The sequence below is a fragment of the Dokdonia sp. 4H-3-7-5 genome, from assembly GCF_000212355.1.
Classification (GTDB): Bacteria; Bacteroidota; Bacteroidia; order Flavobacteriales; family Flavobacteriaceae; genus Dokdonia.
The window spans coordinates 3257402-3315072 of record NC_015496.1; the positions used below are offsets into that span (position 1 = coordinate 3257402).

Here is a 57671-nt window from a genome sequence, read left to right on the forward strand (position 1 = left end):
TGCAACTTGCCTCTATCACTTTTGATGGAGAAAAAAAAAATGACGGTCCGTTCTTAGTACCTCCTTCTTATTATAAAGTAGATCATACACAGACTGGCGCAGCGACACAAACGCAAACGGCAGTCACTCCAAATAATACTGCAGCTACACAAGCACCAAGTGCTACAAATGCTGCTCTAGTAGCAGCACCTGCTGCGCAAGCTACGAGTACTCCTACTCCAGCAGTTTCTGCTCCTGCACAAACTCCTGTACAAGAAAATACTGTTGCACCAAATGCAGTCGCTCCACAAGCAACGCAAGCGCAAACGCAAAATGCAGCTCCTGTACAAAATACAGCAGCCACACAGCAACCTGCTCCCGTAACACCTCAAGCTTCACCAACAACTCCTAGCGTACCAGAATTATCGTTGCGCAAGGATCGTGTGTCTGGATTGTCACTTAAAGGTTTACAGCGTAAAAAGGAGCTAGAGCTAAAGAAAGCGAACAAAAAAGTAGATGTAGAAAATCTACCTACGGAGCCATTTACAGAAATTGCAATGCAAGCTGCCTGGGCAGAGTATGTAAAACGCCTTCTTGCCAAGGGAGAACGTATTATTGCCTCTAACCTAGAAGCAGATCAGCCGACATTGAATGGGACTACCATTGAACTAGAATATCCTAACGAGACGATGAAAATTGAGGTAGAACGCGCTCAAGGGCCGCTACTTGAATTTTTAAAACGTAGCCTCAACAATTATGATATTACTTTAGGGATTACGGTAAATGAAGAAGTACAGCGCAAATATGCCTATACTGCTCAAGAACGATATGATAAACTACGAGAACACAATCCTGCGCTAGATATTCTCAGGAAAACGTTTGATCTCGACCTATAAAAAAACACGCTATGGAAAATAAAGAAGCTATCCAGATGCTCCACCTTAAATTACCTACGGATCCTCGCTGGGTAAATATTGTAGAAAAGAACATAGAAGAAATACTTACAGACCACGCCTACTGTGAGCAGAAAGCTGCCTCAAGTGCGATTTCCTTTATCATAGGTTTTCCAGAATACACAGAGCTTGTGACTGCGATGAGTGATCTTGCCATGGAAGAAATGAGCCACTTTAAAATGGTGCACGATATCATGGTAGAAAGAGGATTACACTTAGGTCGTGAGCGCAAGGATGCTTACGTACATAAGCTACGCTTCTTCTTCCCTAAAGGAGGATCAAGAGTAGAGAGTCTAGTAAATAGATTACTAGTTGCGGCGCTTATTGAAGGTAGAAGCTGTGAGCGTTTCCGTTTATTGTCTGAAGAGCTTGAAGATAAAAAACTTGCTAAGTTTTATCGCAAACTCATGATAAGCGAGGCTGGACACTACACCATGTTCTTAAACTTTGCGCGCCAGTATGGAGACAGAGCAAAAGTAGATGCGAAGTGGCAAGAGCTGCTAGATTTTGAAAAGCAAGTGATGAAAGATCTTAGTGTTACAGAAACCATACACGGATAGAAGTACGACTAGTATTCTCATATAAAAATAACTTCATATGCGCATACGTATTCTTATCATTTCTTGTCTAGTAATGAGCTGTATCGCTTGTAAGGAGAAAGCTCCTGTGCAAAAACCTACCACACCGTTTGATTATTTATTAGGAGACTGGGAGCGAACTAATAGTAAAGGCGGCAGTGAGACCTTTGAACATTGGAAAACTGTTACTGCTACAGAGCTACGTGGTCACGGTTACTCCTTAGAAGATGAGGATACTGTTTTTAACGAGCGCATACGTCTTGTACAAAGGAAAACGAGTGGCAACTACAGATAAGTGGACCTAATGAAACGCCTACGATTTTTAAGATTACCGAGAATGATGGCAAGTCATTTACGGCTGTAAATCCTGAAAATGAGTTCCCTAAGGTGATTAGATATTCTTACTTTGATGATGTGCTTACGGCAACCATCTCATCAGAGGAAATGGAAATTCCGTTTATATTCTGGCGGGTAGAAGATTAATCTTCGGCGAGGAGGTTGTCTATGATGGTTCTTATACTATCGCTATTCCAGTCTGAGGCGCCTGTTTCTTTTACCACTATATTTCCTTCTTGATCTATAATGTAACTCGTAGGTATCGAGCGTTCAAAAAGTAATTCCGGTGTTTCCATCGCTGGTAGTACTGCTGGGAGGTCTAGTTTTCTTTTAGTCATAAACTTTTTGACTACTTCAGGATCTTCGTTTGTGATGAGCAAGAACGTTATCTTATCTCCATAATCTGCATACAGTTCGGCTATAGATGGTAGTTCGGCTATACACGGTGGGCACCAGGTTGCCCAATAACTTATAAAAGTGACTTTGCCCTTCCCTACGCCTACTTCGGCTGGGATACCTTCAAGCGAGCTTACTTTATAATCAAACGACTGGAGTTGAGTTTGGTCCTTTTTCGCGAAAGCGGACGGAGAAAATATCGCCACCTTCACCTTATTTATTGCCACCTGGATAGGAGTCCTCGTCTGCGGGATAATAAGCAGGAGAATCACAATAATGAATAGTATATTTTGCCAAGTAAATCTTTTTTTCTGAGCCATAGGGAATAAAAAAATGCGTGTGCACGATGAGTCGTACACACGCATTAAACTTACGTTTTTTTATACTTAATTACGAGTAACCGTCACAGGTTCTGATAAGTCAAAACAACCGCTTAGGTCATTTGCATTTGCACCCACCATAAGACCGGTAAGTCCTTCCTCATAACGCAGGTACCAGATAAGGCAAACGCCCGTTCCAGCATCGTCAAAGTTCACGCCCTCTACCGCAGCCAGTGTAGGTGGTAATCCCAGAATCTCTCCTGTATCTGTAGTGATCACCCAGCTATTTAAAGCTCCTACGCTTCCTCCCGTAAGACCTAGCCCGCTTACCATATCTGGTGTCCCGTCTACGGTAAAGGTAAAAGGACCTCCAGTAATTTCGGCAGCGATGGTCTCGTTACGTACTACTTCTACAGGCTCAGAAAGGTCAAAAACTCCCGTTAGGTCATTTGCGTTTGCGCCTACTTCTAGCCCTTCTAGTCCTGGCTCATAGCGTAGGTACCAGATAAGGCAGATTCCTGCTCCTGCATCGTCAAAGTTTACACCTTGAACCGCATCAAGCGTAGGTGGTAATCCTAAAATTTCGCCAGTGTCTGTGGTAATCACCCAGCTTCTCTCTGATCCTACAGAATCGCCCATAAGTGATAAACCGCTCACCATATCTGGCGTACCATCTACACAAAACTCAAAAGGTCCTCCTACGATTTCGGCAGCAAGTGGTCCCGCGTTGCGGTTTACTACTAGAAAGTTAGAGAGCTCAAAATCTCCTGCAAAGTCATCAAGATTTTCACCCGTTGCTAGTCCGCTCAAGCCATCTTGATACGCTAGGTGATAGATGTAACAAGCACCTACGCCAGCATCGTCAAAGTTTACACCCTCCAGCGCTTCCAGCGTAGGTGGGATTCCTAAGATGTTTTTAGAGTCATCTGTTACTACAAAAGTGGTTACATCTCCCGCTAGTTCGCCAGTGAGTGTCACGCCCGTTACCATATCTGGAGCTCCATCTACAAAAAAGGTAAAAGGACCTCCTGCTAGTGTGCCAGCTTCTGGTGTGATTGCGTTTGTGGTGGTATCGTCGTCAGAGTCACACGATACAAGGATAGCTCCTAGAGCGAAGCATCCCATTAATAGTTGCTTTTTCATTATTGATAGTTTTTTTTGATTTATATGGTAAATCTAAAACCATCAATATTGCTTAAATGTAAGCTAGCTTACATTTGGTGATTTTATGCCACTTTTATGCGAATTTCATTCCGAGAAAATTCTAAAAACTGCGTTGCCTTTAGCTCGTTCATAATCGCATTAAGCGTAGGTCGTGAGGTGCCTATGAGACTCGCAATATCTTTTTGAGTGTAGGGATGTTTGATCACGGTATCTCCCGTATTTGGGCAGCAGTAGCCATAATCCTCGGCAAGCTCATTCATAAATTCCTTTACACGTGTGGTCGCATCTTTAAAGAGTAGCAAGTCCAGACGGCGTTCTAGCTTTTTAAACCGTATCCCGAGAAATTTATACACCTTAAGACTAAAAGTGTGATTATTGCGCATTAAGTCCTGCATCTGGCATACTGGCACAGGGCATACCGAAGTTTTTGCATCTATAGACTGTGCAAACTCACTGCGTGACTCCTCCCCTAGTATTGCCTTCTCGCCAAAGAGTTCGCCCTTAGTAAGTATCGCCCGCACCACCTCCTTACCATCCTCTGCATAGTAGCCCAGCTTTACCTTACCCTTCTCTATCAAGTACACCTTATTTGCCGCATCCTCCTCAAAGTAAATAAAGTCCTGCTTCCCGTATTGTGAGAAGTTATGCCGCTTTCTATACTGCCTTGTTTTATGGGGACACAACACGCTAAAAACATTTACATCTTCAAGAAACCAGATTTTTGACATAGCGCGTGTAGGAATTAATTGTTACACATCTGTCGGCAGCTCCTCTGTAACCTTACAGACAGTAGGCGTTTATAGCACCGTTGATGTAGCACGCTTTCGCGAAAATGTCTCGCATTATATCCAGATACTTTTATAAGTAATATCGTTAGTGGGTGGTTTTTACAGCGTGACTGCTGCCGAAATAGTATCTTTAATACCCATGAATCACTTCCCACTCACCACCGAACGGATCACCCTACGCCCTATCACGATTGAAGATCTTGATGTGATACACAACTTGCACTCGTTACCAGAAACAGATGCATATAATGTACTTGGCATTCCTGAGAACATCGAAGCAACCAAAACTGTTATCACACCCTGGATAGCAGATAACCAGCAAGAAAACATCACAAATCACACCCTTGCCATGGTGCGCAGCGAAGACCATAAATTTATAGGACTCTACGGACTGAAAATAGGCAGCCCAAAATACCAAAGAGCCGAAATCTGGTATAAAATACACCGCGACTACTGGAACAACGGCTATGCTACCGAAGCAACGCAATGCATTCTCAATTTTTGTTTTGACAGCCTACACCTACACCGCGTAGCTGCTGGCTGCGCAGTAGAAAATACGGGTTCTTATAAAGTATTAGAAAAAGTAGGCATGACCAGAGAAGGCAGATGCAGACAGATACTCCCACTAAGCACTGGCTGGGCAGATAACTACGAATATGCCATCTTAGAAAGTGATCTCCGCAAGCTCTAAATATCACAGCGCATTCTCTCCCTATTTGCAAGAAAAACTACTTATTTTAAATTATTTGGCTCAAAATGAGGTTTACCGTATGGAGGTTTGGATTTGAGGTGGTAGATTAGTGGTTTGCTTGTAATCTATATTGATTTACAGCAGTAAATGGTAATCTATTAAAGCTCTTTTATGAACTGATATTCATTGGTTTGTGGTTTTGGTTTTGGTAGATTACTTGGGTATAGAACTTGTAAAATAACAAACGCAATCAATAGAATGAAAAAACTGAATTTAATTTATCTAGTTTTAATTGGCTTATTAATTTTCACAAGTTGTTCAAGTGATGACAGTGATTTAAATAACACAAATGAAAGTACAATTGAAGTAACTATTAATGGAACTGACTATTCTTTCAATACTTTCACAGTCGTTAAGCATTTTGAAGGAACGGCAAACGATGATCAATTTCCAGATTATTTCACAGTAGAGGCCAGAATTAATAATCAATCAGATATAATAATTGATTTTGATGTAGAATTAGGCTACACAGGAGATTCTTTTGATGGTACTATTATAGGAGAATTTAATCTTAGAACAAATTCCAATAGCAACACATGCGACTATTTTGGAGTAAATATAGATCATCCTATGATTAATGTAACGGTAAACAATGAAGATGAATTTATTGCGACATTTTCTTTTACCAATAATTATGGAGGAGGATGCGGCAACGATTCAATTTTTGGAGATGAAGTATCTTATACTAATGGTTCAATTTATATAGATTTATAATAGAAGTCTTAAATATTAGATTGCTTGAAAATACTCATTGTTTTAAATATTTCAACAACATAAAGAATGAAAATAAAAAGTAAAAATCCTTTTTTACGCTTCAATATTGAAGGTTCAGACTATTTAGAAAGACCGGTAAATCAATATGAAATGATTGAACTTAGAAAAAGAGCACTTATTTTCATTCTAGATTATAGTTTGCTCTTCGCTTTTATATATCTAACAATTCATTTTGTAAAGATTTTTACGCCAGAAATTCCAGACAGTATTACCTACATAACTATTGCTTTTTATTCTATCGTTTTTATTTCTATAGAATATTATTTTGATGGCACAATTTTCAAAGTGCTATTTAATATTAGAAGTATGAATACAAAATGTGAGAAATTGGGAATTCATATTTTCATAATCAAATTTTTATTGAGACCAATCGCATTTGCTTTCGCTTTGATATATTTAAAGTTTTGCTTTGCTATTCTACTATGGCTTTTTGGAATTTACAAACCTTTATTTAAGTTTTTAAATGGTAAAATGGATTCTATATGGTATGATGATTTTATAAAACAAATTGTAACAAAAATTCCAAACCATAATGGCTGATTTAAAGAAAAATAGAAAGCCTGGATATTTTTTTAAATGGCTATCCATAATTATCATTTTTTTCACTTTATCATTAAGCTTAAGCGCAGTCGTTGTTAATAAAGAGATTGAGGCAAATAATGAACATATAATGATTCCTTTATCAAATTATCTAGGATCGTATCATTTAGACGCTGAGATCAATGAAATTGATATTGATTTCATTTTAGATACAGGAGCTAGCGAATCAATAATTTCTAATAACATAATGGCTCAAATACAAAGAGTATCAAATGATAACATCACACATCTAGAAAAGAGCTATTACATATTAGCCGATGGTTCGCAGGTTTATTGTGACAGAATAAATATCAAAACAATGAAAATTGGAAATCACATTATACAAAACGTGATTTTTGGAATAATGCCTAATGAGACTGATAATTTATTAGGGAAAAATGTATTGGATAAATACAAAAGATGGTCTGTAAATAAAAACTTAAATGAGTTAACACTAGTCGAGTAATTATTTCAAAGCTTGTTTAAAACAGAGCGATTCTCCGATAAAAATAGCTTATTCAATAGTAAAATTTAAAAATTGGGCTTTGGTTTCATCTGAATTTAAATAGCTAATCTACGATCTACTAGACATATAAAAAATCGTTGACAATAATATTAACAAAAGAAATATATTAATGATAAATTATGCTATTGAAAATTTAAAAGAACAGATATTTCATTCAAAAACTAAAGAATACTTTGAAGAAGTAATACAAACTTTTTACACTGATTGTTATAGGTCTTCTGTTGTGATGCTTTATTCTGTTGTTATTTGTGATCTTGTTTTTAAACTTGAAGATTTAAGAGATGTTTATGCTGACGTTGTGGCCAAAAAAATCCTTCTTGAAATTGAAAAAATTCAAATAGAAAACCCAAAATCATCAGATTGGGAGAATAAACTAGTTGATTTAATAGGTCAAAGAACCTCAATGCTTGAATTTTCAGATATTGAAAATATAAATCAATTACAAAAACATAGACATCTATCTGCCCATCCAGTATTAAAACAGACATCAATTCTATTCAAACCTAGTAAAGACAATGTAAAATCTCACATTCGAAATATGTTAGAAGGTGTTTTAATAAAACCACCTATTCTATCTAAAAAAATATTTAACGAGTTAATCGTTGACATAGCAGAAAATCAATACCGATTTTCAGATAATAAGGAGTTAGAAAGGTTCTTAAAAGCTAAATATTTCAAAAATTTAAGACAGGAATCACTGAACGACATATTTAAAAAGCTTTGGAAGTTCGTTTTCAAAACTGACAATGATGATTGTAAAAATAATCGAGAAATTAATTTTAGAACACTTGAAATAATTATATCTATTAATATTATTGAAATTATTAGAGCTATAAAAAATGAAGAAAGTCATTATGACAATATTTTAAGAGGAGAGCCTACCGAATACTTAATTAAATTGCTCTTTAAATTTCCTAAAATTTATAAATCATTAAGTGATCTAAATCAAGCATTTGTAGAATTTGAAATCAAAAACTCGTTTGATTTTATATTATTAAGCTGGTTTACTTATGACTCATTTTCGGAATACATTCTTGATGTTACCAACCAATATAAAGAAGCTTCGTCATTTATAATTAATCATAATTATTTAAAAATGGTTGAAGATTTGGCAAAAGATTATAATTTGAAAAAAGAATTTTTAGATTTATGTATCGTTATTTTTTCTAAAAGTAAATCGTTTGATAATTCTGACAATAATTTCTGGTATGGAATTGAAACATATTTAGACGATTTTACAAATGAACAGTTGGTTTCAATTGTAGAGGCTATAAACAACAATTATCAAATTCATAAAAGAAATGCAACGTCTCGTGATAGTAGAATAATAAAAGAAATCCTAGACCGAAAACATCCAACATTTGACTATTCAAAATATCATAACTTTTAACAAATACTATTGCTGACACCGAATATTAACATAGCGCGAGTCTTTGCTAACAAGAATGTTCGGGCATTTTTAGAAATTCGCTAAATTTTGAAATTTAGCTGATTGAGAAAAAAAATATAATAAGAAAAATTTAAAGATTCGGCTTGTGTTTAATCCGAAACGATAGCGTCTTTTTAGCACGCTACGTTTCATTTACAAAACCGTTGTAGGTAATGCAAATTACTCATATGAAGAAAATAAAAAAAGAAGATTATAATAAAATAACCAACCTTTATATGAGACAAAATTGGCTAATGGGCAAACAAGATGAACTTCTTGAATTAGTAGATTTTTGCGAGAAAAAGGAAAGTAAAGATTTAGTATTCTCTTTACTTGATAGGTTTAATTATCTAAATAATGAAACATTACTTGTTTTGCTAAACAGTATCTGTGAATATATAATTGATACTGCAAAATTCAAGGCTGAACGAACCCAACTTTTAGCAATGACTTGGGACGATGAAGCTGATAGCGGACAAAAAGTTTTAGATTTAATAAAAATGCCTCTATTCCAAAAAGAATGGAAAGGATTTAAAACTGTCAATAGAGTTGGCAAGAGTGGTAAATATGTAAAAAAAGGAAGAACTCAAATAGTGTTGATTGATGAATTTATTGGGAGTGGACAAACCTTAAGGGGAAGAATAGATTATTTAAAAAAGAACATTCCGGATGATTTTGAAATAATAACTTGTTTTATAGCTGGTACAAAAGATACAGTGGAAAAACTGGAAAAAGAAGGCATTAGTGTTTTCTGTGCTCTTCAGCTTGATAAAGGTATTTCTGAATTTTATAAAAATGATGATTTAGATAGGGCTGAAGATTTAATGCTTGACCTAGAACTAAAATTAGCCCAATGGATTAATGAAAAAGAATTATATAAATATTCTTTCGGATATGGTAATGCCGAAGCTTTGTATACAATGGAAGGTTGTAATGGAAATACCCCAAATTCAGTTTTTCCTATATTTTGGTGGTTATTCAATGTAAAAGAGCAAAAGAGAAGAACATTATTAACAAGATATGAAACAGGATTTTAATTATGGAACTTGAAAATAAAATATTAAAAGATTTATTTGAAAGCATCGATGGTCTTTACGCCTATACCTTCTATTCAAGATATAAAATTGAACCAGACGAAATAATAAAATTCATTTCAAAATATCAAGAAAAGGGAGTTGTGACTTTTGACGACAATAAAATAAACTTGTCAAAAGAAGGTAGAGAGATAATTTTGAAACAACAATTTCAGCCTAAAACGGCAGGAAATAAATTTGCTAATATTCCAAAAGAATTTTTAGCTAGTAAATTAAAAATAAATGAACCATATTTGCCAAACATAAATGATGTTTCGGCAGATATTTTATTAAATAAAAAGGTGGTATAGAAACTAGCATTAAGGAAGTGTAGTCGCTTCCGAAGGTTAAGGCTAATTTTAACCTTGAGCATAACAAATGAATGAAAAATTCATTTGTTATGCTCGCGAACTGGGCAGAGCCCAGATTCGCGCACACAAACTAATGTTTTGTGTCGCGAACAACACAAAACATTAGTTTGTGTGAAAGCTGAAGAATAGAAAGTAGTTCTCACCACCTTTTTTATTAAAATTATTATGTCGAATAAAGAAACATTTAATAAATGGCAGTCTTACCTTGAATCTAGAAGAGTGCAAGAAGATGTAAAAGAACAATATCTATCTTACATCAGAATTCTATTAGATAAAAATGTACCTATTATTTTTACTTTTGACCACTTAAGTCTTTTACTTGGTAGGTCAAAAAATTATCTTGCATCAGTTGTGAACTCACCTGACAATCATTATCGTGAATTTAAAATTAAAAAAAGAAGCGGTGGATTCAGAAAAATAACCACACCTTTTCCAGCTCTTCTTGAAATGCAATATTGGATTTACAATAATATATTAAAGAAAATACCAATACACTCTTCTGCACACGGTTTTACACATAAAAAATCTATAATTACAAATTCTAAAATCCACGCTGGAGAAAATCATCTTTTAAAAATTGATTTAAAAGATTTTTTTCCTAATATTGATATAAATAGAATAATTTTTATTTTTAAAGAGTTAGGATATCCAAATATAATAGCCTTCTATTTAGCTCAAATATGTTGTTTTGACGGAACACTACCTCAAGGTGCACCAACTAGTCCTATTTTAAGTAATATAGTTACTAGAAGATTTGACAAAAGATTAATTCATTTAGCTAAAAAATTTAATTTAAAATATACTCGTTATGCTGATGACTTGACATTTTCTGGCTCAACGATTTCAGCAATCTTTATATCTTATGTAAATGATATTGTGATTGATGAAGGGTTTGTAATAAATGATTCCAAGACTAGATTGTATCAAAAAAAAAGCAAAAGGATAGTAACTGGTATTTCTGTGATAGAAAAAGAAATAAAAATACCACGAAACTATAAAAGAGATTTAAAGCAAGAATTACATTACATCTTTAAATTTGGTTTGAAATCTCATATGTCAAAAAACAAAATAAGAAAAGCTAATTATTTATTTGTGATTTTAGGTAAGGTAAACTTTTGGTTATCTGTTGAACCTAAAAACGAATATGCATTAGAGGCAAAAACAAAACTGAAAGAACTGATATAAGCACTACTTATAACAAAGAACTGAGTTAGAAATAAGCCTACTCCTACCCTTCCACTCCTCTACAAAACCATTACATCACAATCTTAAAACCATCCTCTTGAGAATTTTCATTATTATTGTATCGGTGTTCTTGGTGTCTGTTTCTTGTAGGAATGACAAGACTGCAACAGAAGTTGATAGTTTTACCCTATCAGTACAAGCCAAAAATTTTCCTGACAGCACTAAAGTTGTTCTTTACAATAGAGATATTGATAAGGATATAGACTCAGCTTTTGTGGTTAATGAACGTTTTGACTTTTCTGGAACAGTAGCGCTACCATCGCTTTCTTATTTGAACTTTTATGATAAAAACGGTAAGCCACTAGAACCTTATATTTTTTTCTTTTTAGAAAATACCAATATGTCCGTTACAGGAGAGTACTCAGACTTCCTTAATGCAAAAGTAACAGGCTCTGAGCAAACAGATCTATATACCGTATATAACGCTATATCCCAAGACAACGATACATCAAATAGGTTTCAAAAAGAAGTAGACTTCCTCTACGCTAATGCCAATAGCCAAATGGCCTTGACGGAACTACTATACAAGAAAAAACAAATCTCAAAAGATAGCTTGTTATTCTTTTATGAGAAATTAGATACAATCAATACAAACTCAATAAAGGGTCAGGAGTTACTGACCTATGCAAAAGCGATTGATATCCAAGCTGGAGATAGATTTAGAGACATCAAAGGGGCAGATCTAGAAGGCAAACAACACAAAATCTCTGACTATGCTGGAAAAGTAATTTTATTAGATTTCTGGGCAGCTGGTTGTCGTCCTTGCCGTTTACAAAACAAAAAGGAGTTTCCTGAGTTAATTAAAAAATTTAGCAAAGACGATTTAGTTCTCATAAGTTATTCCCTTGACACTGATAAAAAGAGCTGGAAACAATCAAGCGAAAAGGATAATATCAATTGGCTTAATATTTCCGATTTACAAGGAATGAAAGGTGATAATGTTTCAAAATATGCCGTTACCGCTATTCCTAATAGCTTTTTAATTAATCAAGAAGGTATTATCGTAAGATCATTCATAGGCTTTACTGAAGGCACAAACACGATTGAAAAAGAGATTAATAAGCTTTTGGAGTAGAACGAAACTTATTTTTTGTGTACTAGGCTGTTTTCCAAACTATAAGATACTCTAAAAAAAACAAAAGTTATCATTTTGGTAACTTTTTTAATATATTTGCGTCAAATACATTGAAGTGAAAATATTTTCGAGAGGAACATTACGAGATTTTTGGGAAAAACATGGTAATTGCGAATTACAATTGAAGTCGTGGTATCGTGAAACTGAAAATTCAAATTGGTCAAATATCAACGAACTCAAATCGGAATATCCAACAGCTAGTATTTTGAAAGACAATCGGATTGTTTTTAATATTAAAGGAAATGATTACCGACTCATTGTAAAATTTAATTTTGAATACCAACTTGCATGGATTCGTTTTATAGGAACGCACGCTGAATATGACAAAATTAACGCAAACGAAATTTAAGATGAATATAAAACCTATTAGAAACGAAGCAGATTACAAAAAGGCTCTTGAACGTTTAGAAATCCTCTTTGATGCAACAATGGGAACTGAAGAAGGCGACGAACTAGAGATTCTTTCCATTGTCATTGACAACTACGAAAAAGAGAATTTTCCGATTGGAATGCCTGACCCAATTTCAGCCATTAATTTTAGAATGGAACAGATGGGATTGAAACAAAAGGATTTAGTGGAAATGATTGGTTTCAAAAGTCGAGTGAGTGAAATAATGAATAAAAAGCGTAAGCTCACTTTGGAAATGATAAGAAACCTAAACACTACATTACACATCCCAACCGACGTACTTATCCAGGATTATTGAGAAATCTTAAAGGAAACACACCAATGAAAAAACTACTACTTCCCCTACTCCTAGTTGGAATTCTTATTGCAGGATGCAATCCGGCTACAGAGAAAACAAATACGCTACAAGAGTTCTTCAGTTATACTGAGAATGGCGAGACCTTAATCAGTGCGCATCGCGGTGGTAAGAGTTATGCAGGCTACCCTGAGAACTGCTTAGAAACCATGAAATACATCAAAGAGTCTATTCCAAACGCGTTGTTTGAAATTGACGTGGCAAGTAGTGAAGACGATGTTTTATTTCTTATGCATGACAGTTCGCTGGAAAGAACAACAACAGGCTCTGGAAGAGTAGATCAAAAAGATTGGGCAACACTCTCACAACTCCACCTCAAAGATGATTTTAACACCATTACTAATTATAAAATCCCATTATTTAAGGATGTGTTAGACTGGGCAAAAAAGGAAAACGCCATCCTCACGGTTGACATTAAGCGCAGCGTTGATCCAGAACTTGTACTTCGTTTTATAGAGGACAACGATGCCTTAGCGCAATCGATGATTATTACTTACTCTATGGAGACGGCACAGCAACTTTACAAGTTAAATCCTGAGGTTGTACTTTCTGTTAGCATTAGAAATATGAAAGAGTTTGATACAGCTGCTAGCTCTGGCATTCCATGGGAAAATATGGTCGCTTTTACGGGAACCATAGAATCAGATCCATCATTGTATGCCAAATTACATGAAAAGGGAGTGATGTGTATGCTAGGAACTCTAGGTAACCTTGATAAAAAAGCCAAAACAAGAGGCGATGTACTCTATAAAGAATGGACAAAGCTTGGCATAGACGTCTTTGCAACCGATAGACCACTTGAAGTGCAAAAAGCACTTTCAAATTAGCAAATCAACCAGCAACACCTAGTATTAAAATAACCCAGTAACAGCATTTACGACCTTAGATTACCACACTCATGAACAGACTAACACTTCTAATCCTTTCAATCGTATTAATTTCTTGCAATAACACCGAAAAGAAAGAGCAGCTTCCAGAGAAAAAGCAGGTAGTACAACCAACAATTAAATCCATAGAAGAAGTTAAAAGCAAAATCAAACGTTTTAATGATTTCATCACGAGCGATTACGAACTTGTGATTTCTAGAAATGAACTCAATAAAGTAATGTCAGATTTTAATAAAGACGGCGTTTCTGATTATGCGGTATTACTAGCCAGCGGAAAAAACGACAGAGACTACGCAAACACAAAAGATGTGCGCCTTGCTATTTTTGAAGGACAAGCAGATGGTTCTTTTATACTCAAAAGCCAAACCGGTAATTTGACTTCAGCCTTTTTACATGTAAACCCTAACCGAAGAATAAAAGTTGCCAGAGCAAATGTGATCAGTGTGAAGCACGAATCGATGAGGCATGACTATGAGTTACAAATCAAATATGATAAAACATACAACGACTATATGCTCATAGGCTCCGAATATAACAACTACGGCAACGCCGAAAAAGATGGCGCCGGTAACATAAGCTCCAACTTTATAGAAGGTAAAAGAGTGTCGACTATTGGTAAGAACAAAACAACGAATTTAGATAAGAAGCTATTGCCTATTTCAGCAATTAACGACGGTACTGTTTATGAATTGATTGGTGGGTAGGGTTTTGGTTTTATGATGATTTTGTAAAAGCGATTACTGTTTGATTGTTACGCTTTCGCGAAAGCGTATGCTTCACTATGATTACTTGCGTGTTATTATAAAAAAATGTAAATTAAGAATTTACGTTCTAAATTACATACATCTAACTGATAGTCAACACTTTTAAACTAATTTTAAGTTTCAATGTAAAGGTTTTTTATTACGTCGTGATATAAGTCAACAGAAATATATAATTATAGTCAAAACCTACATGAAAAAACTTCTATGCTTGATCCTCATAATTTTTCTAGGGTATAACTTAAAAGCTCAAGCCACATCTAGTAAAGTTCCTATATCTATTACCTACTCAGAAAATGGGCAGGCTTTTATTAAGTCAACTTCCTACGACCATGAAATTGCAACAACCAGAGGTTTTTCAGAAGTTTATAAAAATGGTGAAAAATTATATACCCTAAACAGATCATTTGATTTATATAAAAATGCAAAATTTAGATTAGTTCTATCTAATGATGGAAGCACAATCATATATTTTACTAATCACAAGAATTATGAAGGTGATGATTTTAATAATGTAACTATTTATAAAAACGGAAAACTAGTTGAGTCATACAGCACTAGTGAGTTTACCAATTGCAATTACAGCAACGAAGATTGTGGCCTGATTTATACACAATCTCAAATAGAAAGAATCGCCACTTTAAAATCAGGAATCCCAGATAATGAGAAAGAAATATTTCTAAAAAATAATTTCTTGTTAGTAAATAATGGTTTTATCTATTTAGTTGATCAAAGAAAACAAGTAATAAAATATGATATTGAGCAACTAAAAGTAATTAAGCTGTTTGACTTTGACGGTATGTTTGACTTTTTGAAAGACTTTTCTCCTCCACAATCAAATATTGAATATTTCGACTACTACAATGGCAAGTATATTGCCTTGTCTGATGTAAAAGAAATAAAGTCAAATAAAACTATCGCAAAAGGAATTGCCAATTTATCAAAACTTAAATATATTGATTATGATGATAAATATTATAAGGCAAGTAACAAAATTGACTTAGAAGGATACTTAGTAAGAGGAGGTACGTTTGAAGTTGAAAAATTAGTAATTGATACCACTGTATTTGATAGAGAATTAATTCTAGGCTATTTGCAAAATACACACTTTGATGTCGATGGTATGATTCCAAAAGAGGTAGATAGATTATTTATAAATAGTTTTTTTGGAAGATTCAGACCAAAAAGTATAACAAAATCACGTGATCTAATAAAAGAAAGAAGAGCTTTAAGACTAGAGAATTATAGAAGAGATATCCTTCTTGATTCAATCAATGGGATTTATATTCCTAAAAATATTTATGAAGCTAATGTAGCCTTAGATAATTTTTTAAGTTATCATGCAAAAAAGCAAGTATTGGAAAAAGAGAATCAATGGATGCTCAATTCACATATGGGAGGACTGGGTATGACGATTAAATATAGATGGCATATTAACGAAGGTTCTAGGCTTTCATACTATTTCAATAAAAGAGATATTTATGACAGAGATGAGATTTCTGGAATTTTAATTATGCAATACATAAACTGGCTTAATGGAGATAAGGAGTCGTATAAAATATGGGAGGAAGAAAATCCAATGATAAAATAGAATTTCTCAATTAGTTCTGTAATCGATTCTTCTTCTAATCGTAAAACCTATTAAACCAATAGTTGTTTCACGATGTATAAAGGGAGATTACGCTCAATAAAGATGAGCAATTAACTAACTACATATCAATACTCTAAAGATATTTTTGTGTCAATATAAATCATAAAACTTTTGACATGCCTACAGAAACAAAAAAATCAGACAACGTTCTTGAACAATTTTTAAGCGAATTTGAAACCTTAGTATCCGGAATCACCGAGCACGCATTAAAAAATGCAGAGGACGAAGATGAAAAGGCGGTGATACAATCATTTGCACCATCACTTAATAATCAAATTTTTGAACTCAATCAGTTCATAAGAGAGAGCGCAAAAAAGTCATCAAAACAACAAGAACATGACGTTATTGAAGTTTTGAAAATAAGCTCAGGTGTATCACTTGCCAAAAATGCAAAAGGGATGTTCCCTAGCATAGGTTCCCTCGTAGGAAAACTTGGAATTGATAGAATTATCAAAGAAATTAAAAAGATTATCTACGCTATTCTTGATATGATAGGAATCAAACTGCCTAAATGGTTGGATAAAATCATTAACCTTATTGATGAAATAATCGCATTTATCTTATCAGGAGGCTCTTCAAAAATGATGACTACATTTTCTATTCAAGAGCAGAATTACTTGAACGAATTAACACAGCTAGCCAAATTAGAGCAAGCGCACCAATTCAAGTTTCAAGAGGATGAAGATGAGGAATAAGACATTAGAATAAAAAAGCTGCACTAAGCAGTTAGCGTTCTAGTCCATTACTACAAGCTTTTAATTCAATCTATGCCATTATAAACCTTTGGCTTGCGCTATAAGTTGTGGCTCATGATTGTATTAAAAGCTTGTTTTTTTATAGATATTTCAATGGCTGTTACGCTTTCGCGAAAGCGTATGCTTCACTATAAATTCTTGTATATTTAATGTAAGATAAATTGCTATTCACTATTAACAGATTAGAATCCATAAAGTTCCACTCCCTAATCTTTGATTATTATTTATGCTAGAAACTATCAGACTAAGGTTTGAGCCAATATCTCCAAAACATCTAGAAGATGCTGCAGATATGTTTTGTACTAATAATCGCGTTATGGCATCTACACTAAAAGAAAGCGTTTTTACTAGAAGCGAATTTGATTCCTTACTTCATACAGATTTTATAAATGAGCAAGAGCCTGTATTTGGCTTCCGGTGCGTTATATTAAAAGAGAGCAATCGTTTTATAGGAGTCTCTGGTATCCATAAAATTAAGTATCAAGATAAAGAGTATTGTGAATTTGGTTTTATATTAAACGATAGTCACTGGGGTCAAGGTTTTGCCACAGAGATAGGTCACCACTGGATTTTGTATGCAGCAGAAACCCTACAACTTGACCAGATTATTGCCACTGTAAGTCCGCACAACCTAGCATCTAGAAGAGTATTAGAAAAACTTGATATGAAGTATATGGATCAAGTAACATCTGCAGATAGAGGCGACCGCATTATCTTAGGTAGGACGCTCTCATAGCATTGATTACAATGGCATATTTGGGATATTCATTCATACCAACTTACAAGACTACATATCTTTTAAGTACAGGATTCTCAATAGTTGTACCTTTCGCGAAAGCGCACTAATCCATCATTAACTTCCATTAAAGACTGAAAGACATAATAAACGTATATTTATCGCTTTGTTATTATGTAAATATCTTAATACGCTTTATGCCATCATCTTCCCTCTATAAACTCTACAAGTACTTAAATAATGAAGGCGATGAGCTTGTTTGTAAAGGCATTACAGATGAGGCCTGTAAACATGTTGCTACCAATTACTTTAGCATACTTTTTACACACACCTTTACAAAACTGGGTGATACACTTAGCAACCCTAAAACAGTGCTCACATGGCTCATGAATTATGTGGGAGCACCGGTTTTTCTCATAAGTCTCATTGTCCCTATACGTGAGTCTGGTGCCCTTATCCCGCAAGTTGCTATCTCAAACTATGTAAAAAGAAAACCCATACGTAAGTACATCTGGGTTATAGGTGCTATTATTCAAGGTCTTGCTATTGCTGCAATAGGGATTGTCGCATTACAATTTGAAAAACAAACCGCAGGGTGGTTAATCATTGTATGTTTAATTGTTTTTAGCCTTGCGCGTGCTCTAGCTTCTGTGAGTTCTAAGGATGTAAAAGGAAAGACTATCCCAAAAACGAGGAGAGGAAAACTAGGAGGTTATACCTCCTCATTTGCTGGTATTTTAGTTCTTGTTGCAGGTTTGTACATTACCTATAAGTCTAAAACTAATGAGGATATACAGTTTTATACAAACCTCATATTTTTTGCAGCTTCCATGTGGATCATTGCAGCGGTGATTTATGCTTTTATCAAAGAATTCCCAACAGACATTACAACAGACGAGAGCGAGCAGAATAGTATTCTAGATAATATAAAACTGCTTAAAGAAGATAGCCACCTAAGAAACTTCGTGATCGCAAGATCGTTATTACTCTGCTCTGCCCTATCTGCACCGTTTTACGTCACATTAGCACAAAATAACGTGGAGGGAACTAGCTATCTATTAGGGTTACTCATTATCTCAAATGGACTTGCCTCTATTGTTAGTTCGCCATCCTGGGGAAAGCTGGCAGATAAATCTAGTAAAAATACGATGGCATATGCAGTTACGATAGCCTCGCTTTGTGGTATCATGTTGGTCATTCTAGTAAGTTTCACAGCAGCTCTTAAAACGCAATTATGGCTATATCCCTTGGCTTTCTTTATCCTCGGTATTGCGCACAGTGGCGTGCGTCAAGGTAGAAAAACATATGTTTTAGATATGGCAAAGGGTAATGAAAGAACAAATTATGTCTCTGTAAGTAACACCATCATAGGGATCATTTTACTTTTTACAGGAGGATTGAGCGCTGTGTTATCCTTGATATCCGTAGAGGTTGTTATCGTTGTACTATCTATTTTAGGCTTTTGGGGTGCCATAAAAAGCTACCGCCTGCCTAATGTTGAAAAGAAAAAGGTATAATTAGACCCAAACGTAAGAACTAATCACAAATAAAGTAAACAGAAAACAAATATTATAAAAGGAATTGATGTGAGGCCAATTTTCGCGTAACCCTATTATTCACATCACATTTGGTTGCATACTAAAAAGCAAGTAAGTTTGTTATTCATCCAGAACATAGCAACCAGAACCTACTTATCATGACACAAGATCTTACTAATCTAGCCTTCAACCTTCTACCCGCAGTGATCGTTGCGTTGCTGGCATATTACTTTTTTAGCCAGTACATAAAGGAGCAACAAGGACAACGCAGATTCCAACTTCATAAAGACAATCAGGCAAATGCGTTACCGCAAAAATTACAAGCCTATGAGCGCATTACACTCTTCCTTGAACGTATCTCACCAGGCAATCTAGTATCGCGTGTAAAGCCTTACAGTGATGATGCAAATGAATATGAAGCGCTTTTATTACGCACCATTACAGAGGAATTTGAGCATAATTTATCTCAGCAAATCTATATTACTCAAGAGTGCTGGAACGTGGTGCGCACTGCCAAAAGTGCAACTGCAGCCCTCATTCGTAAGACTAATATGAGCGATAAAGTGGATACTAGTGATAAATTGCGTGAGACAATCTTACGTGATCTTATGGATACGCCAGCTCCTAGCGACACGGCTTTACAATTTATCAAACAAGAAGTAAGCGAGATTATCTAGTTATAACGCGTTTATACGTTTTAAATAAGCGATTTCTTGTTCTGAGAGGTCGCTTTTTATATTCAGAAGCATAGCGGCTATTTTTGGATTTTTAAGGGCATTAGTAAGTAGCTTTCTTGCGCTTTCGCGAAAACGCCAAACGTGATGTACACTAGCTTCTATAAGATTATGCAAGCTCTCCTCCTCATAAGATTCTAGCTGTCTTACATAGTTAAATGCATTCTCCCGTAGCTGATACGGTTGAGATGGTGCTGTATAACCTATAAGCTCTTTATAACGAGCTAAAGATTGCTCAGGCTTATATTGTGGTGTCGCGAGGGATAACGCAAGCCACAGTGTTCTTATATTGCCATCTGAAAATCCCATCTGATTATCCATAAGGTCGAGTACTTTACGTTGTGACGTAGGATCATTGCGTTGCTGGTGATATACCCACAATTTAATCATAGCCTGCTCTCGTGTGATATAGCTCTGATCACTAAGCAACTCATAAAACTCAAGAACTAGTACTTCTGGAACTTCCTCAAGCGAACTAGCAATAGCTTGTCTTATAAAAACATTCTCTGTTGCCATGGCGCTTTTATATGCCGGAAGCGTAGCGTTTATAGATTCTTGTGAGAGCTGGTAAATCGCCTCTGCACCTAGATAGTCGTTTTTTGTATTTATGGCATTCATGAGCGCTGTAAACTTAGAAGAAAGCGCCACTGCTCTACCCGACTGCAGTTGGAAATACTGCTGCATGAATGCGTTTTCCTTGAGGGAAGCAAGCGCTTCCTCTGCTTGGAAGGCACTCTGGTATAACCAGTTTTTCTTAAATGCAGTGAGATCCATGCTTGTTACTGCGGCTACTTCTGCCATAAATAGGTCTGTTGTGACGTTTTTATAAGCGTACTTAGTCAGGTAATTTCTTACTGCGGTATCAAAAGCTTCGGCTCCTAATTGTTCTCGTAGTATATGCACTGCCCACGCGCCTTTTTGATAATACGTGAGGCTGCTCCCTCCAGCAGCTACGAGTCTCTGCCCTTCGCCCATATCGCTGAGTTCACGTAGCTGCTCTGCGGTTTCAAAAAGCTTGAAGTAAAAATAATCATCTCCAAAAATCTCACGCTCTGCTAGGAATGCGTAATACGTAGCAAAACCTTCATGGAGCCAGTGATGCTCACTACTAATTTCTGTGACTAAATCTCCAAACCATTGATGCGCGAGCTCGTGTGCGTTTACATTTACATAATTACGATCTGTAAAGCCTATCTCATCTACCATAAAACTATCTGAAAACACAGTGAGGCTTGCGTTTTCCATCCCTGCATACAGAAAATCCTTTACGGGAACTTGTTTATAATCTTGGAAAGGAAACGGCACTCCAATCGTGGTTTCTAAGAAGTCAAAAATCTCTTTTGAGTGTTTATAAGTAGTCGCAACTTTGAGCGAGTCCTCAGGATGGTAATAATACTCCAACGTAACTCCAGAACTAGCAGTCTCGCTCTTCATGGCATAATTCCCAGCTACAAGCGCAACGAGATAGCTAGAAATAGGTTGTTGCATATCAAAAGAAGAAAACAGAGCACCATAATCTTTTAAAACTCTATTCCCTTTTCCATTTGCTATGATGGTCTTACTATTATGTCCAGCTACTTTTAAGTCAAAAACAATCTTATCGTTCATATCATCTATACTCGGTAACCAGTGCGATGTATACTTCCCTTGTCCTTGCGTCCAGAATTCTTCTTTACCGTTATTATTTACAAAGTAAGCCGCTTTTAATGGTTTCACTTGATAATCAAATTGGGCTTTGTAGGTTGTACCTGCCTTAAATTCCCCAGTGAGAACAATGGTACTATCTGTAGCAGTGACAGTGATTGACGGTGTTTTATCTACAACCTTCATTGCGACGCCATCCACGACTACCTGATCTACATTTTGTAATATCATAAAGGTGGTTTCAATGGATCCCAAAACGGATTTACTGTCAAAATCTAAGGACAAGGACGCATTTATGGTCTTAAAATCAACAGAAGCGGTTTGTGGAGATATATCTTGAGCATACGCCTTCGCGAAAGCGCAACAGGTGATTAAAAACAGGAATAGGTATTTCATAATTTAAAAATAACAACTTTTAAGCCACTATCTTTTAAATATCAATTCGAAAATCTGATTAAAGACCTTATTTTTACTTTAATGAATCCCACTTTTTTACAAACTCCAATAGATTACCTCAAAGGCGTAGGTCCTAACAGAGCAGACTTGCTCCGCTCTGAGCTGGGTATTCATACCTTTCAGGACTTGATGCACCTGTTTCCGAATCGGTATATTGATAAAACGCAGTATTACAAAATAGGCGAACTAGAACGTAATAATGCCGATGTGCAAATAATAGGCAAGTTTTCAGGACTCAAAATGATAGAAGGAAAAGGGCGACGACTCGTTGCTACTTTTAAAGATGAAACTGGGCAAATGGAGCTTGTGTGGTTTAGAGGACATAAATGGATTAGGGAGAGTATAAAGCTCAATACTCCTTATGTGATTTTTGGAAAATGTAATTATTACAACGGTAATTTTTCCATGCCTCATCCAGAAATGGAGCTACTTGCAGATCATGAAAAAAGTATCAAATCTGCGATGCAACCGGTATATCCATCTACCGAAAAATTGAGCAATCGAGGGATCACAAATAAGGTGGTAAATGGCGTCATGCAAACCCTCTTTTTAGAGTGTAAAAATCACCTCTTTGAGAGCCTCTCAAAACCCATCCTAACTGAGCTTAAATTGATGCCAAAAAGAGAGGCGCTTTTGAACGTTCATTTCCCGCAATCTCAAGAGCATTTAGCAAGGGCACAATACCGATTAAAATTTGAAGAATTTTTTTACATTCAGCTGCAATTAGCATTCAAAAATGTAAACCATAAAACTAAAATAAAAGGGTATCCATTTGAAAAAATAGGACCTAATTTCACCACCTTTTACAATGACCATTTACCCTTTGAATTAACGGGTGCACAAAAAAGAGTGCTCAAAGAAATTCGTCATGACCTGGGCACAAATGCCCAGATGAATCGTCTTTTACAAGGAGATGTAGGTTCTGGGAAGACCATAGTAGCACTCATGTCAATGCTCATGGCGCTTGACAACGGTTTTCAAGCTTGCCTGATGGCGCCTACTGCCATCCTGGCAGTGCAGCACTATCATGGTTTAAAAGAATTATGTAAAGAATTGAACACCAGTATTTCACTACTACAAGGCTCAACCAAAACTTCAAAAAGAAGAATCATTCATGAACAGCTAGAAAATGGTGAGTTAAACATCTTAATTGGGACCCACGCACTGCTAGAAGACAAGGTGAAATTTAAGAATCTTGGACTTGCAGTAATCGATGAGCAACACCGTTTTGGCGTAAAACAACGCAGTAAATTATGGCATAAAAATGAGTACCCACCACACGTACTTGTGATGACCGCCACCCCTATTCCACGTACCCTTGCTATGACCGTTTACGGCGATCTAGATGTGAGTGTTATAGACGAACTTCCACCGGGTAGAAAGTCCATAAAAACAGTGCACAGATATGACTCAAACAGGCTCAAAGTTTTCAAGTTTATTAGAGACGAAATTGCACTAGGAAGACAGGTCTATATTGTATACCCATTAATCCAAGAATCTGAGGCCATGGATTACAAAGATTTGATGGATGGATATGAGAGTATTTCGCGAGAATTCCCCATGCCAAAATATCAAATTTCTATCGTCCACGGACAAATGAAACCAGCCGATAAGGAGATTGAAATGAATCGTTTTATCAAAGGCGAAACACAAATCATGGTCGCCACTACCGTTATTGAAGTTGGCGTAAATGTGCCTAACGCATCTGTGATGATTATAGAAAGCGCAGAACGTTTTGGGTTAAGTCAGCTACACCAATTACGTGGTCGTGTAGGTCGTGGCGCAGAGCAGAGTTACTGTATTTTGATGACCAGTCATAAGTTGTCAAGCGACAGTAAAGTGCGTTTAGAGACGATGACACGCACCAATGATGGTTTTGAAATCGCAGAGGTTGATCTAAAGCTACGTGGTCCTGGTGATATTACAGGAACCCAACAAAGTGGTGCCTTAAACCTCAAGATAGCCGATATTATAAGAGATAATGACATCCTCAAAGTAGCCCGAAGCTATGCGTGGGCTGTGGTTAAGGATGATCCCACCTTTAAAAAAGAAGAAAATCAAATCATACGCTTCATGTATGCCCAGATGATGAAATTTAAAAATATCTGGAGCTATATATCTTAATTACTCAGCTAGTAACTGCGCTACAAATTCCTCAAACTCCTCTTTAAACTCAAGGTGCTTCTCCCCTGTCGCTGTACCGTTATATCCAGTGTGGATGCGTCTCACAGCACCATCTTTATCAATATAAATCGTAGTTGGGTATGAAAGTACATGATTAAGCATAGGCAGCTTTTCGGCTGCTTTTTTCTTGTCGGCTCCTTCTCCATACTGCGCAAGCAGCACTGGATAAGGTAATTGCAACCTATCTGTAAGTCGGTTAATACTTTGTATTGCTGTCTCTTCGGTTTTTGCATATTCAAATGCTAGTCCCACTAATTTTAAATCCTCATTAGGGTGACTCACTAGGTAATCTCTAAAAAACGTAGACTCTTCAAGACAATTAGGACACCATGAACCTAGTATTTGCACAAGCACCACTTTATCCTTGTATTCCTCATCTTGCAAAGAAACTATACGACCGCTGGTATCTTTAAATGAAAAATCAAATCGATCATACCCTTCTTTTAAATACGTAAGCCCTTTTGCGTCTGGCAATTCGTAGTCATTATTTTTTATCGCTGTAAATGCTTCTTTAAAGTGGTTTCCGCTATAGAACTGCCCCTGCATCGTACTATCTGTTACAGTTGCCACAAAGAGAAAAGCATGCGCTCCGTCAAATGTTGACAGTCTAAGTTCGTCGCCATCTAACTTCCCCTCGAGATAACGGTAATCCCCTGTAGTTGTTCTAAAAGTACCCGTAACAATATCACCATCTGACTTGAAAGTACCTTTGGCGATGTATCGTTCGTCAGCATTATCTGGACTAAAAACAGTCTCCCAACTACCATCAATATTGACAATCGCTTCATTCTCGCTTAGTGCTTCGCCTGCAGAAATAAAACGCTCTTTTACTCCGTAATTTATTGTAAACGGCACCACACGATCAAGACTTGGCTTTATAAAAGAGCCCGTTATTTGATTTCCGCTTTCGCGAAAGCGTCCCACAAAATATCCTTCAAAAACAGGAGTTTGGATACGTATACTATCGCCATTAATCACAATCTCGTCCACCTCTATGCGCTCCTCTGCGTTATAAATGGAAATAGTTCCATCATCATTTGCCTCAAATATAAAGGGAAGTTCTTCTTGATCTTGAACAGCTAGTGTAGCTCTCCAAAAGCCTGAATTCAACTTTTGAGGGGTGATTACTACCTTGTCTTGTTTGCAAGAAATAATGTTAATAAATGAGATGAGAATAAGTATCTGTTTCATAAATCAAAGATATACCAACACAGTCTCATTCTTTTAAAGCTTTACAGAAGTTTAAAATAGTAAGCTACGCATAAAGTCTCACCGCCTAGTAATTAGAAAATGCCAAACACCTACAAAACAGTGTTTATAGTCACCAATTATCGAGATGACGTGTTGCTAAAACACGCTTTTGCGAAACTAGTACCTAACTCACCTCGGGAGGCGTAAAAAAACTACTGAGATACTCGCTCATCTGCTTTGCTCACTAGCTAGGTTATTCTATCTTTGACGTCTTAAAATCGCAACGTTTTATGAAGATTTCTTACAACTGGCTAAAGCAGTTTATCGATATAGATTGGAGTGCCGAAAAAACCGGAAACCTCCTTACAGACCTAGGTCTAGAAATTGAAGGAATAGACACCTACCAAAGTGTAAAAGGTGGACTAGAAGGAATTGTAATAGGTCACGTACTTACTTGTGTGCAGCATGAAAATGCAGACAAACTCAAGATAACCACAGTAGATATAGGTGCAGATAAACCTGTACAAATAGTATGTGGAGCTCCTAATGTCGCAGCAGGACAGAAAGTACCCGTAGCAACCATAGGAACTACACTTTACACAGAAGAAGGTGAGGCTTGGAAAATAAAGAAAGGTAAAATACGCGGTGAAGAATCTCACGGAATGATCTGTGCAGAAGACGAGCTTGGGCTAGGTAAAAGCCACGATGGAATTATGATTCTTAATGAGGATCTTATCCCTGGAACACCAGCCGCAGAGGTTTTTGAAATAGAAAACGACCAAGTTTTTGAGATAGGATTAACACCTAACCGTGCAGATGCAATGAGCCATTGGGGTGTTGCCCGTGATCTTAAGGCAGGTTTATTACAACAAGGGGTTAATAAAGGTCTTATTACTCCATCTACATCTTCATTTAAAATTGAGAAGCGCCTACACAAGATCGATGTTCAAGTACTAGATGCAGAAAAAGCACCTCGTTATGCAGGAGTTGTGATCAGCGACTTAAAAGTGAGCGAATCTCCAGAGTGGTTAAAGCACAGACTTAAAGCCATAGGCCTCTCTCCTATTAACAACATTGTAGATGCGACTAATTATGTATTACATGATCTAGGACAACCACTACACGCTTTTGATTTAAACAAGATTGCAGGAGATAAGATTGAAGTGCGCACTGTAGAAGCAGGTACTAAGTTTACTACACTAGACGGTGTAGAGCGTGAGTTACATGAAGATGACTTAATGATTTGTGACGCAGAGAAACCTATGTGTATTGCAGGAGTTTTTGGTGGAGCCCACAGCGGAGTTACAGAAAACACCTCTGCTATATTTTTAGAAAGCGCCTATTTCAACCCTGTTGCTGTACGTAAGACGGCTAAACGTCATGGTTTAAATACAGATGCATCTTTCCGTTTTGAGAGAGGTATCGATCCTAATATTGCAGAGTATGCTCTCACTAGAGCCGCGCTTCTTATTATGGAAATTGCTGGTGGAGAAATTACTAGCGAGATTGTAGACATCTACCCAAAGAAAATAGAAGATCAACAGGTATTCTTGAACTTTGATAACGCTACAAAACTTATAGGAGAAGAACTTCCTAAGGAAGTTATTAAAGGTATATTGATGTCACTAGATATCAAAATCAATAACGTTACAGAAAGTGGCATTGGGATGACTATTCCTGCTTTTAGAAACGATGTAACTCGCGAGGCAGATGTTATAGAAGAAATTCTAAGAGTGTACGGTTACAATAATATCACCTTTGGTAAAAAGCTTAATGCTACGGTGTCTTCAAGTTCAAAATTTGACGATCACAAAGTAAGCGACGTGATAGGAAACCAACTTGCCGCTCAAGGTTTTTATGAGATGATGGCAAATAGTCTTACTACACCAGCATATACAGCACTTTCTGAAAATCTTAAGGAGGAGCATCAAGTTGAGATGCTTAATCCGCTAGGGAAAGAATTGAGTGTGATGCGACAGTCTATGTTATTTTCTGGATTAGAAGCTATCTCATACAACGTAAACCGTCGTAGAGGAAACATTAAACTCTTTGAGTTTGGTAAAACCTACCATAACTACACAGAGGAGCGCAAAGAAGATAAGCACCTTGCCCTATTTGTTACTGGAAGTCGCACCGAAGAATCATGGACCAACCCTACCACTCCAACTAACTTCTATTACCTCAAAGGCGTGGTAAGCGCTGTACTAGAAAAATTAGGGATTACTAGAGTACGGTCTTCTGCAGTGAAGAATGATATTTTTTCTGAAGCCGTAGGACTATCACTAGGAAAACAACAAGTAGTAAGCTACGGTATCGTTAAGAAAAGTATCCTCAAGAAATTTGACTTATCCCAAGATGTGTATTATGCAGATTTTAACTGGGATGCTATTTTAGAGATTGCTGCTCGTAATAATGTTAAGTTTAAGGACATTCCAAAATATCCTTCTGTACGACGTGACTTTGCACTTTTACTAGATGCAAATGTTCAGTTTGAAGATATTACAACCATTGCAAAGCAAACCGAGAAACAATTACTTAAAGATGTAAATCTTTTTGACGTTTACGAAGGTAAAAATCTTCCTGAAGGCAAGAAAAGTTATGCAGTAAGCTTCTTGTTACAAGACGAAAACAAGACACTTACAGATAAGCAGATAGACAAAACGATGAATAAACTGCAACAGCGTTTTGAAAAAGAGCTAGGAGCTACACTTCGATAGTAAGGTAGCTGTACTATTTTGAAGCTCTTAGATACTTGATGTATCTAAGAGCTTTTTTTTTGCTCATATTTTCTTAACTGTTTTGTTTAATTAATACATAAATCACCTAGTATCAATTATTCCCATTGACATTATCGCATTTGTATTGTATCTTTAAAAGAAAAAAAGATGCTATTATCCAGAACCAACATTCACGAAAAGTTACTTCGTGAGCGCAGTAAAAGTGAGCAAGAACAAGATATCCTAGCACAAGTACAACAGGTTTTTGATCAAGACCGCTTTCGCGAAAGCGGAATCCTCAAAACCCTAAACGAAGCTTCTGAGGCAGGTTATAACGAGTTTGACTTTGACTTACTTGAAACTTCAAAAATCTTCCACATTAAACAAATAGAGAAAATTTGCGTAGACTACAGACTGCGTTTTCTCGATACCAAATACTTTAAAGGAAAATACCCTCAAGAGGTTCTTGATAATATTAAGTACCTTGAAAACACACACCAAACAGAACTTGATGGTTTTAAGATCATCGCTCCTTCTAAAATGTTTGTGTTAGAAAAAGCAGATGATCCTTTATTATTTGCACCTATGGGTAATGGCTATTACTACCTTATACACCAGTGGGGTAATGACCTCAATCCTTTCAGAAAACAATGGGCATGGTCATTTAAGTCTATTGAAAACTTAATAATTACAACAGTACTCATTAGTATAGTGGCGACATTATTAACACCAGACGGTCTTTTTACAAAGAATCAAGATTTTGGTCAAGATATTATGGTATTTTTCTTTATGTTTAAATCCATCGGAGCGGTAGTTTTATTTTATGCATTTGCACTAGGTAAGAACTTTAATAAAGCGATATGGAATAGTAAGTACGATAAAACAAGATAACCTTACCAAAATAATATATGAGCATACTTCCAGATTCTCGTTATGAAAAAATCCACACTGGGTCTATCATCGAAACAAAAAGATTACAGGCCATTCTAGAGGAGAAAGACATCCCAAGTATAGTGAGAGATGATAACGAGAGTGCAAAGCTGGCAGGCTACGCGCTAGGCTCTCCTGATCAATCTAGATTGCTTGTTGACAAAGAGTATCTGGTAAAGGCAAAACATATTGTAGAAATTGCTCTTGAAGACTTTTCAAACAACGCACTATCTGACGAGGAATTAAACAATCTATCGCAACAAGAAGCGCCGAAAGTAACAATCAATAGAATCACAAGACCAGCACCAGAAAAGAAAAAGCCAGAATTATCTTCTGGCCGTCTTCTCTTATATGTATTTTTCTTAGGACTATCCATATGGAGACTCTCACCGTTACTTCAAGGTGAAGAGCTTCCTACTTTGCGCATTGTGCTAAGTGGAGGCCTCATTGTTTTTTGTAGCTATATGCTCATTACACACTTTATGAACAAGAGTAAGGCTTAGCCTTACTCATACATTGCCATACGTTGTTCTTTTATACTCTTATCGCTCATGTACTCATCAAAGTTCATGTAGCGATCTATAACACCCTTAGGCGTTAATTCTATCACACGGTTACCTACCGTGCTCGCAAACTCATGATCATGTGTTGTAAGCATCACAGTGCCCTTGAAGTTTTTAAGTGCATTGTTAAACGCTGTAATTGATTCTAGATCCAAGTGGTTAGTAGGTTCATCTACCATAAGGATATTTGCACGCTTCATCATCATTTTTGAAATCATGCAACGTACCTTCTCCCCTCCTGAAAGGACATTAGACATTTTAAGCGCCTCTTCGCCAGAGAAAATCATTTTCCCTAAGAAACCTCTCAAGAAAACTTCTTCTCTTTCCTCTTCTGTTTGCGCATACTGACGTAACCAGTCTACAAGATTAAGCGTTCCATCTTGAAAGTAAGAAGCGTTATCTAAAGGCAAATAAGATTGTGTAGTAGTTACTCCAAAATCAAAAGTCCCGCTATCTGCTTGTTGATTACCATTTATAATCTCATAAAAAGCAGAGGTTGCACGGCTATCTCTTGAAAATAACACAGCTTTATCGCCTTTATTCAAATTCATATCAACTCCTTTGAACAAAACTTCACCATCTAGAGAAGCACTTAAACCAGTACAGTTAAAAATCTGATCACCAGCCTCACGATCTCTATCAAATATAATCCCTGGGTATCGACGACTTGATGGCTTAATCTCTTCGATGTCTAGCTTATCAATCATCTTCTTTCGAGAAGTTGCTTGCTTAGACTTTGCAACGTTTGCAGAGAAACGAGCGATAAATTCTTGAAGTTCTTTTTTCTTCTCTTCAGACTTTTTATTTTGCTGTGCGCGTTGTCTTGCTGCTAGTTGTGAAGACTCATACCAAAAGGTATAGTTACCGCTATAGTGGGTAATTTTATTGTGATCAATGTCTGAGATATGTGTACAAACCGCATCAAGGAAGTGACGGTCATGCGATACAACGATCACACAGTTGTCATAGTTTGCAAGGAAATTCTCTAGCCAAGAAATTGTTTCATAATCCAAGTCGTTTGTAGGCTCATCCATAATAAGAACATCTGGATTTCCAAAAAGCGCTTGTGCAATAAGCACACGTACACGTTGCTTACCATCAAGATCTGCCATCATGGTATAATGGTTATCTTCTTTGATACCTAAGTTAGAAAGCATAGTTGCAGCATTACTATCTGCATTCCATCCATTCATTTCCTCAAACTTTACTTGAAGCTCTCCGATACGATCTGCGTTTTCATCCGTATAGTCTGCATACAGTGCATCGATTTCTGCTTTAATTTCATAAAGAGGCTTGTTACCCATCACCACTGTCTCAAGGACATTATACTCATCATAAGCATAGTGGTTTTGCTCTAGCACAGACATACGTTTTCCTGGCTCGAGGTGCACATGACCAGAGGTAGGATCTTGTTGCCCTGTAAGTATTTTTAAAAAGGTAGACTTTCCTGCTCCGTTTGCACCTATGATGCCGTAGCAATTACCGTTAAGAAATGAAGTATTAACTTCATCAAATAAAACACGCTTACCAAATTGAACTGAAAGATTAGAGACTGATAACATAAAAAACTTCTATTTTGAGCGTGCAAAAATACCTATAATTAAAGAAATTATAATGATAACAAACACAAAATGCTTTTAACGATATGTTAACAATATGCAAAAGTCATTAAAGTTACTTTTGGAAATAGCACAATAAGCTATCTTATTAAGTGTAAATTTACCTTTTATGAAGTACCTCCTACTCTTACTTATAGTATCTACCACCTTTACAAGCTGCGTTTTTGAAGAAAATGATAAAGCTCAAGGGACATATCTAGGTGGGCAGATTATCAATCCTGTACAGAGTTATGTGCTGCTACGTAAGGGAGAAGTAGTGACAGATAGTATTCCACTAGACAGAAGAAATAGGTTTCTATATAAATTTGACGATTTCCAACCTGGACTATACAGACTAGAGCATGGAGAACATCAATTAGTGCATATAGAAGAAGGAGACAGTATATTACTAAGAGTAAATACTAAGGATTTTGATGAGTCACTTAGTTTTTCTGGTTATGGGTCGGAAAAAAGCACTTTTTTACTAGACATGTATTTACATTGGGAGAGTGAAAACGAAGGCATTAAGAAAAAATATCAAAAAAATCCAAAGAATTTTCAGAAGACGCTAGATTCCATGGCGATTACTCATAAAGAAGAACTAGATAAGTTTTTGCTTGATAAAGATTATTCGGATGAATTTATTGAAATAGCAACATCTGTAACAGAATTTGATAATTACCAGCGTAAAGAATGGTATCCATTTGCTCATTATGGGAAAGACAAGTTATCCTTCATTGATAGCTTACCTAATGATTTTTATAGCTTTCGCGAAAGCATAGATGTAAACAATCCCAATCTTGAAGAACTTTACAGTTTTAGAAGATATCTTGCTTCTTACATTAATAACCTCACCTACCTTCGTTATGGAAAGGAAAACGATTATAATCGCACATCATACATACACAACCATCACCAGATAGCGGTTATAGACAGTCTTATCAATAATAAAGACCTTAAGGAGCGACTTTTATCTCAAATGTCTCGTATTTTTATTGCTAACAGTAATAATCTAGACGAAGTTGATAAGCTTTTTGACGAAATAAAGGAAGTCTCTACTTCTGATGAAACGGTAACGCTAGTCGATGCATTATATGACAATAATAAATCTATGCAAGCAGGAAATATGATTCCTGATGTCATGATCGTAGGTGTAGATTCTGGAATGACTACCCTCTCTAGTCGTATTACAAAGCCTACAGTGTTATTTTTTTGGTCGTATTTAAGAATGGCTCATATGGACAACTCCCATGCAAAAGTTCGCGAGCTGCAAGCAAAGTATCCTGAGTTCAATTTTATTGCTATTAATGTGAATACAGAGCATAACAAATGGATGCTTCACTTAGAGAAAAATGACTTTGACGAATCTAAAGAATTTAGACTAGCAAAACCAGAACAAGCTAGAAAGCAACTTGTGCTTAATGATATTAACAAGACCATCGTGCTTGATAAAAATGGAAAAATTTTAAACAGTCACGCAAACTTGCACAACTCTAAATTTGAAAACGAACTACTAGCTTATTTAAATCAATAGGCACCAACTTATATCAATGAAAAAGCCCCTTTTACTTTACAGTAAAAGGGGCTTTTAAATGGTGTGAGATATGTATTAATTATTACCCTTCTCGTAATCTGCTAAGAATTTTGCAAGACCGCTATCTGTAAGTGGGTGCTTTAATAATCCCTCTATAGATGATAATGGTCCCGTCATTACATCTGCTCCTATTTTTGCACAATCTATTACGTGCATAGTGTGACGTACAGATGCTGCTAGAATTTGAGTTTCAAACATATAGTTATCATAAATGTGACGAATCTCTGCAATTAAATTTAACCCATCTGTAGAGATGTCATCTAGTCGTCCTATAAATGGAGAGACATATGTTGCTCCAGCCTTTGCTGCAAGTAAAGCTTGCCCGCAAGAAAATACAAGTGTACAGTTTGTGCGTATTCCTTTATCAGAAAAATATTTTATAGCTTTAATACCATCTTTAATCATAGGTACTTTTACAACGATTTGCTCATGTAATGCAGCAAGCTCTTCCCCCTCTTTTACCATCTCATCATAAGTGGTTGCGATTACCTCTGCACTTACATCACCAGTTACGATCTCACAGATATCTTTATAATGTTGTAATATCTTTTCACGTCCAGTAATGCCCTCTTTAGCCATTAGTGATGGATTTGTAGTAACACCATCAAGAATTCCTAGATCTTGTGCTTCTTTAATTTGGTCAAGGTTTGCTGTATCTATAAAAAATTTCATAGTCTTTTCTTTTTATGATTTTACACAAATGTAGCTAAAAGTGATGTGCAGAAGCTAAGAGCGTGTTTAATTGTTTGTTAACTAAAGTTTATAATGATTAAGAAGTAGTTTTTCATACCAAGTATCTGGCAGTATGCGCTTAAGCGCAATACTAAAACGCTGCATAAAGAATCCTACTCGATAATGCACTTTAGGGTTTTTTGACTCCATCACACGTTTAACCACTTTTGCCATGATTACGGTGTCCATTCCTTCATCTACATGCGCATCCATTAATGAAAGTGTATTCTTATAATTCTCTTTGTATGGCGAATTGTGAAGCACTGGTGCATGGTAACGGCCTGCAGCAATATTAGTAGCAAAGTCACCTGGAGCAACCGTAGTCATCTTTACATTAAACTCTTTAAGTTCCATGCGGTACGCCTCTGTAGTAATCCCAAGGGCTCCTTTGGTCGCAGAGTAAATACCTCTATAAGGTAATCCCATATACCCTGCTATTGAGGTTATATTAATTACCATGCCGCTGCGCTGTTTACGCATTGTGGGCAACACCGCCTTTATTACTTCTAATGCTCCAAAGTAATTAGTCTCAAATACTCTTTTAATTTCAGCATCTGGTGTTTCCTCTAGAGGACCTGTAATACCCATTCCAGCATTGTTAATCAGGTAGTCTAATCTCCCTTCCTTTTCTAATACAGACGTTACAGCAGCCGCAATAGTCGCTGGCTTTGTAACATCTAGTGCAACCATATGCACTCCTTTTTCTATATTATTTTTTGGGTTACGGCTCGTTCCATATACAGTATACGACTGGTTTACAAGATACTGAGCAATGGCTAAACCTATTCCTGAGGAAGCCCCAGTGATTAAAACTACTTTTGACATAAATCTATTTAAAGGTGGTCAAAGATAAGAAGTTCGCTTATTGTTAATTAATACATGAGAGATTTTGTTAGTAGTATCTTTCTAAAGGGCAATTTGAGGGTTACGCTTTCGCGAAAGCATAAAAAAAACGTCCAGCATATGCCAAACGTTCTATATATGATTGTAAGAGCTTGTAACTATCTCGAACGTCTTGCTTTATTAAAAAATGCATAGTAAGGTGCTGTATCTCTTAGCATACTATATCCTGAAACTTCATCCTTTCTTTTACCATTTGAATCTAGTAGCAATACAGTCGGAAAAGATTTGTCCTTATTATATTTATCTTGAAGCTTCATGTTTTTCTTCTTTTGTTCTGGAGAAATGATATCTTCTCTAAAAGGGATATCTACCTCAAGCAACACAAAGTCATCTGCTTGTTGTATAAATTTATCAGTCTCCCAGAGGTCTTTTTTAAGCATTTTACAAGGTCCGCACCAGTCGCTGCCTGTAAAGTACATGATAATGGGTTTTCCCTGGCGTTGCGCTATTTTTTTTGCTTTGTCAAAATCAGTATACCATTTAGCCTCTTGAGCTTGTAATGTTACTGTTGAAATGAATAATAAAAATGCTATATGTTTCATTGTACTACTATTAGGGCTACTGCAAAGTTATAAACTTTTAAAAAATAACAAGAATCTTGCCATAATATTGCACTAAACCCTGTATTCTATCGGAAGTTACAAATCAAGGACCGCATTGTCCAAAGATTTGCGCACCTTTTTCATAGTAGAAAACATATCATCTTCTGCTCTATAACCTATGGGCAATACCAAAACCGACTGTAAGCCTATCTCAGTAAGGCCTAAAAACTTATCGTAACCCTCAGGTGTAAAACCCTCCATAGGACACGCATCTACTTCTTCAATCGCACAAACGGTGAGCAAATTACCCATTGCGAGATAAGCTTGTTTTGAAGCCCATAAGTCATTTTCTGCATTTGTAGCTTTTTTAAAGTGATCAAGAAGATAATTCTTAAATGGTTTAATAATTTCCTCTGGTGTATTTCTTATTTCTTTTACGTTATCAAAATAACTTTCTACATAATGCTCATCTACCTGCTTTTCAATACAGAAAATTAGCACATGTGAAGCATCTGCTACTTGTCGCTGGTTCATTGACAAAGGAACGAGAGCTTCTTGTTTCTCTTTATTACTTACTACAACTAATCGCACGGGCTGTAAGCCAAAGCTTGTAGCAGTAAGGTTAAAGGCGTTTTTGATTATTTCTATTTTTGAATCTGGTAGCATGCGTGTATTGTCAAACTTTTTAGTCGCATATCTCCATTTTAAAGCTTCTATTACTTGTGGCATCTGTTCTATTTTAAGACCTTGCAAAGATACACTTAGAAGTAAGCACTGCATCTTTTTTGTCTATTAAATATGCAAAATGGTTAAACAATTATGATTACTCTCAAAGAACGCATTGAAATCTCAGAAACTCGCATCTTTAAAGCGGTCTTTCCCAACACCACAAATCACTATGACACTCTTTTTGGTGGGACTGCAATGCATATGATGGATGAAGCAGCTTTTATATGCGCCACACGCTTTAGCCGAAAAAAAGTGGTTACCATTTCTACCAGTCAAATAGACTTTACTAAAGCCATTCCTCAAGGAACTATTGTAGAATTAATAGCTCGTATAGAGAAAGTGGGCAATACAAGTTGTGTGGTACGCGTTGAGATTTACAAAGAAGATATGTACAATTATGATCGTGAGCTAGCCGTAGCTGGAACATTTACTTTTGTAGCTATCAATGATAAAAAGAAACCTATTAAAATCATAGATAACGTCTAGTGCTTAAACATTTTAAAAAAATAATTGCCGTCACTCTCGTTGGGATAATCCTTCTTATTTGTGGAGTTTATGCGCTTTCTTACCATGTTGAAGAAAGTACAAAAAGCCAAACTTTTACAAATATTTCGCAGGTTCCAAAAGCTTATACTGTAATTGTCTTAGGCGCTAGTGTACGAGCAAACGGTAATCTATCTACAATGCTCGAAGATCGTGTATCAAGCGCCCTCAGCCTATATAAAGAAGGTAAAGTTAAGCGTTTTTTACTCTCGGGAGATAATGGCACTGCATCCTATAACGAGCCAAAGGCAATGAAAGCATATCTCATGGATAAAGGTGTTCCAGAAGATGATATCTTTCTAGATTATGCTGGTTTTGACACCTACGACAGTATGTATAGAGCCAGCTCTGTATTTAATGTAAAGGAGGCTGTAGTGGTTACTCAAGAGTTTCACTTGCCACGAGCACTGTATATTGCAAATCAACTTGGCCTTACCTATTACGGCTTTGTGGGAGACCAGCGAACTTACCAACGGGAAAGCGCAAATAAACGCAGAGAATTACTAGCAAATGTAAAAGCTTTTCTGGAGTTGACTATTAATAAAGAACCTACGTACTTAGGTGCAAAAATCCCAATTGATGGACCGCCACAGTCAAGCTATCCTCAATAAATAATTTTTAAGGAATTCAAAAACTACAGTACATTTACTTTTTAAAACAAACCACTTTGTTCGCTATACTTAAAAAAGAAATATCCTCATTTTTCTCCTCGGCAATTGGGTATCTGGTTATTGGGTTATTTCTCGTAGTTACCGGTTTATTTCTATGGGTTTTTCAAGGGCCTTTTAATATCACAGAGACTGGATTTGCAGATCTCGCACCGTTCTTCCAGATTGCACCTTGGATATTTATATTTCTTATTCCTGCTATAACCATGCGCAGTTTTAGTGAAGAACAAAAAGTAGGCACCTTAGAACTTCTACTCACAAAACCTATCTCTAAACTCCAGTTAACACTAGGAAAATTTTTAGGAGCATTTGCTCTTATCATACTTGCTATCATACCCACACTTATTTATGTAATCGCTATTTACCAACTGGGTAATCCCGTGGGAAACCTTGATGTAGGAGTAACCATAGGCAGTTATATAGGACTAATGCTTCTAGCTGCAACATTTACGGCAATAGGCATATTTGCCTCAAGCCTTACAGATAATCAAATCATAGCTTTTATAATCGCCGTGTTCTTAAGCTTCTTTTTATATTTTGGACTTGCAGGCATAGCAGCATTTAGTACCACAAGCAGCGTGAGAGATTTCATAAATTTAATGGGTTTACAATCGCATTATACTAGCATAAGCCGCGGTGTGGTTGATACTAGAGATCTCATTTACTTTATTAGTGTAACCGCATTCTTTATCATTATTACGATGATGAGATTGCATAAAAGGAGTACACTTTCGTGAAAAATATAAAATACATACTATCGCTCCTGCTTGTAATCATAGGCCTATTTATAATTAACATTATAGGTTCGCTAGTTCACAAACGCTATGACCTTACGCAAGATCAACGCTACAGTTTAAGTGATCCTACGCTTGATTTATTAGATCAATTAGACAGTCCGTTGATTATTGATGTTTTTCTAGAAGGTAATTTTCCCGCGGAGTTTAAAAAACTACAAAACGAAACGCGCTATCTGCTAGAGGAAATGCAAGCCTATAATGATAACATTAGGTTCGAATTTTCAAACCCAGTAGAAGATGGAGAAAATGTAGCCGAAGTTGCTGGACAATTCAATGAATTTGGGATGACTACCATCCCTCTCAAAGTAAAAGAAAACGGAAAGGAGACCACGCAAACTATTTTTCCGTGGGCTACTATAAATTTTAATGACAAAGCAGTACCGGTAGGACTTGTAAAGAATGTAGTAGGTGCTTCTCCTGAGCAACTCGTATACGCTTCTATACAAAACCTTGAATACGTTTTTGCCGAAAGTTTACACAGCACATTAAATGCAAAGTCTAAGCGTATTGCAGTTTTAAGAGATAATGGCGAGCTACCAGATGCAAACATTGCAGATATGTTTCGTAAACTAGGTGACACCTATAATATCGCTCCTTTCCCATTAGAATTTGCAAACCAAGATCCAGAAAAGGCACTCAAAGCTTTACAAAACACCTTTGATCTAGTAGTTATTGCAAAGCCTACAAAAGCATTTACAGACAAGCAGAAGTATGTGATTGATCAATATATCATGAATGGTGGTAACAGCCTTTGGATGCTAGATGCTGTAGCCATGGAAGATGATAGTCTTCGCAATGATCAAGGTAAAACTATTGCTTTCCCTAGAGATATTAATCTAGATGACCAACTGTTTAAATATGGAATTAGAGTAGACCCATCCTTAGTAGTAGACCTCTACTCTGCCCCGCTTAGTGTTGCCTCTGGTGATGGCAGTGATGCTCAGTACATACAGCTACCATGGTTGTATAGACCACAAGTACCCAGTATGAATACGCATCCCATTAATACTAATATTGAAAAACCTGTTCTTTTCAATTATGCAAATCCTATCACTTTATTAGACAACAATAGAGGCGTAAATAAAACGGTTTTATTGCAATCTAGTATTTATACTAAAATAGAAAGTACGCCACGAGAAATCTCTCTCGGTCAGGTAGATATTGAACCTATAGAAAGTGATTTTCAAAATGGGCAACAACCACTGGCCGTTTTGCTAGAAGGATCGTTTAATTCGGCTTTTACTAATAGAGTATTACCAGATGGAAGTGATAAAAGTAATTTTCGCGAAAGCGCACAAAAAAATCCTAAGCTTATACTCATAGCCGATGGTGATATAATCTCAAATAGTCTTGATGCACGCGGGCAACCACTAGAATTAGGATTTGATTATTACACAAGAACCAGCTATGGAAATAAAGAGTTTTTGCTCAATGCGATTAACTATCTCCTTGATGACACTGGGCTTATTAACATACGTAGTAAAGAAATTGCACTTCCTTTTCTTGATATAAAAAAGGCAGCACGAAGTATGAGCACGTGGCAGGTCTTGACTATTGGGCTTCCGCTGGCTATTTTGCTTATCTTTGGACTCATCTACAACGCAATTAGGAAGCGCCGTTACGCGCGCTAGATGTTGATAAGTTAATTATAAAAGCCGTCGCATTTAAAATATATTTGTAAGTAGTGAGTGAGGCATAAATAGCGTCACTTTTGATACCATTTTATTGTATTGCAAAACCTAACTTTCTATGAAATTTATAGTCTCTAGTACATACCTCCTTAAACAATTACAAGTATTGGGTGGTGTGATAAATAATAGTAACACCCTACCTATACTCGATAATTTCCTTTTTGAACTAGATGGAAATACACTAACAGTTTCTGCATCAGATCTAGAAACTACCATGACATCAAAGTTAGATGTTGAGTCTAGTGATAATGGTGCGATTGCGTTACCAGCTCGTTTACTTCTTGATACGCTTAAGACGTTTCCAGAGCAACCACTTACGTTTACACAGCACGAGAATAATACCGTAGAGATAAGCTCAAACCATGGTAAATATGCACTAGCATATGCAGATGGAGCAGAGTTTCCTAATGCAGTATCGCTAGAAGATCCTAGTGTTGTAAAAATACCTGGAAGTGTACTAGCTACAGCAATAAGCAATACAATTTTTGCTACAGGAAATGATGATTTACGCCCAGTAATGAGTGGTGTATTTTTTCAGTTTGGTACAGATGGACTAACCTTTGTAGCAACAGATGCTCACAAGCTTGTAAAGTATGGCCGCACAGATGTGGTAGCTTCTCAAGCAGCAGAGTTTATCATGCCTAAGAAACCACTTAACTTACTTAAGGGAATACTTTCTACTTCTGATGATGAAATCGCCGTAGAATACAACGAGAGTAATGCAAAATTTTCATTTGACAATGTAGAACTTGTATGTCGTCTTATTGATGGTAAATACCCTAACTATGAAGCGGTAATCCCAAAAGAGAATCCAAATAGATTAACAATTGATCGTAATCAGTTTTTAAATTCTGTACGTCGTGTTTCTATTTTCTCTAATAAGACTACACACCAGATTCGTTTGAAAATCGCTGGAGCAGAGCTTAATATTTCGGCAGAAGATATTGATTACAGTAATAAAGCAGAAGAGCGTCTTACTTGTGATTATCAAGGTGATGATATGCAAATAGGCTTCAACTCTCGTTTCTTAACAGAGATGCTTAATAATATGAATGCAAATGATGTTTCACTAGAAATGTCACTACCTAATAGAGCAGGTATCCTTACTCCAGTTGATGGACTAGATGAAGGAGAGCAAGTAACAATGCTTGTAATGCCGGTTATGCTTAACAACTAAGATTTAAAGTCTTTTACAATGAAAAGGTCATTCTGTAACTAGAATGACCTTTTTTTTTGCATTTCTTTAATCTCTTCAAAAAGTGTTTGAGCAATTAGGCTTTCGCGAAAGCAAAAAAAACTTCAAACGAATCTCACATATTTTTATTCAGTTGAAATCAGTACTTTTAGCATAATAAACAATACCTCATAAATGAAAAAATATATTGCCCTGATGGGACTGGGACTTATTGCCCTTTCTTGTAACGAATCAAAAAAAATAGTAGCTCCTGCTGCTCCATCTGAACCTGTACTTATAGATGTTACCTCACTTGAAAGCAATGAGAATGATGTACGTAAGTATACCAATACTATAACTGCAAATGAGCTTCAAGACATGCTCTACGTATTTGCAGGAGATGATTTTGAGGGACGTAATACTGGAGATCCAGGACAAAAGAAAGCAGCTGCATACCTCGTAAACTATTATAAGCAACTAGAAGTGGCTCCGGGAAATAATGGAGATTATTACCAGATTGTACCTAAAACATTTTTTAGAAAAGGAAGCGAATTAAATGACTCAGAAAACGTGCTAGCTTTTATAGAAGGTTCAGAGAAGCCTGAGGAAGTACTTGTACTCTCTGCACACCTAGATCACGTAGGAATGGACTCCAAAGGTAATGTCTTTAACGGAGCAGATGATGATGGATCTGGTACTGTAGCTTTACTAGAAATCGCAGAAGCTTTTAAACAAGCTGTAAAAGACGGAAAAGGACCAAAGCGCTCTATCCTCTTTTTACACGTTACAGGAGAAGAGAAAGGCTTATACGGGTCTAGATATTACTCAGAAAATCCTGTATACCCGCTAGCAAACACTATTGCAGACCTCAATATCGATATGATAGGACGTAATGATGATGCACACTTAGAGGACAACAACTACGTTTATTTAATAGGATCAGATAAATTAAGTACAGATTTACACAATGTATCTTCTGCTGTAAATGCTAAGTATTTTGATATCAATCTAGATTACCGTTATAATGTAGAAAATGAGCCTAACCGTTTTTACTACCGCTCAGATCACTACAACTTTGCAAAGAAGAATGTGCCTATAATTTTTTACTTTAATGGAACACATGAAGATTATCACAAAATAGGTGATACACCAGATAAGATTAACTACCCTTTACTTGAAAAGCGCACAAAACTTGTCTTTGCAACTGCTTGGGAACTTGCAAATCGTAAGGATAGACCTGTGGTAGACAAAGCAGAGAAAGAAGAATAAATTATTTTTAAAATTATTATGTGTTTTATTTAAGTAAATTCACCTAATAATCAACACTTTGAAAAAGGAGTGAAAAATTTCACTCCTTTTTTTATTAGAAAATGTTGCACATCTTCTAATATTAATTATCTTTGCACTCGCAATTAAAATGGTGGTTGTAGCTCAGTTGGTTAGAGCGCTGGTTTGTGGTACCAGAGGTCGCCGGTTCGAACCCGGTCTTCCACCCTTATTCAAGTCTTCAGAGAAATCTGAAGACTTTTTTTATGCTTATATGTGAGCGACTCATCACTTAGCTGAAAGCAATAAGCACAAAAAAACCACCCTTAGGTGGCTTTTTTATAACTCAGAATATTTATTCCCTAGTTGCTTAATGTGATCTTATTTACTCCATATACTCTTAAGTATTGCTTTGTGGTAGTGTCTGGGGTAACAACTCTCATCTCGTCATTTGATTTAATAGGATAAATGGTCATGGTGTAAGCATTTTGCTCTCTAAACGTTAACTTTTTATCAACTATGTTGTCACCTTTCACATCATACTTCATAAGCAGTTGTGATGGTAACTTCTTAAGGGTATCTAAGCCAGATACATTTGATGCGTAATTGAAAGATATCGAATTAGGGACACTCTCTAAACGAAACGAAGACGTTTGTCCTATCGCAACCACTCCGCACATTAAAAAACAAATAGTTAAAATTCGCTGTATCATCTCCATTTCATTTTAAATCAAACAAGCTATCTACCGCTGGATAGCGCTCTACAGTAAAACCTTCTCCATATTCTGTACCTATGAGACGTCCTAGGTCTCTAGAGCGATAGTTAATGCTCTCTTTAAAGGTTTCGCTAGAAATAGGAGTGTCACCATCTTTATTGTTTGGATTGTGAAACTGTGAGCTATATGCAAAGACGGCATCACACTTTTTATCTATAAACCCGCTTACATCTACCACCACATCTGGCTCGATGTGTTGCCATTGTATATAGTGATACACAGTCTTAGGGCGCCATTTTTCTTGTGACTTTCCGTCTACAGAAGTTTCTATTTTTTTCAATCCGCTCAAGAAGCAAGCATCACTTGCAAGTTTACTTCCCTTTCCGTGGTCTATATGCCTATCTGTAATTGCATTACAGAGCACCATTTCCGGTTGATACTTTCTTATTACTTCGATGATTTTGAGTTGGCTTTCTTTATCATTAACAAAGAAACCATCTGCAAGTGCAAGATTCTCACGTACTGCTACACCTAGAATCTTTGCTGCAGCTGCAGCTTCCTCATCGCGTATCTCTGCACTACCACGGGTTCCTAGTTCGCCTCTTGTGAGATCAAGTATTCCTACTTTCTTTCCATTTGCTATCTCTTTTGCTAGGGTTGCACCACAACCTAATTCTACATCGTCTGGGTGTGCTCCGATGGCAAGTATATCTAGTTTCATATGTATGCTCGCTAGGCGAGTGTCTTTTGGATTATAATTATATTGTAATCGGATTCACTCATCAATTACATGCACACTTGGCCATTTTTTCATTTCTAAAAAAACAAACCAAGAAGGCTAGACTCGATCAAGCTTTAATCTGCAACCAGTACTGTCTTTTTTAATACTGCCTTTAGCGCTTGATCTATATCTTCCATCAGGTCTTCCTTCTCCTCTATTCCTACAGAAAAACGAATTAAGCCATCTGCGATGCCTTGTTTTGCTCGCTCTTCTTCTCCTAACAATGAGTGCGAAGTTTGTGCTGGACATAACATAGTACTCTCTACACCTGCAAGGCTCATAGAGGGTTTGATAAGGTGTAGCGCTTTTTGAAAATCTTCGGCATCAATGTGTGATGCTAACTCAAATGACATCATTCCTCCAAAACCACTCATCTGCTTTTTGGCAAGTTTGTAGTCTGGATGAGATTTTAATCCCGGATAGTACACGCGGCTTATCTCATCTTTTTTATCAAGCCATTTGGCTATTTTCTTTGCATTTCTATTTTGTGCTTTTACACGTAATGCCATGGTTTTCATGCTACGCTCAAGCATCCATACGGTAAGGTCACTTAGACTTCCACCTAGATTTTTTGCCAGATTCCAGATGCGATCCATATGTTCTTGGCTCGCAGCAATTGCTCCTGCACAGATGTCACTGTGCCCTCCCATATATTTTGTTGCAGAGTGAAGTATAATATCAATCCCAAAATCTGCTGGATTTTGATTTACTGGAGAGGCAAATGTATTATCTATCATGGTCACAATGCCGTGTTTTTTGGCAAGTGTAGCAACCATCTTCATATCTGTCACTTTCATAAGTGGATTAGAAGGTGTCTCAATGTAAATCACTTTAGTTTGTGGAGTTATCGCTTTCGCGAAAGCGGCCTCACTCAAATCCTCAGTAAATGAATAGGTAATACCGTATTTTTCAAACTCCTCAACGACGAGGTTATACGTGCCTCCATATAATGTTTCTTGAAGCACAACATGGTCGCCACTTCTCAAAAAAGCAAGCAATGCAGTACTTACTGCCGCCATACCACTACCAAAGATCATCCCAGCCTCTGTCTTCTCAAGGGCAGCAATTTTCTTGCTTAATCCTTCTTGATTAGGAGTATTAAAGTAGCGAGGGTAGCGCTTTACATCTACATCCATAAAGGCATAAGAAGATGATAAGTAGATAGGAGATACAGCTCCTTGAAACTGCTCGTCTTTAATTTCTCCTGTATGCGTACAAATGGTATTAAGGCCTTTATGTGATTTACTCATAGTGTATGTTTTTTTTCAAATCTAAAAATACAAAAAAGGGTTACAGTAAATCAGCCAATTTATTATAGTTTAGGAGCGGACTTATCAAGAAAATTCTTACAGCACTAACGTTCAATATTTTACATTTTAATATGAAATTCTCGGTCTAAACTTAGATAAACTATCAGTTAAAGTAGCTACCTTTAAGACAATGAAATTATAATATTAGATTGTAAAGCAAAATACACTTTTGACTCGTAAGTATCCACAATTGATGACCATTAGTACATAATTTTATTATTTGAAGTAAAACTCGAAAAATAAGTCATTTAATAACCACATAAATACCAACCTTCTAGTAATGCCTTATGTTATTGTCTTTAAATAAGAACCCAGCAAATAGCAATACGTATATGAAGGAATAATATGATCATACCTAACTTTAACATCACACCCGGCAATACCGTAGGGGACATTTTTATTAATAAAGGAATAAGGACTTTTTACGATGCTATACGAGCTGTACATAACCTTCCATACGGTAGGTTAAAGGACCCCTTAGATTTGGGATCTGTAATTACCGAAGGGCAAGGCACATGTAGTACAAAGCATGCAACTCTAAAGGCACTCACAGATGAGCATGCAATCTATGGACTGCAACTAGAGCTCATAATTTATGCCATGGATAATACCAATACCCCAGGCATAGGTAATGTGCTTGAAAAGTATAACCTACCTTATATACTTGAGGCACATACAGTACTGGCATATGATGATGAGATGTACGATTATACCTTTGCTGGAACATACAGTATGAAATGGAGAGATGCGGTACTTATGCAAACCACTATAGATACAGATCAGATACAGGATTATAAAGAAGACTATCACAAATCTGTACTACAAGATTGGATAGAAAGAGATAAGCTAGCATATAGTCTTGATGAAATATGGAAGATAAGAGAAGAGTGTATACAAGAACTAAGCGCTGTAAAATCACATTAAAACAGTCACAGCTTTTATAAACTAATTATCGTGAACATCATTCCATATAATTCTCAATTTGCTGCAGATTTTAAAACTCTTAATATAGAATGGCTTGAGGCCTTTTTTTACGTAGAGCCTTATGATCTCAAAGTGTTGAGTAATCCCGAAGAATATATCATTAACAAAGGAGGTTTTATCTTTTTTGCATTAAAAGATGATCAAATTCTAGGTACGGTAGCGCTTATGCCTACTGGAAATACTGGTGCGTTAGAACTTACAAAGATGGCAGTCTCACCTTCGGCTAGAGGGATGGGTATTGGACAGCAATTGATTGCACATTGTCTCGCTTTCGCGAAAGCGCAACATCTCAACAAACTGATTTTATACTCACACCGTAAGCTTGAAAATGCTATTTATATTTATAAAAAATGGGGTTTTAAGGAAATTCCACTAGAAGAAAACGCTGCTTACGAGCGCGCAAACATTAAAATGGAGCTCGCATTTAACTAATTTTTGTCATAATGTAACCTGTAAGACGATAACTTTGTTAATGTAATCCATTAAAATAATGATGTTATGAAATATTTATGTACCCTCTTTATTATCGCTTGTGCGATGAGCAGCTGTAAAGAAACCGCAAAAGAAACGGAAACCGTTACCACGGTAGAAGAAGTGGAAGAACTAACTACCACAACAGACTCAGAAGTTAAAGAGTTTGAAATTATCCCTATTGAACATGCATCTACTATTCTTAACTGGGATGGTAGAACCGTTTATGTAGATCCAGTGGGAAAACCTGAGCTTTACGAAGGTTATAAAAAGCCAGATCTTATTGTAATTACCCACCTTCATGGAGATCACCTCAATGTACAAACTCTCGAAGGGCTAGACACCTCAACCGCGAGAATCGTAGTGCCACAATCTGTAGCAGATAAGATGCCAGAAGCCTTTAGCTCAAAACTTGACATCTTAAATAACGGAGAAAAAACAGAAACTTTAGGCATCACGACAAACGCTGTACCCATGTATAATCTAGGTCCAGTAGAGGAACGCCGTCACAAAAAGGGATGGGGTAATGGTTATGTACTAGAGAAAGACGGTAAGAGAGTTTACTTTTCTGGAGATACAGAAGATATTCCAGAGATGCGCAATTTACAAAATATTGACATTGCCTTTGTTTGTATGAACTTACCTTATACAATGACGGTAGAGAGTGCTGCTAGTGCAGTTTTAGATTTTAAACCTACACAAGTATATCCATTTCATTACAGAGGGTCAGAAGGTTTAAGTGATGTTGACACATTTAAATCCATTGTCAATAAAGGAAGTGATGCTATTGAGGTTGTACAGCTAGATTGGTATCCTAATCGTAGCTAAAACACATTTTAATAGTAGCGTTTATAACAAAAGAAAGCCGCAATGGACCTAGGTCGCATTGCGGTTTCTTACTTAACCTACTTAAGTTTCTTCTATTTTAAACTGAATGATGTTTGAGCAATAAGTACTCCTTTATCAAACACGTTTACTTCGTATTTCCCTTCAAGAAAATCCTTTGTTGTTTTACCTATATTCTCACAAATATCAAGTGCGGTGTTCTCATAGTAAAACTTTGAAATTGCACTATAATTAACCACTTTACCATCAAAGGCAACTTGCTTATTTTCTCCTAGTGTTGCTCCAGAAGGATCTATAATTTGTACATATAATACACGGTCTCCAGCTTCTGCAAGTCTATTTTGCGGTACTGTATAACATGCCCTTAGCTTATCTACGCGCCTATTGTTTGAGTTCTCTACCAGCTTACCAGAAGAACGTTCTATAACACCCACCGCTCTTAGCTTGTTTGCTGCTAGTGCAGATCCTAAGGTCACTCTTTCTGCTAGGGCAGAATTCTCGAGCGTAAGTGAGTCCCCTACCCCGCGCTGTACTTCAAGCTCATAGGTAGTACTATCAATACGCATAGCGAGCATCTGGTTACTTCCTCGTAGTGAATCATTTTGAGCAAATAAGAAATCACGTTCATTACGTAATTTAAAAACCTCTGCTCTATACTTTCCTAAGCTTGCAATAGTTGCATCTTTTGCCTCAATATCACCTATAAGCTTTTGGATTCTATCACGTGCATCATTAAGTTCTGTGTCCTTAAGGTTATTCTCCTCAATGACTACATCGTATTTACTCACCATTTCTTTAAGATCTGAGAGTACTACGTTTTTTTCCTTTGTGAGTTGGCTCTTTGTATCCTTCTCTTGGTTATACAATTTTACAGCAAAGGCACCGGCCACGACAAGAAGTACTGCAAGGATTCCTGCAATAATCTTAATCCCGTTTCCACTTTTTTCGTTATCCATAATTTAATAGTTGTTTTAATGGTTATACGTTTAATGCAAAGAATTGGATTTTATTATAAACGCTTTAGCGAAAATATTCTTTTTACCATACAATTAACGCCAACTTTTAAAAAATGTTAAAATATATTAACGGCCTAGATTGTAGAAGATGAGATTCTTAATAATTGTTTGTTTGCCCTTGTGCATAAATTAATTTTAAAATTCTTAATTTACATATAGCGTTTGAGAGTTCGGGTTATTAGAATTCTTCAATATGGAATAGTCTCATAATACGGGTAAACCAATTTTATTTTTACGCTTTCGCGAAAGCGTAACACCTCAACACCCTACTATCACTGTTAACTAATATTAAAATAGAATCCTACTCAAACTATTTTACGGAAATTGCAACGATGAATAAAATTTACACAAAACTCAAATTGCTATATAGTCAAGTCACAGGAAACATAGGTTTCTTTCCAAGTCTTATAGCTTTGATGGGACTTGCCTTTGCTTTTTTAATGCTCTACATAGAGGAACAAGGAGTTTCCAAATACTTTATTGACAATTTCCCGTGGCTCGTTATTAATAATGCAGATACTGCGCGCACACTATTAAGCACATTTATAGGAGGTATTATCTCTCTTATGGTTTTTAGCTTTTCTATGGTGATGTTATTACTCAATCAAGCATCTAGTAATTATTCTCCTCGTATTCTCCCAGGACTTATATCAAATAAAAAGCACCAGTATGTGTTAGGTTTTTACATTGCTGTAATTATCTATTGTATCATCATATTATTGAGTATAGTTCCTACAGATGATAAACATCAATTACCAGGTTTTGCAGTTCTAGTGGGTATTATTTTAAGTATTCATGTACTTGCAGCATTTATCTACTTTATTCACTCGATTTCGCAAGCAATACAGATTAACAATATTACTGATCGTATTTTTAGCGCAGCACGAAAGAGACTACAAACACTCATTGATAAGGAAAATGAAGTGGAAGGCCTTGACATTTTTGACGACGTTTCTGATTGGCATGGCTATAAAAGCACTTCATCTGGATATCTTAATGATATTGCCTTTGATTCACTGTCAAAACTTGCAAAAGAGCAGGATATCTCTATAAAGATGCTCGTTTCTAAAGGAGAGTTTGTACTAGTAGATGTCCCAATAGTAAAGGTAAATAAAGAGCTTGATGAAGAAAATCAAGATATGCTTCAATCATGTTTTGGGTTTTCTCGTAGTGAGATAGTGAAACTCAATTATGTATTAGGTTTTAAACAGCTTACAGAAATTGCTGTAAAAGCGATGAGTCCAGGTATAAATGACCCTGGAACTGCCATAACCTGTATTGATTACCTTACAGAGCTTTTTGCATTAAGAATGCTCAAGAAAGATAATAGCTACGTAGTAAATAATGATAATAAAGCTGTTGTGTCGCTAGATACGGTAGATTTTGATGAGCTTATTTATTACATATTTGCTAGCCTCCGTCAGTATTGCAAGGCAGATTTTATTATGATGACAAAAATGTTGACCTCACTTTATTATCTCAAAAATGTGGAGACCATAGACGATACCTATAAAGAGGTCATAAATACACAAGCCCATCTCGTTCTTGAGGATGCACAAACATTTATTAAAAATGAAACAGACTTAAAAAATCTAAAAGAGTTTACTCAAAAATTTAAGTAAAATAAAATATTTCATAACCACCCAGTTCACAATCCTAATAATACAACAGGCTAGATTTGTAAAAATGTTTTAGCTACTAGCGATTATAATACTTGATAAAGTACCTTACGTTTGCGTATGCGTTGGTTTTTAGACTTTAACAGATTTAAAAAACGTAGTTAATGTAACAAAGTGAAATACTTTCCTACATATAGGGTATGTATAAATCATTTTTTCAAAATATAGCGACAGAACAAGGAGGTACTTTCTTATATCGTGATAAAGATATAGGCATAGGTGGCGGCATACGACTTCCTAAGGTACAGTATTTATTAAAAATCCCTGTTGGGGATACTGAGATAAACATCATTAATATCACTGGAAAAGAATTTTCTGGTCACATCTCTATGAAGTTGCCTATACAGCTAGAAAGTCACATTTTTGAACTCACTACAAACTCGCATATTAAATCACTGTTCATAGGAAAATCAAAGCGTTTTAACATCAATAGCGCCAGCTCTCAAATGACTGAGTTTTTAAGAAACAACAGCCATATTGCGAGCTTAAAAGAAATTGCTCAAGAAGATAGCTTCCAGCCTATTATTACAGGAAGCAATGAGGATAACTACTACACATTAATAGCAAAGTATCATCTAGAATTTGATAATTGGAACAGTCCTGTGCTTCCACTTATAGATTTATTTAAAGAGTTGCACACACGGTTTGTAGTTAATAGCGAGCGCTTTGCAAACGATGTCACTATCAGTATAGGGTCTTAAATAACTCCTAACACAATCTTAAACTCTATACACTAGCGCTAGTTATCTTATAGCTTTGTTATACTTACCTTTCTTAAAGGTCTAAGTATAACAACCAACCTATGAAACACTACGCCATAATAGGAGGCGGCCCTAGAGGGCTTTTTGCTCTTGAAAGCCTTTTTACTGCGCTTTACAATAACGCTCTAGATGCTCAAATAAAAGTTACGTTATTTGAACCTTTTGAGTACCCAGGTTCAGGGTGGGTGTGGAACCCAGAACAAGTAGCAAGTAACTGGCTTAATATTACGGAGCGTGCCTTGCAAGACTTACCTGGCAGACCAGAAATGAAACTAGGTGATGCTATTATCCCCGCATTTCCCTCTTATACGGAGTGGTTACCAGAAGAACAACAAAACCCTCCTGCTACACATCCCGACCAGTTCCCTCCACGGGCAAAAATGGGTACCTACCTTAATGCTCGATTTGAAGTCCTCGCGGCGGCACTTAAAGGATTTGGGTTGCTAGATATCATAACAGAAACCGTAACCGAACTCAACTACATAGCACCACACTTTACCGCAAAGACATCAACGCAGTCTGTAGAAGAAATAGAAGAAGTGGTCCTCACGATAGGTCATCAAGACACGATACTTTCAGATCAGCTGCAAGAGTGGCAAGATCACGTGGCAGAAACTGACAACGCCATTCTGTTTACAGAGGCATACCCAGTAGAAAAAATAATGCAAGCAAACATAACTTCAGATAGCATAGTTGCTTTTAGGGGTTTTGGACTTGCTATGATAGACCAGATACGAGCACTCACTTTACAACGTGGAGCACATTTTGAGACTATAAATGAAGATACAAAGGAGCTTATTTTTCACGGCACAAAAAACCATCCGCAGCGGTTTGTTCCTTTTTCTTTGGATGGGCTTCCTATGGTGCCTAAGCCTATAAACGAGGCGGTAGATAAGTTATTTATGCCCAGTGATGATGCTATAGACGCTTTCGCGAAAGCGATACATAAAGGAGCTTGTGGCGATCACCTAGCAAAAGATCAGTATTTCTTGCTAGAAGCAATGGCAGCTGTGGTAGCTCCATTATTTTTAGGAATAGAAGACAAGGCACTTTCACACGACTTGTCTGAAGAGGAAGTTTATTTCTTAAGCATAAATTACCTCAACAATAAATCCCTAGACCATTCCCTACTTCTATCACACGAGACATCTGTATTAAAAATGATGCAACAGCAAGTTGCAATGGCAGTAGGAGAAGCGCCAGTAAGCCTTGACTACTTTATAGGTCAAGTATGGCGACACTGCCAGCCTACCATCTATAGAGAGTTCTCATATCCAGAAATTGCAGATGATGTGGTGGCAGAAGTTATTGCCCTTGACGAAGCATCAAAAAGATATTCTTACGGACCACCAGTTGAAAGCATACAACAGCTTATTGCACTTGCAAAAGCAGGAATTTTAGATCTTGACTTTGTAAACAACCCAGAAATCACTTGTGTTGAAAACGGCTGGCAGCTTGAGTCTGACAGTAACAAGGTAACAATAGACGTAATGCTTAACGCCGTACTTGACGCTCCACAACTTGTCACAGTAGATACACCAATAATTAAAAACTTACTGCACAACGAGATGATTGAGCCTAAGCATACTGACCTAGGCATACGCACTGGAGATTATGGTTATGTAGAAGTGCCTGAAGGAAAAAGTTTTGTTCCGCTAGCGGTATTAGGGAGATTATCTAAAGGAAGTGTGATAGGTGTAGATGCAATTTTAGAATGCTTTGGACCACGCACGATAAGCTGGTCTGAGCGCAGCATAGATTTAATGAAGAACGAAAAATAAAGAAGATGAGTAGAGGATTTGTAAAAGAAGATGACCAAGAAGAAACTCCTATAATTCCACCTAGAGCGGCACTGCCAGATGGTGTGATAAACTACGTCACAAGCCACGGACTATCCCAACTTAAGGAAGAGCTCAGTACACTAGATACTAAAATCTCCACCCTAGATGAAACAGATGAGCGCGAGCGCAGACGAGCACTTGCAGTACTTAATGGAAAGCGCAACTTACTACTAGAACGCATACAGAGTGTAAGACTGCTTGATCATATAAAGGATGAGGGCGAGATACGTTTTGGCGCCACAGTCACGTATACCATCGCTGGTATGCCTAAGCCCATTACCATCCAAATTGTGGGTGTAGATGAGGCCAGTGTTAAAGATAAAAAGATCGCCTTTACCGCTCCTATTGCTAGAGCACTTATCGGCAAGAGAATAGATGAAACAACTACATTTCAGCTGGGTAATGAGGAGAGGAAACTTACTATTAAAAATATAGTTTACACTGTTTAGAAATAAAATTACGCTTTCGCGAAAGCGTAACAAATACGTTTAAAAACAAAATCGCATATCGTAACTTTATCATCAAAAATAAAGCTACTTAATCCCTAATTTATCACCTATGCAAACGATTCTATATAAAGCAAACACTCGAGGAAACGCAAACCACGGCTGGTTACAGAGTTTTCACACCTTTAGCTTTGCGAGTTACCATAATCCAGAACGTATAAACTTTGGGGCGATGCGCGTGCTCAATGATGACACCGTAGCGGCCGGTAGAGGTTTTGATATGCACAGGCATCTTAATATGGAAATTGTATCTATCCCACTCTCTGGCGATCTAGAGCATAAAGATAGTATGGGTAACCAGACGGTGATACAGCAAGGTGACATCCAAGTGATGAGCGCCGGGACGGGAATTGATCATAGTGAGTATAATAAAAATAAGGATCGTGAGGTACAGTTTTTACAAATTTGGATTATGCCTAACCAGCGACCAGTATCGCCTCGTTATGACCAAATTAAAATAAACGAACACCACCTCAAAAATGAATTTGTGCAAATACTCTCACCAAATCAAGAAGATGAGGGTGTGTGGATTTACCAAAATGCTTGGTTTCATATGGGTGAGTTTACTCAAGAGCAAACGGTTGTACATAAAATTCATAAAGAAGAGAATGGCCTTTTTGTTTTTGTACTCGAAGGTAGCGCTCACGCCGCTGGCGAACTATTAGACAGACGTGATGCCATAGGAGTTTATGACATTGCCGAGCTAGAAATCACCGCACAGTCTGATTCAAAAATTTTACTTATCGAGGTGCCTATGCAGTTTTAATAAATCAAACGTTCAAACCTATGAGTAGTAAACCCATTTCAATTATCATTTGTTGTTTTATTTATTTTTTCAATTTATCTACACTTGCTCAAAAAAATGAAACAAAAGAATTTCCTAAGCTTAGTGATACTATAACTTCAAAAGGGGCGTATAATAGAAATCCTATAGGCGAATATAATGACGCATACTATCAGCTAGAAAGACTTAACGATAACATTGGGTTACCTCCAAATAAATTTAACTTTACTACACCTCAAGCTACACTTGAGCATTTTATATTGAGTTGTCGCGAAGAGAGATTTGAAGATGCTGCTTATGCTTTAAATCTCAATCTTTTTCCAAAAAACGTTACAAAGGAAGAAGCATCAATCCTAGCGGAAAAATTTTATTTTGTTATAAATCAAAGAATAGCTATTGACTGGGAAGGAATTTCAGATAGATTAGATGGTCAAGTTGACATCACTACATCAACCAATAAGAATATCTCTGGTACACCAAGACGAAGTGTAGTTTTTGGAGAAGTTGCCATAGAAAATAGAGATGTAGTACTACGACTTCAACGAGTCAAGCTTAAAGATTGGGGAGCATTCTGGATAATAAGCGCAAATACTGTTGAGAATATCGAACCGCTATATGCACTTTATGGCCCGAGAAAATTAGACAGAATAATGCCTAATTGGTCAAAAGTTGGTGTTTTAGGAATCCCTATTTGGAAAATTATTGGAACTATACTTTTAGCATTTTTAGGCTATATTCTTGGTTGTTTTATGTCTTTTATAACTAGAAAATTATTTCTCAGTTCAAACAAACCATTACTCAAGTCCATCGCGACAAAAATGGCTAAACCAGCAGGTATTGTAATAGGTGTAATTTTCTTTTACCTAACATTAACGTATCTAATTTCCTTTTCTGGAAGTATGGCAAGTACCGTTTATGCTATATTATTAATCATTGTCATTACCTCTATTGCTTGGTTTTTAATGAGTTTTATAGATTACATTTTTGCTTATGTTACAGAAAATCGATTGGGCGATTCATCACTAGAAGAAAACAAGCATGCCCGAATGATGATGACTTATATTTCTGTTGCAAGAAGAGTCTTGACAATAATTATAATAGTTGTGGCTATCACTGTAATTTTTTCGCAGTTTAGATCTCTGGAAAAACTAGGAATTTCCCTTCTGGCATCTGCTGGACTTATAACAATAATATTGGGTGTCGCAGCTCAAAATACTCTTGGAAATATTATCGCAGGAATACAGATTGCACTTACACAACCCGCAAGTATAGGAGATACTATCAATATTGAGGACGAGTGGGGTTATGTAGAAGATATTAGATTTACTTATATGGTAGTGCGAACTTGGGACTCAAGACGACTCATAATTCCATTAAAAGATGTTATTTCAAAACCTTTTGAAAATTGGTCTATGACCAATCCAAAACAGGTAAGACCAATTATCGTTTATGCAGATTATCGTATTGATGTGCAAAAAGTAAGAGAGAAGTTTGCTCAACTTTTGATAGATTCTGAAGATTGGGATGAAGAGCACGAGCCTACTGTACAGGTTACTGGTGTAACAGAAAAATCTATTGAAATAAGAGCACTTTGCAGTGCAAAAGATGCTTCTACTACATGGGATTTGCATTGTAAACTAAGAGAACAGCTAGTACAGTTTGTGGCTTCACTTAATAGTGGAGAATATCTAGCCAAACAGCGTCATCAGATTGAGAAAGATTAAGTTGATTAAAATTATAATCATTAATTACGCTTTCGCGAAAGCGTAACAAAACCCTGTTAAAAGCTACTTACATACAAACTTATATAAATGATTATTACAACTACAAATAGTATACAAGGCAGAGAGATCACGCAATACTTAGGTGTGATTACAGACTTCATCTATGCAAAGATTTACAATACTAAAGGACTCAGTTTTCGAGATTCACTTAATAGTGACAAGATTTATGAAAGTAGCGAAGAAGGTATAGATGCTGCCAAACAAGAAGTACTCAAGAAACTGGAGGCCAAAGCTACAGAAATGGGAGCTCACGCGATTGTGGGAGTTACAATGGATGTAGAAGTTATAAATCAAGGTCTTAAGTTGGGAATTTCGGCAATGGGGACTGCGGTTGCGTTAAAGTAGTGTCAAGGTAAAATGTGTCACATCAACTCTCAAGAATTACAACAGGCGCTATTTACTTGATTAGTGTCCAAGTGTAGCTGATGTTTCAAATCTTAAATATATCCCATTTAATATGATTTTAAGACGGCTGCTTTAACATATGGAGTACTTTCGCTCATACTAACCAACCAATTATATTTTGAAATTAAAGAGCTTTCTCCAGGGATTTGGCATTACTGCTGTTGTATTGACATTATTACCACTCATTGCTATAGATTACTGGTGGATACGCGTATTTGATTTTCCGCATGCGCAGCTTACGGGGCTTACATTTATTGCTATTCTTACCTACTTCATACGGTTTGATATAAAATATTACAAAGACTACCTCTTTGTAATTATTCTTATTTCCTGCTTTACATTTCAACTAGGCAAGATTTATGCCTACACGCCTTTTTCTTCGTATGAGGCAAAAGAAAGTACGATTACAGACGCTTCAAATACATTGAAAATTTACACAGCCAATGTTTTACAGAAGAATGAAGAGTACCAACTCTTACTCGACCAAATAGCCGAGAAAAATCCTGACATTGTACTGCTCATGGAGACTGACCAACTGTGGAAAAATGCCGTACACAAAACATTATCTGCAACTTACCCTTATAGTATGCTAGAACCTCTAGATAACACCTACGGGATGTTGCTATACTCTCGCTTACCTATGTCTCAAAACAAAATTAATCATCTTGTAGATAAAGAGATTCCATCTATGGAGGCGATTGTTACCTTGGAGAGCGGTAATCAATTTCAATTATTTGCCATCCACCCTACTCCACCTATGCCACAACATAATCCTATGAGCTCAGACAGAGATACAGAGATGATGACTACGGCACTGCGCGTTTATAAAAGAAAAATGCCAGTGATTGTCATGGGGGATTTTAATGATGTTGCATGGTCTGAAACTACTTCACTCTTTAGAAAAACAAGCACATTACTTGACCCTCGCATAGGTCGTGGTTTCTATAATACTTTTAATGCAAAAAATGTATTGATGAGGTGGCCACTTGACCATTTATTTACCTCAGAAGAGTTTAGAGTGAAAACTCTAGTGCGCACAAAAGATATCAAGTCTGACCATTTCCCGATGTATACAGAGCTTACTTTTGAACCAGCGAAAGCAAAAGAACAAAAAGCAAATAAACCATCTCAGGAAATTTTAGATAGAGCACAGTCACAATTAAAAGAACAGCATCTACTCAATATGGAAATCCCTACAATTATAGGCTCTTAAAGATTACCTATATTTATAGTCTAACTCACAATTCATGCGCTTTATTCTATTAATATGTATTTGTTCTATAGGTATTATTTCTTGCAACAATACGCCAGATGCAAAGACTGTAACTCTTAAAAATTATATTAGGCATCAAGAGGATACTATAGGTTTTGCTCAATATTCATGGCAAATGGATAGTATAATCAGTAGAATAGATGACGCTGATAAACTGCCAAATTCTGAAACCTACAAAGCCGTAATATGCCCACATGATGATTATGGATATGCCGGAGGTTTGTATTACAAAACGCTCTCTGGAATAAAAGCCAAAACAATTATTCTTGTGGGCGTAGCTCACAGAGCAAGAAATTTTGACTTACAAGATCGTATCATTTTTGGGAGTTATGATAGTTGGCAATCTCCGGATGGTCTCATTCCGGTAAG

Annotated in this window: 58 protein-coding genes and 1 tRNA gene (2 of these 59 running past the window's edge); 45 read left to right on the top strand and 14 right to left on the bottom strand. The window is 36.5% G+C overall.

Annotation, left to right across the window (positions count from 1 at the left end; all coding sequences use genetic code 11):
• The 3 genes in view from KRODI_RS14405 to KRODI_RS14415 are tightly spaced (at most 37 nt apart) and all read left to right on the top strand, a layout consistent with a single transcriptional unit that may run on beyond the window.
• On the top strand, nucleotides 1-875 hold the final stretch of the coding sequence (locus KRODI_RS14405) for a DNA polymerase III subunit gamma/tau (protein ID WP_013752358.1). Its footprint begins 1030 nt before the window's first position; only the last 875 of its 1905 coding nucleotides appear in the window; its start codon lies beyond the left edge, outside the window; it ends in the stop codon at nucleotides 873-875.
• A gap of 35 nt (nucleotides 876-910) precedes the next feature.
• Nucleotides 911-1492 carry a tRNA-(ms[2]io[6]A)-hydroxylase gene (locus tag KRODI_RS14410; RefSeq protein WP_041295959.1) on the top strand — a complete coding sequence of 194 codons (582 nt, stop codon included), beginning with the start codon at nucleotides 911-913 and terminating at the stop codon, nucleotides 1490-1492.
• A 37-nt stretch (nucleotides 1493-1529) separates the two neighbouring features.
• Nucleotides 1530-1805 carry a hypothetical protein gene (locus tag KRODI_RS14415; protein WP_041295731.1) on the top strand — a complete coding sequence of 92 codons (276 nt, stop codon included), beginning with the start codon at nucleotides 1530-1532 and terminating at the stop codon, nucleotides 1803-1805.
• Nucleotides 1806-1989: 184 nt separating this feature from the next.
• Here the strand turns inward: KRODI_RS14415 and KRODI_RS14420 are convergent, their stop codons facing one another.
• The 3 genes from KRODI_RS14420 to KRODI_RS14430 form a co-directional block, all read right to left on the bottom strand.
• Complete coding sequence (locus tag KRODI_RS14420; protein WP_041295960.1) at nucleotides 1990-2562, bottom strand: TlpA family protein disulfide reductase; 573 nt, start codon at nucleotides 2560-2562, stop codon at nucleotides 1990-1992.
• Nucleotides 2563-2628: 66 nt separating this feature from the next.
• On the bottom strand, nucleotides 2629-3705 hold the full coding sequence (locus tag KRODI_RS14425) for a hypothetical protein (protein WP_013752361.1): 1077 nt from the start codon (nucleotides 3703-3705) through the stop codon (nucleotides 2629-2631).
• Nucleotides 3706-3788: 83 nt separating this feature from the next.
• Nucleotides 3789-4454 carry a Crp/Fnr family transcriptional regulator gene (locus KRODI_RS14430; protein ID WP_013752362.1) on the bottom strand — a complete coding sequence of 222 codons (666 nt, stop codon included), beginning with the start codon at nucleotides 4452-4454 and terminating at the stop codon, nucleotides 3789-3791.
• Nucleotides 4455-4653: 199 nt separating this feature from the next.
• Here KRODI_RS14430 and KRODI_RS14435 point away from each other — a divergent pair, with 199 nt between their 5' ends.
• The 18 genes from KRODI_RS14435 (at nucleotide 4654) to KRODI_RS14520 (ending at nucleotide 20166) form a co-directional block, all read left to right on the top strand.
• Nucleotides 4654-5205, top strand: coding sequence for a GNAT family N-acetyltransferase (locus KRODI_RS14435; RefSeq protein WP_041295961.1), 552 nt, complete (start codon nucleotides 4654-4656; stop codon nucleotides 5203-5205).
• Nucleotides 5206-5463: 258 nt separating this feature from the next.
• A complete protein-coding gene (locus KRODI_RS14440; RefSeq protein WP_013752364.1) occupies nucleotides 5464-5979 on the top strand; it encodes a hypothetical protein in 516 nt (171 codons plus the stop codon).
• Between the two features lie 66 nt (nucleotides 5980-6045).
• Nucleotides 6046-6579: a hypothetical protein gene (locus tag KRODI_RS14445; protein ID WP_013752365.1), complete on the top strand. Its 534-nt coding sequence runs from the start codon at nucleotides 6046-6048 to the stop codon at nucleotides 6577-6579.
• Entirely contained in the window at nucleotides 6572-7084 is a 513-nt protein-coding gene (locus KRODI_RS14450) for a retropepsin-like aspartic protease (RefSeq protein WP_013752366.1), read from the top strand. The genes KRODI_RS14445 and KRODI_RS14450 overlap by 8 nt, the downstream gene beginning before the upstream one ends.
• Nucleotides 7085-7253: 169 nt before the next feature.
• Nucleotides 7254-8534 (top strand): hypothetical protein, encoded by a 1281-nt coding sequence (locus KRODI_RS15190; RefSeq protein WP_013752367.1) that lies wholly within the window; start codon nucleotides 7254-7256, stop codon nucleotides 8532-8534.
• 227 nt (nucleotides 8535-8761) lie between these two features.
• Nucleotides 8762-9610, top strand: a complete 849-nt coding sequence (locus KRODI_RS14460; protein WP_148236012.1) for a hypothetical protein — start codon at nucleotides 8762-8764, stop codon at nucleotides 9608-9610.
• Nucleotides 9611-9612: 2 nt separating this feature from the next.
• Complete coding sequence (locus KRODI_RS14465) at nucleotides 9613-9957, top strand: hypothetical protein (RefSeq protein ID WP_013752369.1); 345 nt, start codon at nucleotides 9613-9615, stop codon at nucleotides 9955-9957.
• Between the two features lie 225 nt (nucleotides 9958-10182).
• On the top strand, nucleotides 10183-11202 hold the full coding sequence (locus tag KRODI_RS14470) for a retron St85 family RNA-directed DNA polymerase (RefSeq protein WP_013752370.1): 1020 nt from the start codon (nucleotides 10183-10185) through the stop codon (nucleotides 11200-11202).
• 97 nt (nucleotides 11203-11299) lie between these two features.
• Nucleotides 11300-12337: a TlpA disulfide reductase family protein gene (locus KRODI_RS14475; protein WP_013752371.1), complete on the top strand. Its 1038-nt coding sequence runs from the start codon at nucleotides 11300-11302 to the stop codon at nucleotides 12335-12337.
• Nucleotides 12338-12452: 115 nt separating this feature from the next.
• Nucleotides 12453-12746 carry a type II toxin-antitoxin system HigB family toxin gene (locus KRODI_RS14480; RefSeq protein WP_013752372.1) on the top strand — a complete coding sequence of 98 codons (294 nt, stop codon included), beginning with the start codon at nucleotides 12453-12455 and terminating at the stop codon, nucleotides 12744-12746.
• A gap of 1 nt (nucleotide 12747) precedes the next feature.
• Nucleotides 12748-13104, top strand: coding sequence for a type II toxin-antitoxin system HigA family antitoxin (locus KRODI_RS14485; protein ID WP_013752373.1), 357 nt, complete (start codon nucleotides 12748-12750; stop codon nucleotides 13102-13104).
• A 23-nt stretch (nucleotides 13105-13127) separates the two neighbouring features.
• Nucleotides 13128-13988: a glycerophosphodiester phosphodiesterase family protein gene (locus KRODI_RS14490; protein WP_013752374.1), complete on the top strand. Its 861-nt coding sequence runs from the start codon at nucleotides 13128-13130 to the stop codon at nucleotides 13986-13988.
• A 71-nt stretch (nucleotides 13989-14059) separates the two neighbouring features.
• Nucleotides 14060-14752 (top strand): hypothetical protein, encoded by a 693-nt coding sequence (locus KRODI_RS14495; RefSeq protein WP_013752375.1) that lies wholly within the window; start codon nucleotides 14060-14062, stop codon nucleotides 14750-14752.
• A gap of 250 nt (nucleotides 14753-15002) precedes the next feature.
• Nucleotides 15003-16400 (top strand): DUF6794 domain-containing protein, encoded by a 1398-nt coding sequence (locus KRODI_RS14500; RefSeq protein WP_013752376.1) that lies wholly within the window; start codon nucleotides 15003-15005, stop codon nucleotides 16398-16400.
• A 176-nt stretch (nucleotides 16401-16576) separates the two neighbouring features.
• Complete coding sequence (locus KRODI_RS14505; RefSeq protein ID WP_013752377.1) at nucleotides 16577-17155, top strand: hypothetical protein; 579 nt, start codon at nucleotides 16577-16579, stop codon at nucleotides 17153-17155.
• 286 nt (nucleotides 17156-17441) lie between these two features.
• Nucleotides 17442-17951 carry a GNAT family N-acetyltransferase gene (locus KRODI_RS14510; protein ID WP_013752378.1) on the top strand — a complete coding sequence of 170 codons (510 nt, stop codon included), beginning with the start codon at nucleotides 17442-17444 and terminating at the stop codon, nucleotides 17949-17951.
• A 197-nt stretch (nucleotides 17952-18148) separates the two neighbouring features.
• The gene (locus tag KRODI_RS14515; RefSeq protein WP_013752379.1) at nucleotides 18149-19468 is read left to right on the top strand and encodes an MFS transporter; all 1320 of its coding nucleotides are present in this window, start codon (nucleotides 18149-18151) and stop codon (nucleotides 19466-19468) included.
• A gap of 179 nt (nucleotides 19469-19647) precedes the next feature.
• Nucleotides 19648-20166, top strand: coding sequence for a hypothetical protein (locus KRODI_RS14520; RefSeq protein WP_013752380.1), 519 nt, complete (start codon nucleotides 19648-19650; stop codon nucleotides 20164-20166).
• Here the strand turns inward: KRODI_RS14520 and KRODI_RS14525 are convergent, their stop codons facing one another.
• Nucleotides 20167-22263, bottom strand: coding sequence for a M1 family metallopeptidase (locus tag KRODI_RS14525; protein WP_041295734.1), 2097 nt, complete (start codon nucleotides 22261-22263; stop codon nucleotides 20167-20169). It abuts the gene before it with no gap.
• An 81-nt stretch (nucleotides 22264-22344) separates the two neighbouring features.
• On the opposite strand from KRODI_RS14525, the gene recG reads away from it, so the two are divergent.
• Nucleotides 22345-24447, top strand: a complete 2103-nt coding sequence (recG, locus tag KRODI_RS14530) for an ATP-dependent DNA helicase RecG (RefSeq protein WP_013752383.1) — start codon at nucleotides 22345-22347, stop codon at nucleotides 24445-24447.
• Here recG and KRODI_RS14535 read toward each other — a convergent pair whose 3' ends face one another.
• Nucleotides 24448-25698 carry a peroxiredoxin family protein gene (locus tag KRODI_RS14535; protein WP_013752384.1) on the bottom strand — a complete coding sequence of 417 codons (1251 nt, stop codon included), beginning with the start codon at nucleotides 25696-25698 and terminating at the stop codon, nucleotides 24448-24450.
• Nucleotides 25699-25988: 290 nt separating this feature from the next.
• Here KRODI_RS14535 and pheT point away from each other — a divergent pair, with 290 nt between their 5' ends.
• The 3 genes from pheT (at nucleotide 25989) to KRODI_RS14550 (ending at nucleotide 29848) form a co-directional block, all read left to right on the top strand.
• The gene (gene pheT, locus KRODI_RS14540) at nucleotides 25989-28415 is read left to right on the top strand and encodes a phenylalanine--tRNA ligase subunit beta (RefSeq protein WP_013752385.1); all 2427 of its coding nucleotides are present in this window, start codon (nucleotides 25989-25991) and stop codon (nucleotides 28413-28415) included.
• 168 nt (nucleotides 28416-28583) lie between these two features.
• A complete protein-coding gene (locus KRODI_RS14545) occupies nucleotides 28584-29306 on the top strand; it encodes a hypothetical protein (protein ID WP_013752386.1) in 723 nt (240 codons plus the stop codon).
• Between the two features lie 17 nt (nucleotides 29307-29323).
• Nucleotides 29324-29848 carry a putative signal transducing protein gene (locus KRODI_RS14550; protein ID WP_013752387.1) on the top strand — a complete coding sequence of 175 codons (525 nt, stop codon included), beginning with the start codon at nucleotides 29324-29326 and terminating at the stop codon, nucleotides 29846-29848.
• A gap of 2 nt (nucleotides 29849-29850) precedes the next feature.
• Here KRODI_RS14550 and KRODI_RS14555 read toward each other — a convergent pair whose 3' ends face one another.
• The gene (locus KRODI_RS14555) at nucleotides 29851-31470 is read right to left on the bottom strand and encodes an ABC-F family ATP-binding cassette domain-containing protein (protein ID WP_013752388.1); all 1620 of its coding nucleotides are present in this window, start codon (nucleotides 31468-31470) and stop codon (nucleotides 29851-29853) included.
• Between the two features lie 166 nt (nucleotides 31471-31636).
• Between KRODI_RS14555 and KRODI_RS14560 the strand changes: the two genes are divergently transcribed.
• Nucleotides 31637-33040, top strand: coding sequence for a TlpA family protein disulfide reductase (locus KRODI_RS14560; protein WP_013752389.1), 1404 nt, complete (start codon nucleotides 31637-31639; stop codon nucleotides 33038-33040).
• Between the two features lie 75 nt (nucleotides 33041-33115).
• Here the strand turns inward: KRODI_RS14560 and fsa are convergent, their stop codons facing one another.
• The 4 genes from fsa to KRODI_RS14580 form a co-directional block, all read right to left on the bottom strand.
• Entirely contained in the window at nucleotides 33116-33772 is a 657-nt protein-coding gene (gene fsa / locus KRODI_RS14565) for a fructose-6-phosphate aldolase (RefSeq protein WP_013752390.1), read from the bottom strand.
• A gap of 81 nt (nucleotides 33773-33853) precedes the next feature.
• Nucleotides 33854-34657 carry an SDR family oxidoreductase gene (locus KRODI_RS14570; RefSeq protein ID WP_013752391.1) on the bottom strand — a complete coding sequence of 268 codons (804 nt, stop codon included), beginning with the start codon at nucleotides 34655-34657 and terminating at the stop codon, nucleotides 33854-33856.
• Between the two features lie 176 nt (nucleotides 34658-34833).
• Nucleotides 34834-35277: a thioredoxin family protein gene (locus KRODI_RS14575; protein ID WP_013752392.1), complete on the bottom strand. Its 444-nt coding sequence runs from the start codon at nucleotides 35275-35277 to the stop codon at nucleotides 34834-34836.
• A 96-nt stretch (nucleotides 35278-35373) separates the two neighbouring features.
• Complete coding sequence (locus KRODI_RS14580) at nucleotides 35374-36006, bottom strand: NAD(P)H-dependent oxidoreductase (RefSeq protein WP_013752393.1); 633 nt, start codon at nucleotides 36004-36006, stop codon at nucleotides 35374-35376.
• A 90-nt stretch (nucleotides 36007-36096) separates the two neighbouring features.
• On the opposite strand from KRODI_RS14580, the gene KRODI_RS14585 reads away from it, so the two are divergent.
• The 7 genes from KRODI_RS14585 to KRODI_RS14615 all read left to right on the top strand — a co-directional run bounded on the left by KRODI_RS14585 (nucleotide 36097) and on the right by KRODI_RS14615 (nucleotide 42374).
• Nucleotides 36097-36492 (top strand): acyl-CoA thioesterase, encoded by a 396-nt coding sequence (locus KRODI_RS14585; RefSeq protein ID WP_013752394.1) that lies wholly within the window; start codon nucleotides 36097-36099, stop codon nucleotides 36490-36492.
• Nucleotides 36492-37160, top strand: a complete 669-nt coding sequence (locus KRODI_RS14590) for a vancomycin high temperature exclusion protein (protein ID WP_013752395.1) — start codon at nucleotides 36492-36494, stop codon at nucleotides 37158-37160. The genes KRODI_RS14585 and KRODI_RS14590 overlap by 1 nt, the downstream gene beginning before the upstream one ends.
• A 56-nt stretch (nucleotides 37161-37216) precedes the next feature.
• Nucleotides 37217-37954 carry a gliding motility-associated ABC transporter permease subunit GldF gene (gldF, locus tag KRODI_RS14595; RefSeq protein ID WP_013752396.1) on the top strand — a complete coding sequence of 246 codons (738 nt, stop codon included), beginning with the start codon at nucleotides 37217-37219 and terminating at the stop codon, nucleotides 37952-37954.
• The gene (gldG, locus tag KRODI_RS14600; RefSeq protein WP_013752397.1) at nucleotides 37951-39645 is read left to right on the top strand and encodes a gliding motility-associated ABC transporter substrate-binding protein GldG; all 1695 of its coding nucleotides are present in this window, start codon (nucleotides 37951-37953) and stop codon (nucleotides 39643-39645) included. Before gldF ends, gldG begins: the two co-directional genes overlap by 4 nt.
• A gap of 118 nt (nucleotides 39646-39763) precedes the next feature.
• Nucleotides 39764-40882 carry a DNA polymerase III subunit beta gene (gene dnaN / locus KRODI_RS14605; protein ID WP_013752398.1) on the top strand — a complete coding sequence of 373 codons (1119 nt, stop codon included), beginning with the start codon at nucleotides 39764-39766 and terminating at the stop codon, nucleotides 40880-40882.
• Between the two features lie 192 nt (nucleotides 40883-41074).
• Nucleotides 41075-42148 (top strand): M28 family metallopeptidase, encoded by a 1074-nt coding sequence (locus tag KRODI_RS14610; RefSeq protein WP_013752399.1) that lies wholly within the window; start codon nucleotides 41075-41077, stop codon nucleotides 42146-42148.
• A gap of 150 nt (nucleotides 42149-42298) precedes the next feature.
• A tRNA-His gene (locus KRODI_RS14615) sits at nucleotides 42299-42374 on the top strand.
• A gap of 133 nt (nucleotides 42375-42507) precedes the next feature.
• Here the strand turns inward: KRODI_RS14615 and KRODI_RS14620 are convergent.
• From KRODI_RS14620 to KRODI_RS14630, 3 genes are all read right to left on the bottom strand, one after another.
• Nucleotides 42508-42858 (bottom strand): hypothetical protein, encoded by a 351-nt coding sequence (locus KRODI_RS14620; protein WP_013752400.1) that lies wholly within the window; start codon nucleotides 42856-42858, stop codon nucleotides 42508-42510.
• Between the two features lie 7 nt (nucleotides 42859-42865).
• Nucleotides 42866-43582: a bacillithiol biosynthesis deacetylase BshB1 gene (gene bshB1 / locus KRODI_RS14625; RefSeq protein ID WP_013752401.1), complete on the bottom strand. Its 717-nt coding sequence runs from the start codon at nucleotides 43580-43582 to the stop codon at nucleotides 42866-42868.
• A gap of 134 nt (nucleotides 43583-43716) precedes the next feature.
• A complete protein-coding gene (locus KRODI_RS14630; RefSeq protein WP_013752402.1) occupies nucleotides 43717-44892 on the bottom strand; it encodes a trans-sulfuration enzyme family protein in 1176 nt (391 codons plus the stop codon).
• A gap of 405 nt (nucleotides 44893-45297) precedes the next feature.
• Between KRODI_RS14630 and KRODI_RS14635 the strand changes: the two genes are divergently transcribed.
• From KRODI_RS14635 to KRODI_RS14645, 3 genes are all read left to right on the top strand, one after another.
• Nucleotides 45298-45876, top strand: a complete 579-nt coding sequence (locus KRODI_RS14635) for a hypothetical protein (protein WP_013752403.1) — start codon at nucleotides 45298-45300, stop codon at nucleotides 45874-45876.
• Nucleotides 45877-45906: 30 nt separating this feature from the next.
• Entirely contained in the window at nucleotides 45907-46368 is a 462-nt protein-coding gene (locus KRODI_RS14640) for a GNAT family N-acetyltransferase (protein ID WP_013752404.1), read from the top strand.
• Nucleotides 46369-46434: 66 nt separating this feature from the next.
• The gene (locus KRODI_RS14645; protein WP_013752405.1) at nucleotides 46435-47235 is read left to right on the top strand and encodes an MBL fold metallo-hydrolase; all 801 of its coding nucleotides are present in this window, start codon (nucleotides 46435-46437) and stop codon (nucleotides 47233-47235) included.
• A 92-nt stretch (nucleotides 47236-47327) separates the two neighbouring features.
• Here the strand turns inward: KRODI_RS14645 and KRODI_RS14650 are convergent, their stop codons facing one another.
• Nucleotides 47328-48209 (bottom strand): hypothetical protein, encoded by an 882-nt coding sequence (locus KRODI_RS14650; protein ID WP_013752406.1) that lies wholly within the window; start codon nucleotides 48207-48209, stop codon nucleotides 47328-47330.
• A gap of 392 nt (nucleotides 48210-48601) precedes the next feature.
• On the opposite strand from KRODI_RS14650, the gene KRODI_RS14655 reads away from it, so the two are divergent.
• From KRODI_RS14655 to amrB, 9 genes are all read left to right on the top strand, one after another.
• Nucleotides 48602-49891, top strand: coding sequence for a DUF2254 domain-containing protein (locus KRODI_RS14655; protein ID WP_013752407.1), 1290 nt, complete (start codon nucleotides 48602-48604; stop codon nucleotides 49889-49891).
• 197 nt (nucleotides 49892-50088) lie between these two features.
• Nucleotides 50089-50649, top strand: a complete 561-nt coding sequence (locus KRODI_RS14660; RefSeq protein WP_013752408.1) for a hypothetical protein — start codon at nucleotides 50089-50091, stop codon at nucleotides 50647-50649.
• Between the two features lie 101 nt (nucleotides 50650-50750).
• Nucleotides 50751-52490, top strand: coding sequence for an FAD/NAD(P)-binding protein (locus KRODI_RS14665; protein ID WP_013752409.1), 1740 nt, complete (start codon nucleotides 50751-50753; stop codon nucleotides 52488-52490).
• A 5-nt stretch (nucleotides 52491-52495) separates the two neighbouring features.
• Nucleotides 52496-52999: a GreA/GreB family elongation factor gene (locus KRODI_RS14670; protein WP_013752410.1), complete on the top strand. Its 504-nt coding sequence runs from the start codon at nucleotides 52496-52498 to the stop codon at nucleotides 52997-52999.
• Between the two features lie 109 nt (nucleotides 53000-53108).
• Nucleotides 53109-53822 (top strand): pirin family protein, encoded by a 714-nt coding sequence (locus KRODI_RS14675; RefSeq protein WP_013752411.1) that lies wholly within the window; start codon nucleotides 53109-53111, stop codon nucleotides 53820-53822.
• 20 nt (nucleotides 53823-53842) lie between these two features.
• Nucleotides 53843-55564 (top strand): mechanosensitive ion channel family protein, encoded by a 1722-nt coding sequence (locus KRODI_RS14680; protein ID WP_013752412.1) that lies wholly within the window; start codon nucleotides 53843-53845, stop codon nucleotides 55562-55564.
• An 87-nt stretch (nucleotides 55565-55651) separates the two neighbouring features.
• Nucleotides 55652-55969 (top strand): YbjQ family protein, encoded by a 318-nt coding sequence (locus tag KRODI_RS14685; RefSeq protein WP_013752413.1) that lies wholly within the window; start codon nucleotides 55652-55654, stop codon nucleotides 55967-55969.
• 178 nt (nucleotides 55970-56147) lie between these two features.
• Nucleotides 56148-57242: an endonuclease/exonuclease/phosphatase family protein gene (locus KRODI_RS14690; RefSeq protein WP_013752414.1), complete on the top strand. Its 1095-nt coding sequence runs from the start codon at nucleotides 56148-56150 to the stop codon at nucleotides 57240-57242.
• A 34-nt stretch (nucleotides 57243-57276) separates the two neighbouring features.
• Nucleotides 57277-57671, top strand: the 5' portion of a protein-coding gene (gene amrB / locus KRODI_RS14695; RefSeq protein WP_013752415.1) for an AmmeMemoRadiSam system protein B. 703 nt of this gene lie beyond the right edge of the window; 395 of the gene's 1098 nt are visible here — the first part of the coding sequence; its start codon is at nucleotides 57277-57279; its stop codon lies beyond the right edge, outside the window.

What these genes read in the sequence shown, in the direction of transcription:
- KRODI_RS14410 (WP_041295959.1), top strand. Translation starts at nt 911, where the DNA reads ATGCTCCACCTTAAATTACCTACGGATCCTCGCTGGGTAAATATTGTA.
- KRODI_RS14415 (WP_041295731.1), top strand. Translation starts at nt 1,530, where the DNA reads ATGCGCATACGTATTCTTATCATTTCTTGTCTAGTAATGAGCTGTATC.
- KRODI_RS14420 (WP_041295960.1), bottom strand. Translation starts at nt 2,562, where the DNA reads ATGGCTCAGAAAAAAAGATTTACTTGGCAAAATATACTATTCATTATT.
- KRODI_RS14425 (WP_013752361.1), bottom strand. Translation starts at nt 3,705, where the DNA reads ATGAAAAAGCAACTATTAATGGGATGCTTCGCTCTAGGAGCTATCCTT.
- KRODI_RS14430 (WP_013752362.1), bottom strand. Translation starts at nt 4,454, where the DNA reads ATGTCAAAAATCTGGTTTCTTGAAGATGTAAATGTTTTTAGCGTGTTG.
- KRODI_RS14435 (WP_041295961.1), top strand. Translation starts at nt 4,654, where the DNA reads ATGAATCACTTCCCACTCACCACCGAACGGATCACCCTACGCCCTATC.
- KRODI_RS14440 (WP_013752364.1), top strand. Translation starts at nt 5,464, where the DNA reads ATGAAAAAACTGAATTTAATTTATCTAGTTTTAATTGGCTTATTAATT.
- KRODI_RS14445 (WP_013752365.1), top strand. Translation starts at nt 6,046, where the DNA reads ATGAAAATAAAAAGTAAAAATCCTTTTTTACGCTTCAATATTGAAGGT.
- KRODI_RS14450 (WP_013752366.1), top strand. Translation starts at nt 6,572, where the DNA reads ATGGCTGATTTAAAGAAAAATAGAAAGCCTGGATATTTTTTTAAATGG.
- KRODI_RS15190 (WP_013752367.1), top strand. Translation starts at nt 7,254, where the DNA reads ATGATAAATTATGCTATTGAAAATTTAAAAGAACAGATATTTCATTCA.
- KRODI_RS14460 (WP_148236012.1), top strand. Translation starts at nt 8,762, where the DNA reads ATGAAGAAAATAAAAAAAGAAGATTATAATAAAATAACCAACCTTTAT.
- KRODI_RS14465 (WP_013752369.1), top strand. Translation starts at nt 9,613, where the DNA reads ATGGAACTTGAAAATAAAATATTAAAAGATTTATTTGAAAGCATCGAT.
- KRODI_RS14470 (WP_013752370.1), top strand. Translation starts at nt 10,183, where the DNA reads ATGTCGAATAAAGAAACATTTAATAAATGGCAGTCTTACCTTGAATCT.
- KRODI_RS14485 (WP_013752373.1), top strand. Translation starts at nt 12,748, where the DNA reads ATGAATATAAAACCTATTAGAAACGAAGCAGATTACAAAAAGGCTCTT.
- KRODI_RS14490 (WP_013752374.1), top strand. Translation starts at nt 13,128, where the DNA reads ATGAAAAAACTACTACTTCCCCTACTCCTAGTTGGAATTCTTATTGCA.
- KRODI_RS14495 (WP_013752375.1), top strand. Translation starts at nt 14,060, where the DNA reads ATGAACAGACTAACACTTCTAATCCTTTCAATCGTATTAATTTCTTGC.
- KRODI_RS14500 (WP_013752376.1), top strand. Translation starts at nt 15,003, where the DNA reads ATGAAAAAACTTCTATGCTTGATCCTCATAATTTTTCTAGGGTATAAC.
- KRODI_RS14505 (WP_013752377.1), top strand. Translation starts at nt 16,577, where the DNA reads ATGCCTACAGAAACAAAAAAATCAGACAACGTTCTTGAACAATTTTTA.
- KRODI_RS14510 (WP_013752378.1), top strand. Translation starts at nt 17,442, where the DNA reads ATGCTAGAAACTATCAGACTAAGGTTTGAGCCAATATCTCCAAAACAT.
- KRODI_RS14515 (WP_013752379.1), top strand. Translation starts at nt 18,149, where the DNA reads ATGCCATCATCTTCCCTCTATAAACTCTACAAGTACTTAAATAATGAA.
- KRODI_RS14520 (WP_013752380.1), top strand. Translation starts at nt 19,648, where the DNA reads ATGACACAAGATCTTACTAATCTAGCCTTCAACCTTCTACCCGCAGTG.
- KRODI_RS14525 (WP_041295734.1), bottom strand. Translation starts at nt 22,263, where the DNA reads ATGAAATACCTATTCCTGTTTTTAATCACCTGTTGCGCTTTCGCGAAG.
- recG (WP_013752383.1), top strand. Translation starts at nt 22,345, where the DNA reads ATGAATCCCACTTTTTTACAAACTCCAATAGATTACCTCAAAGGCGTA.
- KRODI_RS14535 (WP_013752384.1), bottom strand. Translation starts at nt 25,698, where the DNA reads ATGAAACAGATACTTATTCTCATCTCATTTATTAACATTATTTCTTGC.
- pheT (WP_013752385.1), top strand. Translation starts at nt 25,989, where the DNA reads ATGAAGATTTCTTACAACTGGCTAAAGCAGTTTATCGATATAGATTGG.
- KRODI_RS14545 (WP_013752386.1), top strand. Translation starts at nt 28,584, where the DNA reads ATGCTATTATCCAGAACCAACATTCACGAAAAGTTACTTCGTGAGCGC.
- KRODI_RS14550 (WP_013752387.1), top strand. Translation starts at nt 29,324, where the DNA reads ATGAGCATACTTCCAGATTCTCGTTATGAAAAAATCCACACTGGGTCT.
- KRODI_RS14555 (WP_013752388.1), bottom strand. Translation starts at nt 31,470, where the DNA reads ATGTTATCAGTCTCTAATCTTTCAGTTCAATTTGGTAAGCGTGTTTTA.
- KRODI_RS14560 (WP_013752389.1), top strand. Translation starts at nt 31,637, where the DNA reads ATGAAGTACCTCCTACTCTTACTTATAGTATCTACCACCTTTACAAGC.
- fsa (WP_013752390.1), bottom strand. Translation starts at nt 33,772, where the DNA reads ATGAAATTTTTTATAGATACAGCAAACCTTGACCAAATTAAAGAAGCA.
- KRODI_RS14570 (WP_013752391.1), bottom strand. Translation starts at nt 34,657, where the DNA reads ATGTCAAAAGTAGTTTTAATCACTGGGGCTTCCTCAGGAATAGGTTTA.
- KRODI_RS14575 (WP_013752392.1), bottom strand. Translation starts at nt 35,277, where the DNA reads ATGAAACATATAGCATTTTTATTATTCATTTCAACAGTAACATTACAA.
- KRODI_RS14580 (WP_013752393.1), bottom strand. Translation starts at nt 36,006, where the DNA reads ATGCCACAAGTAATAGAAGCTTTAAAATGGAGATATGCGACTAAAAAG.
- KRODI_RS14585 (WP_013752394.1), top strand. Translation starts at nt 36,097, where the DNA reads ATGATTACTCTCAAAGAACGCATTGAAATCTCAGAAACTCGCATCTTT.
- dnaN (WP_013752398.1), top strand. Translation starts at nt 39,764, where the DNA reads ATGAAATTTATAGTCTCTAGTACATACCTCCTTAAACAATTACAAGTA.
- KRODI_RS14610 (WP_013752399.1), top strand. Translation starts at nt 41,075, where the DNA reads ATGAAAAAATATATTGCCCTGATGGGACTGGGACTTATTGCCCTTTCT.
- KRODI_RS14620 (WP_013752400.1), bottom strand. Translation starts at nt 42,858, where the DNA reads ATGATACAGCGAATTTTAACTATTTGTTTTTTAATGTGCGGAGTGGTT.
- bshB1 (WP_013752401.1), bottom strand. Translation starts at nt 43,582, where the DNA reads ATGAAACTAGATATACTTGCCATCGGAGCACACCCAGACGATGTAGAA.
- KRODI_RS14630 (WP_013752402.1), bottom strand. Translation starts at nt 44,892, where the DNA reads ATGAGTAAATCACATAAAGGCCTTAATACCATTTGTACGCATACAGGA.
- KRODI_RS14635 (WP_013752403.1), top strand. Translation starts at nt 45,298, where the DNA reads ATGATCATACCTAACTTTAACATCACACCCGGCAATACCGTAGGGGAC.
- KRODI_RS14645 (WP_013752405.1), top strand. Translation starts at nt 46,435, where the DNA reads ATGAAATATTTATGTACCCTCTTTATTATCGCTTGTGCGATGAGCAGC.
- KRODI_RS14650 (WP_013752406.1), bottom strand. Translation starts at nt 48,209, where the DNA reads ATGGATAACGAAAAAAGTGGAAACGGGATTAAGATTATTGCAGGAATC.
- KRODI_RS14655 (WP_013752407.1), top strand. Translation starts at nt 48,602, where the DNA reads ATGAATAAAATTTACACAAAACTCAAATTGCTATATAGTCAAGTCACA.
- KRODI_RS14660 (WP_013752408.1), top strand. Translation starts at nt 50,089, where the DNA reads ATGTATAAATCATTTTTTCAAAATATAGCGACAGAACAAGGAGGTACT.
- KRODI_RS14665 (WP_013752409.1), top strand. Translation starts at nt 50,751, where the DNA reads ATGAAACACTACGCCATAATAGGAGGCGGCCCTAGAGGGCTTTTTGCT.
- KRODI_RS14670 (WP_013752410.1), top strand. Translation starts at nt 52,496, where the DNA reads ATGAGTAGAGGATTTGTAAAAGAAGATGACCAAGAAGAAACTCCTATA.
- KRODI_RS14675 (WP_013752411.1), top strand. Translation starts at nt 53,109, where the DNA reads ATGCAAACGATTCTATATAAAGCAAACACTCGAGGAAACGCAAACCAC.
- KRODI_RS14680 (WP_013752412.1), top strand. Translation starts at nt 53,843, where the DNA reads ATGAGTAGTAAACCCATTTCAATTATCATTTGTTGTTTTATTTATTTT.
- KRODI_RS14685 (WP_013752413.1), top strand. Translation starts at nt 55,652, where the DNA reads ATGATTATTACAACTACAAATAGTATACAAGGCAGAGAGATCACGCAA.